The sequence below is a fragment of the Botrimarina hoheduenensis genome (assembly GCF_007859815.1).
Lineage (GTDB): Bacteria > Planctomycetota > Planctomycetia > Pirellulales > Lacipirellulaceae > Botrimarina > Botrimarina hoheduenensis.
Map to the genome: position 1 here is coordinate 115,343 of NZ_SJPH01000003.1, position 56,911 is coordinate 172,253.

A 56,911-nucleotide genomic window follows, 5' to 3' on the forward strand; every position below is an offset into this window, starting at 1 on the left:
GTCAGCGATGGCTCAGCGACACGGCGATGCTCCCCTGATTGTAGCAACCGATCGGGCAACAACCGATCGAGGCCGGCTCCCCTGCAAAGCGGAACCCCGGGGGCGGGGGGAGAGTCCCCTCGCCGGAATTAGGCCCGGCAGGTAGTCTCGATAGGACCCCATTTCACACCTTTTCGACCCGACGGAAACCCTACCGCGATGGACCGCCAGTTCTCCAAAAACGTGCAGCGGAAGATCCGCGACTTTTACGACAACCGCGAGGCGGTGGGCCTGCAACGGCTGCAAGAGCTTGTCACCGAGCTGTATCTGGCCGAAGGCAAGAAACGCGAGAAGACCTGGGGCATGATCGAGGCGGCTCTCAAGAAAACCGGCATGAAAGAAGACCGGATCGCGCACCTGCGCCAGCAGGACGATCCGCAGCTGCTGGCCAAGGTCGTTGCCGAACTCATGGCCCAGTAGCCGTTGCGGACCCCCGCGCGATTCGCGCACTTCTCTCCAAGCGGCGACAACCCGAGGTGCCCGATGGAACCTGCCGGCCCCACATCGACTCGCGAGTTCCGCGCGCTTGTTGCTGACCATCATCCCGACGCGGTGCGCGAACGGCTCGACCTGGGCGCGCAGCATAGCTACCTGAAAGACTTCATCTACGGCGCGATTGATGGTGCCGTAACGACATTCGCGGTGGTTTCGGGCGTGGCGGGAGCCGGCCTCTCACCGGGAATCGTCATTGTGCTGGGCACCGCGAACCTTGTGGGCGACGGCTTCAGCATGGCCGCGGGCAACTTCCTGGGCACGCGCGCCGAGGAACAGCTGCGTGCCAAAGCACGCCGCACCGAAGAGGCGCACATCGCCCATCACCCAGAAGGCGAGCGCGAAGAGATCCGCCAGATTTTTTCCGCCAAAGGTTTTACCGGCGACGATCTCGAAAGAATCGTCGAGGTCATCACCAGCGATGAGCAGCAGTGGGTCGATACCATGATCCGCGAAGAGCACGGGCTGCCCTTGAGCGGGCCGTCGCCCTGGCGGGCAGCGGTAACCACCTTTGTGGCTTTTTTCCTGGTCGGCTTGCTGCCCTTGCTGCCGTTTATTGTCGACTTTTTGGCGCCGGCGGCGATCGAATCGCCTTTCGGCCTCAGCACGCTTTTGACGGCGATCGCCTTCTTTGGGATCGGTGCCGCCAAGGGCCGGCTGGTCTCAGAGCACTGGGCCCTGGCGGGGGGGGAAACGCTCGCGGTTGGCGGCGCAGCGGCGGGACTGGCTTACGGCGTAGGCGTGCTGCTCAAGAACGTGGTTGGCTAGACCCACTCTCCCCCGCGCCCCAAAAAACTCGGCGCTTGGCGGCAGCACCACAGGCGTTAGGATGGATGCCATGCACCAGTACCTGGATCTCCTCCGCTTTGTCCACGAACACGGCGTCGCCAAGCACGACCGCACCGGCACCGGCACACGCAGCGTGTTCGGCTACCAGATGCGGTTTGACCTGCGCAAAGGCTTCCCGCTCGTCACGACCAAGAAACTGCACCTCAAGTCGATCCTGCACGAGCTGCTCTGGTTCATCGCGGGCGGAACCAACACGGCCTATCTGAACGAGCACGGCGTCACCATCTGGGACGAGTGGGCCGACGAAGACGGCGATCTCGGGCCGATCTACGGCAAGCAGTGGCGGTCGTGGCGCGTCGCGGGAGAAGATGGCCACGGCGAGCGCACAATCGACCAGCTCGCCGAGGTGATCGATGAGATCCGCGGTGAGCCCGACAGCCGGCGGCTGATCGTTAGCGCGTGGAACGTTGCCGACCTACCCGATATGGCGCTCCCGCCGTGCCACCTACTGTTCCAGTTTTACGTAGCCGATGGCCGCTTGAGCTGCCAGCTCTACCAGCGCTCGGCCGATGTGTTTCTCGGCGTGCCGTTCAACATCGCCAGCTACGCCCTGCTGACGATGATGATGGCTCAGGTCACCGGGCTCCAACCGGGTGAGTTCATCCACACCCTGGGCGACGCCCACCTGTACGAGAACCATCTGGAGCAGGCACAGATCCAGCTCGCTCGCGAGCCGCGACCGCTTCCCAAGATCCTCATCGATCCGTCGATCACCGCGATCGACGATTTCCGCTACGAGCACTTCACGCTCGAGGGATACGACCCCCACCCGCACATCAAGGCACCGGTGGCGGTGTGAGCGGCCCAACGACACCTCCCGGTAACGTCCGCCCGCACGATGCCAACCTCGCGAGAGATGGCAAACCCCGGCCGCGGTTGGAGATTGTCGTCGCGGCAAGCGTCAACGGCGTGATCGGCCGCGAGGGTGACCTGCCCTGGCGACTGCCCGCCGATCTGGCACAGTTCAAGCGGCTGACGATGGGCCACGCGCTCATCATGGGCCGCAAAACCTACGCCTCGATCGGCCGGCCACTCCCCGGTCGGACATCGATCGTTCTGAGCCGTTCGCAGGATTACAATCCGGGACACGCCGGCGTCTTTGTCACGCAAGAGCTTCACGACGCGGTGAGGATCGCTTCGGCAATCGAGGACGTCAGCCACGAACGCGTCTTCGTCATCGGCGGCGGCCAGATCTATCGGCTTGCCCTTCCGCTGGTCGATCGCGTGCATCTCACACGGGTCGAGACCACCGTCGCCGGCGATGCGACCTTCCCGACGCTCGACCCCGCCGCTTGGCAACTCACCGCTGCCCAGCGACACGAAGCCGACGAGAAGAACGAGTGCGCGTTCACCTTCGAAACCTGGGAGCGGGTCGCTCAGCCAGACGGGTCGGCCGAATAGCCGCCTGAGGATCATCGGATCGCCACCGCGGCCGCGGCACGCTTATGAATCGGCGAACGCCACCACTTCGGTGATCTCACGCGCTTCCACGGCCACCATGGCGAGCCGGTCGAACCCGAGAGCCACCCCTGTACACGCCGGCAGCCGGCCCTTCGCCATCGCGCTCAACAATCGCTCCGGCAGGGGGAGCGATGACGATCCCTGTAAGACGCGGCGACGGTTCACTTCTTCAAGCCGCGTGCGGAGCACGACTTCGTCCGTCAGCTCGTCGTAACCGTTCGCCAGCTCGATGCCCCGCAGGTAAAGCTCAAAACGCTCGGCGACCTCAACACCGTGCCCGTCGAGGGCGGTGCGCGCCAACGCTGCCTGGGTCGCCGGATAGTGGTACAGCAGCTCGGGGCCTGACGCTCCCAAACCCGCCTCGATCGCCAGCGATAGCAGCGCGTTCAGCACGTCATCCCGATCCCAGCTGGCGAGTTCCGCTTCGTCCGGATGGCCGAGCAGCGGTGCCGCCAGCGTGCAGAGCTGTTCGATCGGAACAGTGTGCGGATCGATCGCGAGCGTCCGCTGGAACGCCTCGCGATAGCTCGTGCGTTTTGCCGCCGGCAAGCCCAGCAGCGATTGTAAAAGCTCGTCCAGCAGCGCCATGCCGGCCGCCAGATCGTCTCCCGGGCGATACCACTCCACAATCGTGAACTCAGGGCGATGCAGCGGACCGCGTTCAAACCCGCGGAAGGAGCGAGTGATCTCGAATAAGGCACCAGCCCCCGCACAGAGCAGACGCTTGTGATGCAGTTCGGGCGAGGCTTGCAGGAAGTGCAAACCATCAGCCAGAGCGATCGGCTCGATATGCTGCTCGGGAATCACTTCGCTTGAAGCGAGGGGCGTTTCGACTTCGAGAAAGCCGCGCTCAACGAAAAATCGGCGTAACTCCGCCAGCAGCCGCGCCCGGCGGCGGAGATTCTCCAAGGGGATCACGCGCGCACCACGGTTTCGGCGGGCAGCGGCTGTCCGGCCAGCAGGGGAGGCATCGGACAATCGAGCAAGTCCGACACGCCGCGTAGCAACTCGGCCTCAGCGACCGACACTTCTTGATCGGCACAGATCACTGCCGCCGCGGCATCGATCAGCCTGCCGCGCTCATTCTCGGGCGTTTGCGCGATCTGTTCGAGTGCCTCGCGAAACCGGTCCAGCGAAACTTCCGTCCGGGGGGGCAGCCGCAAGGGCACTCCGCCGAGTTTGGCCCCTCCCGCGGCGAAGGCGTCCTCGGCGCGACTCGCGTGGGCGAGTGTCGCAAGCACCATCGAAACGGCCGGTCCCAGCTCTGCCAAAGAGTTCCAACGCAGCCGCGGCGAGCGCACCCGTTCAAACTTAGGGCGTAAGTGCCGCAGCAAGATCTGAGAGAGGGTCCACTCGAACAAACCGATCCGATTGTCCGCGGCTACCAGCGCCCGCACGACGCGGGTGAAGCGTTGGTACTGCGGGGGCGACAGCGCAGCCAACGCCGGCAACAACAGATCAATCAGCGGCAACCGGAGCCGGGCGTCGAGTTCCGCACACTCGGGGGCCAGCCGACGCACGACACCAACAACTCGCGGATCGGCCATCTCGGCGAGCAGGCCACTCTGATCCTTACGGACCACCGGATCGCGATCCAGCAACAAGGCATACACTACCGCCCGAGCGGCAAAGGGTTCGCGCGTTGCCGCGAGGACCGACGCCGGGATCGCGGCCAGCAGCTGCTCCGCATACCGGCGATGCGACTCCTCGGGATCACCAACCTGATTGGCGGCGTTGGCAACCACCCCCACCGGAACCGCCGCCGTCGTACCGGCGAGACCGACGGTACCGGCAGCCTCGAACGGGATCGAAGCGGGGAGTTTCGACGCCACGAACACACCGTCCCAGGCCGGATCGAGAGCGCGGATCCGTTTGTCCAGCGGCGGGTGCGTCGCCATGAGCGACGAGAAGCCTTCCCAGACGCCTTGCGTGAAGTACATGTGGCTCAGTTCCGCGGCTCGAGGGTGCTTGATCCGACCCCCTCCGATCGCCGCTCCAATCCGCTTCAGTGCTCCGGCAATACCGCCGGGGTTACGCGTAAACTGCACGGCCGAGGCATCGGCCAGGTACTCACGCTGCCGCGAGACAGCCGCCTTGATCAGTCCGCCGACAAAGCTGCCGATTGATCCGATCACGATCAGCGCGACGCCGATCGCCAACACAACGATCACCGCAGCGCCACCCCGCCCCGAGTTGTCATCTCCCGAACGGCGTGAGTCATAAGTCGCGCCCGAATTGAAGATGATCCGCACGACAATCTGCCCGATCAGCCCCAGCAACAGCACGCCGTGCAGGATACCAATCATGCGGATGCTCATCCGCATATCGCCATTGAGAATATGGCTGAACTCGTGAGCGATCACGCCCTGCAACTCGTCGCGCGTGAGGCCTTCGGCACAGCCGCGTGTAACGCCGATCACCGCGTCGCTGGGCGAGTAACCCGCGGCGAAGGCGTTGATACCCCGTTCTTCGATAAGAAACACGGGGGGCGAGGGGGTCCCCGAGGCGATCGCCATCTCGTCGGTCACATTCAGCAACCGGCGTTCAAGCGGATCGCGTGTGTCGGGCGAGAGGCGTTTGCCTCCTAGGCTCTCGGCAACGCCCGTGCCGCCAGTCGCGCGCAGCGCGACGACTTTATAGAGCGATCCCAGGCCGATGAGGCCCGCGGCCCCGGTCGCCGCGCCGATCGGGGCCTGCCAGGGGAAGGGCTCGCCCGCGAGCTTCATGGCCCCGTCGTAGTGCAAACTCGTCAGCAGCGTCGTCACACCGAAGACGGCCGCTGCGATTCCCACCAGGGCAATCAAGAAACCACCGATCAACCACGCCGTGGTCCGGCGTGCGTCTGCCTGCCGTTGAAAAAAGTCGGTGGCCATTTGCGATGCCGAGCGTCGGATAGCGGGCTCCCTTCGCCCCGGTCATTTAGCCGCGCGCCAACCTCTAAGCCTTGCGCGCGGCACCCCTTGCCGCCGGCGTGTGCCGAAACCTCACCACGATGGCTAGAAGCTTACTTTGGGGGCTTCGTTGATCACGGCGTCGTCAAAATCTAGCAACTCGGCATCGGCACCGTGACCAAGCAGGCCGGCGAAAAAGATCGGCGGGAAAGTCTGCTTGTACGTGTTGTACTCGGTCACGTGATCGTTGTACGCCTGCCGAGCGAACGCCACCTTGTTCTCGGTCGAGGTCAGTTCTTCGGTCAGCTGGGCCATGTTCTCGTTGGCCTTCAGGTCGGGATAGGCTTCCGACACTGCGAACAGACGCCCCAAGACCCCGCCCAGCCCCTGCTCGGCCTGCGCGAGATTGGCCATCGCGGTGGCATCACCCGGTGCTGCCGATGCCGCTTTCAACGCGCCTACCGCTTGGTTGCGGGCGGAGATGACCGCTTCGAGCGTTTCGCGCTCGTGGCCCATGTAACCCTTAGCCACTTCAACCAGATTGGGAATCAGGTCGTAGCGCCGCTGGAGCTGGACCTCGATCTGCGAAAAAGCGTTCTGGAAGCGATTCTTAAGGGTCACAAGGCGGTTGTAGACGCCTACCCCATAGAAGAAGAGCAGCAGCGCCACGCCACCGAGGGCTAGCACCGCGATCAGCACAGGACCGAGAACCATGGCATTATCTCCGATCGGGAAAAGTTGAGGGGGATTGGCCTCAGCGGCCATCCCGTGGCTTAGACCTCGCCCTCGGGCGCGTTCGTCCGCTCGATGTACTCACCGGTGCGCGTATCAACGCGCAGCCAATCTCCCTCATTGATAAAGGCCGGGGCGAGAATGTCGGAGCCCGTTTCGAGGGTCACAGGCTTCTGCACTCCGGTGGCGGTGTTGCCCTTCGGAGCCGGCTCCGCTTGCACGACCTTGAGCACAACGTGATTCGGTGCCGAGACCGCAATCGGCAGGTCGTTGAAAGTCATCACCTGGCAGTCCATGTTCTCCTTCAGGAACCGGGCGACGTCTCCCACCTGCTCGGCGTTGAGTTCGTACTGTTCGTAGTCTTGGTTGTTCATGAATACGAAGCCTTCGCCCTGCCTGTAAAGATATTGGGCGGTGAACTCCATAATGTCTGCTTCTTCCAGTGTCTGGCCCGCCCGATAGGTACGGTCAACCACTGTGTTGCGTATCAGATTCTTGAGCTTGCACTCGTAAAGAGCGGTGCCCTTTCCGGGTTTGCGAAAGTTCATTTCCGTACACAGGAACGGGATCCCGTCGATCTGGACCTTCATTCCTTTGCGGAAATCGCTCGTGCTAATAGTACCCACGGGCGGTTCTCTTCTTGTAGTAGTAGTCGTGTAGGAAAGGGGACAGGCGGTTAAGCTAAGCGGGATCAGCATCCGGTCGTTCGGCAGGTTCCCGAACTGGAGATGCTGTTTCACTGCAAGCCCACCGCCCGCGATCGATGACGAGTTTATCCCAGCGGCGCGAGGCTGTCCGCCCCCAATCGGCCCAGCTCGCGGATCTCGATCGGTCCTCGCCGACTCCCGAAGCCGCTTGGCAAACGGATCTCCGCCACGCAATCCGCGATCCGGCCGAGTTATACCGGCATCTGGAGCTACCGGCACCCTTGCCCCGGGCGGCCAATCTCAGCCACTTTCCGCTAATCGCCCCCCTCCCCTTTGTGGGGCGGATCAGGCCGGGTGACCCCCACGATCCGCTCCTAAAGCAAATCTGGCCCGACGAGGCAGAAGCCGCCTGGGTCCCCGGGTTCGGTACCGACCCGGTGGGAGATAGCGCCGCAACCCGCGTCCCTGGTCTCCTCCAAAAATACCATGGTCGGGCGCTGCTGATCGCCGCACGGGCCTGTGCCATCCACTGCCGTTACTGTTTCCGCCGTGAATTCCCCTACCAAGACCAGCCCGCCGGACGCCTCGGTTGGGAAGAGCCGCTGGAACAACTCCGCAACGACCCAAGCCTCTCCGAGGTGATTCTCAGCGGCGGTGACCCCCTGATGTTGGTTGATCCGCTGCTAGGTGCCCTGCTGGACCAGCTTGAGGCGATCCCCCACCTCCGCCGGCTCCGGATCCACACCCGGCTACCGATCGTGATCCCCAATCGGGTCACAAAGGCCCTGCAACAGCGGCTCGCCGCATCGCGATTTACCAAGGTAATCGTCGTCCATATCAATCACGCCCATGAGATCGACGACGCGGTCGGGCACGCCTTATCCGGTCTAATCGCCGCCGGCGCGTTACTGTTAAATCAGTCGGTATTGCTCAAGGGCGTTAATGACTCGGTTGCGGCCCTCGCGGCCCTGAGCGATCGGCTGATCGAGAACCGCGTCGCGCCGTACTATCTTCATGAGCTTGACCGCGTCACCGGGGCAGCTCACTTTGAAGCCTCGGCCGGTCGGGGCGTTCAGCTCATCCGCGAACTCCGCCAGCAACTTCCCGGCTACGCAATCCCCCGACTCGTCCGCGAAGAGGCGGGCCAACCTCACAAGACACCGCTCGCTTAAGCCGTCCCCGCATGCCCTCTCTACCCCTGAGCATTGTCCGCCCGACAGCCAGCACGCCTTCGATCTACGAAGATAAAGCGGTCGAGCAGGCGCGCCGCGTCCTCCGGTTTGATCCGGGACTCGTCCGCCGGCTGCGGACCGCGCTGTTTAAGCACAACCGCTCACCGAGCGACGCGCTGCTCACGCTGCCGGTTCAGCTTCGACGCCAGTTCAGCAGCCAGATCGCGTTGACGGCGTTGACACTTTGCGAACGCTTCGATTCGGGCATCGACGGTGCCTCGAAACTAATCTTCAAGACCGCTGAGGGCTACGCGATCGAATCCGTGCTGCTCCGTGCGGCCACCGGTCGCGTTGCGCTGTGCGTATCAAGCCAGATCGGCTGTGCCGCCAAGTGCGACTTCTGCGCCACGGGACGCATGGGAATGGCGCACGACCTGAGCGCCGCGGAGATCCTCGATCAGGTGGCCCAAGCAAATCGGCAGCTCTCGGCCGAGGGGCGACGGGTTCGCAATCTCGTCTTCATGGGAATGGGCGAACCTCTACACAATGAGCAGTCGGTTTCAGAGGCCCTCGATTTTTTGACTTCCGCACAGGGATTTCATCACCCGCACTCCCGCATACTCCTCAGCACCGTTGGCGTAGCCGACGCTCTGGAGCGAATGGCCGAACGATTTCCTCGGGTCAACTACGCCATTAGTCTGCATGCCGCTGACCAAGCGGTGCGCGAACGAATCATCCCCCTCGCTAAGCGATATCCCCTGCACGATCTTCGCGGAACCGTCTCAAGGCTCAATGCCTTGCAATCCGACCGAACGACCGTGATGCTCGAGTACCTGATGCTGGCGGGCATTAATGATGCCCCCGAAGATGCTGACCGCCTGATCGAGTGGTCACGAACGCTCCGGGTGCATCTGAACCTAATCCCCTACAATCCTGTTGATGACGCGCCGCATCTGGTTGGCTCCGATCGGGCAACGATCGAGCGCTTTGGCGAGCGGCTCAAGGCGGCCGGATTGCCCACCACGATCCGCTACTCGATGGGCCGCGACGTTGACGCCGCTTGCGGCCAACTCGTCCGCCGCGAGAACCGCGCCCTCGCCCGATCAACTGCCATGGCGTCGGCGCTCGCCTGACCAGTTAAATAACCTGACGAGTCAACTAAACCGTCACCACGCTTAAGGCCGTCACACTGGGCAGCGTACCCGGAGCCGGATCCGATACCGCGTCAATGAGTTGGTAGACCTCCCCACGCGGTGTGACCACCCGCTGTTGTGGACCCGCTGTGATCCGCTCCGCGAAGGTGATCCGCACCCGCTCTCTCGCGGCAGAAGGGTCCTCTGCGGGGATGTCCGCGGCAAGCACCTCGATGACCGCCGAAACCGCAAGTCGATCAGGCTGCCAATCGACGATTTCTGGTCCTTCTACCCCGGTCTGCCAAACCGGACCATCAAGCCGCACCCAACAGGCTTGAGCGCTGCAAAGGCGAGTGCTCCGCGCTTCGCAGACAAACCGTGTCGCCGCCCGCAACCGCTTGACTCGCCGCAGTGTCCAGCACGCCCCCGCGCCATCGATCAACCGATCGCCGACCATTGGTTCGCGTTCTCCGGCAATCGCCGGAAGATGCCAGATCGCATCGCTGCGGAGCACCGCGTCAGCTCGCTCGCCGATCGGAGCCTCACTCTCGACGAATCGCCAAGCACGGGGATAGTCGATCACCTGATCGCAGCCTTCGCGCACAACACGGACCGGTTCCAGCGCGTCGAGCACCCTGGTGAAGTCTTCTTCGGCATTCCAATCGGCGACATTCATCTGGTGTTCCCCCCGCTGGTAACCAATTCATAGGGATCGTCATCGTTGAGCTTCTGGTCGCACCAATCGACCGTCCGCTGGAGCGACTCGACGTACTGCTCCCAGTGAACCCGCTGACCATCGATCCAGTAAGTCGGTTTCGTATTGGCGCGCACTTCTTGAATCTGGCCCAACGTGAGCTGCTTGATCGCTTCAATCTGTTCTCGGTCGGTCATCACAGGGCCCTCACTAGGAAACGCATCACCACTGGCTGACCAACGTAGGGGGTCAGCACGTATCGCACCTCATAGCCTCGTCCGGCCACCGGAAACGCGAGGTTCGTTAGCACATCGATCTCGTGACGGAAGTTGAATCCGATTGCATCGACCGACCACTCGCCGGATGTTTGTAGCGTTGACAGCAGCACGTCTGCGGGGGTTAAGCTGACCGACATATGGCCGGTCACTCCCTGCGTCTGTCCATCACAACCCGAGCGCTCTCGAACGGTATAGACAACCGTACTGATCTCGCCCGGAACAATCGGTGAACCGTCGGTGTGCGTCACGCGGGCCAACAGCACAGCGCTCGCACCTTCAAACACAACTCCCTCGATCTCTTTAACTCCCGTCATGCTTCTCCCCCTGCTGCAAGAGTACCGATCAGTCCGGCTGCTGATCCCGCCACCGTCGCCTCGCCCGTCGCGACTCCCCCGCGCGTCACTGTTCCGGCGTCGGTCCATGCCGGACGAAGCGGCCGCCGTCGACACCGTGCCAGCGCAAGTTCTTCTTGGCCCAAGCTTGGTGAATGCCGTGTAACCGTCGGCACTCCCACTTCGGTCAGCGGTGGACCGCGATCATCTGCTGCCACACCCCGCACCTCCGCGCGGTAGAGAACCAAACTTTCGCGTCGGCTCCACAATCGATCGGGCCGCAACCCCTTGGCCAACAGACCCAACTCCCAGGGCTCGAGTGCCGCGGACCAGATCGCCACCTCGGCAAGGTCGCCCTGAAAGTTCGGGATCGGAGTCGGCCGTACTAGTGCGCCAAGGCTCACCGTATCGATCGCAACCGGTACCGTTTCCGATTTCACCAGCACGGAACCCAGCGCACCGTCCTGTGCCGCGACCGACTCGGTCGTTGAGTAATAAACCCCCGCTGCGTGACACCATTCACCCAGCGAAAAGCTGCCTGGTGCGTAGGCCAGTAAGAACGCCGAGTCGCGGACCACCGCCGCCACCCGATTCTCCGCGCGGATCCCCAGCTGAAAATAATCGTCGTTCAAGCTCGAATTGCTCAGCGAGATCAGGGTCGTCGAGAGGCTCGCCTGTGCGCGAAACCAGCAGGCCATCGTCAGCGGCGGGCTGGTTGGAAGCGCGGCAATCGGCCCTGTCCGATAGCTCGCTCCATTCAGGCCGATCGCCATTACGCTTCCTCCCGCAGCTCGAGCGCCACGAATTCGGCGTCGCCGTTCATCGTGTCCTCCACCGCCGAACCGAGGCGCCGTACTCGCAGGCGGATCCCTTCACCGCCAACTAAGCCGGTCGTAGCCACTCCCGGCAACGTCAGTTCGATAAGCTGAAGCTGCCCCGATACCGCTGGAGCGGTTGAGGTCATGAGCACCTCGGTGCCAAAAGCGTCGCTATCGAGATCATGCGGAGAGCCACTACCAACAAAGGCTCGTCGCTCGAGGGCGATCCCCCAGCGGACTTGGCCGGCAGTCGCAACGGTTGCCGACCATGCCATCCGCAGCAACAACGATCCGCCCGCGTAATGCGCTGGCATCACGCCTTGGAAATCGACGGCTTCCTCCGCCGCATCGGTAAAGTCTAGAACCGGTTGACCGTTTCTCAGATCAAGTCGAGCGCCACTAGCGAGCGGAAACCCCGCCATCGCGCCCCCGGTCAGCAGCGTGTCGCCCGCCGCCATCGGATCCTCCTCTCGGATAAGTAGTGCGCCGCACTCGCAATGGCGGTGCTTAAAAATGTTGGGGCCGCGGGAACCGCGCACTGGCAGCGGTATTTCCCACAGGCCTTGCCGACGTCTTCCCGCGGCCCCAATCATGCCTCGGACTCGGTAAGCATCAGCCAAAGCACTTAACAACGAAACGCGGGTTGAGCACCGCCGCCGCCCCACGCTCACTCGCCTTGAAACGCAGCACGATGTCGTTGGTGAAGTCCGCTTCGCTACCCAAGGGGGCCTGCGTCACGGTGATCGGCCAGTTCTCCATGTACGCGAACGCGCGCTTGAAGTCGCCGAGGAACCACAGTTTCTTCGCATCCGCCGCGCCGAGGCCCGAGGCAATCGCCCGGCGATAAGCCAACCGACTCTCTTCCACCCGGTAGTTGCCAAGCGGGTTCGCAGCGATCGTCGTTGTCGAACCGCTTGCGGGCGTGTAGTTGATCTCTGCCGCGTTAAACGTACGATGCGCTGCGTGCCGATACGCCGGCATCACAAGCGCCGTCGTACTCTTAACCAGCACCGGCTCACCGGTAGCAGGATCAAGGATCTCGGCGAGAACCTGCTCAGCCCGGTCGACGCTCGTCCAGTCGACAAGCTCGTTGCCCGTCAGCACATTCACCCACGGACCGGCTGCCTGATACGTGTCGTACGAAACCCCCGCCTGCTTGTAGGGATTGGTCACGCCAAGGATCACGTCGAGCAAGCGCTTCTCCTTGTTGAGGCCCAGCACCTCACCAACCTCTGCCGCACGCGAAAGGATCAGATTCGTGCGGTCAAAGAAAATCGCTTCGCGCGTTACCGGCACGATAAAGCCGTGCTTCATCGTCGAAGGGGTTTCGATGTACTCTTCATCGAAACCGAGGCTGGGGAAAGGCATCCCGGGAGCCACTTCGTCAAGCTGATCCGCGATCCGCGTTACGCCCGGAATCTTCTCGCCATCCAGCCGTGTCGGGATCGTCTCCACCAACCGCGAGGCGACAAAGACCTCCGATTCGTAAGACGCAAGAATGCGATTGTGGATGATTTGGCCGGCGATCTGCTGGAAGGCCGACGCATCGACCCCCTCGGACGACTCACTCAAGCTTGTCGATCCGCTCCGCGGATCCAGAGACCGTACCCACGCCTGGCCGTCGGGGATCAGTGCCTCGGCCAGATCGCGGATGCTGAAGTCTTCGGGGCGCAGATCCCCGCCGCTGAGGGCCTCGCTTAAATGCTGTGTCGTCTTCTCACGACCGTCAAGGTCGTAACGCCGCTTCAATTCTCGATAGTTCACCAGGGGCACGATAACCTTCTCCGTTTTATGGCTGGAGGAATGAGGCCGCATCGGTCGACGCGGCCCGAGACACTTCGTCGCGTCAGGCAACTTCCTGCGGACCACCGCGCGTCGTTGTGCCGACAACGTCGACCAAAACGCGGGACGAGGCCGGATCGACGCGCTGCGCACACCGTCCGATCGCTTCTTGAACGCTGGCAACCGTGCCAACTTTCTGATCCTCAAGGGCGTCGCCACCCGCGTTCTCCGCAACGCCTACCAGTTGGCCCAGCGGACGCACCGCCGCGTCACCAGAAAACTCGAAGACACCCGTCGTCGCGATCCGGATCGAACCGGCGCGCCCCGCTGGCGAGGCCTGCATCGCAACCCCCACAAACGCATCGTGGAACACCGCCTGATTCGCGGTTGCTGTACCCGCGTCGGCTGCCGCCGAGGCCGGCTTGACCGTCGATCCCTCGAGGTACAGCAGGTCTCCAATCTCGATCACCACGTCGCTCTGGACGGGATGCGTCACGGGGTTCGTATCCCCGTATCGCCATCGCATATGATTCGCCATGTCGCTCTTCACTCCGCATTAAAAGGAAACTCACAAACCGCCCTACACGGACCGCGTCAGCCTTCGTCTAACGACCCGTCACCGCCGCCACGAATCCGGCGACCCCCTCAACCCTTTGCTTGCCTGGGCCCCCTAGCGGCTCGGCCTCGCGGCTCTCGCACGTCGGCCGCACGACCAAGCGTTCTTGCAATGCCCGCATAAGCTCGGCCCGATCCGCGATCAAAGCCCGCACCGTGTCCTCGTCGGTCGCCGCTTCGAGGGACGCCAGCAACCGATCGTCCACTCCCAATTCGGTAGCACCGCCGAGCCCGTTCTCCTCAAGCACTCGGCGCACCAGTTCCGCTCTTCGCAACGCAGCCACCTCCTCGCGCAGAGCGTCTAGCTCTTCATGGGGGCTGCTCGTGGGCGTCGGCGTTGCCGAGTTGGCTAGCGATTCTGTCTGTTCAAACAGGCCCGACGTTGTTGCCGGATCAGCGACAAGATCCACGCTATGAACCCGTGCGATCGCCTCGACAACCAATTGCTCTCCCTCGCGTCGGGTCCGGGCCGCAACGTTGTGCGAAAGACCAACGTTCTCGGGTGCGTGTTCCGCATCCCATGCCAACTGCTCGGCGAGGGCGTGGCGGGGGTTGTAGTGGAGGTCGCCAAACAGCCCCTCTCCCGTCCTTAACGAAACATTGCGAATCATGCCCAAGCGGTCCCGATAATCCCGCGCTGCGAGCGGGTTGCCGCTGGGGTGGTTCACATTGACCTTCGCCCCGTCGTACAAGTGCATCGCCGATCGCAGCGCTTCCTCGCGATAGACACGCCCGTTGCGCGATTGCAGACCGAGCAGCTTCACTCCCCGCAACACCCCCCGCCGCGGATCAGCCGCCAAACGCTGCCCTGCTGAATCCACGTACTCTTGAACCATCTGGGATAGCGCTGGCTCAGCGGCTATCGGAGCGGCCGAGGCCGCGTTCTTCGCTTGCTGCATGGATCGTGACTCCAGAAACGAAAAGAGCCCTTCTCTCCCGGCTAGCGGGCAAAGAAGGGCTCGAGGAAGGACGCCCACCGGTCGCGGTGACCAGAGGCTCGGCTCGATGCCGATCAGGTAATTTCAGTGGCGAAACGCATCGCGCTCCGCCCGTCCGCTCACTTCAGCAGACGATCGGTTGTCATCCGCACCTGCTGCACGTGGCCACTCTGCACGCTCAGAGTAAGCGTCATCGTGCCGTAAAAATCTTCACGCGAAGACTCTTGCATGAGCCGCCAAAAAGCGGCCTCGGCTTGCTGGGCTTTGCCCCTCCGCCTGGCATTTAGGGGGGCGTTAGCAGCGACGGTACCGGCGTTCTGTGTCATAGGCGTATTATAAACAGATGTACTTGTGTACCCTAATTCAATTCTTGGCCAGCGCGCGGATTTGTCGTTACGCTCCCGGTAGGGCAGCGTTCGCCGACTTTTCGTGCATCCGACGATTGAGCTGCTCTTGCTCGTAGTCAAAGCCCAACCGCTGGCTCCACGTTTGCGGCGAGAGAACTCCCTTCTCGTAAGCGATCCGATCGATCTGTGTCTCTTGCAAGCGATCACGCACCCGCAGGGTCGGCGGCTCGACCTGCAGCTGCACATGGGTCAAGCAAAGCTCGGACAGCCGCCCCGCTCGCACCGCGTTCCGCAGCACCACCCGTAGCAGCTTGCGATCGTCGGCAATCATCGACGCTTGCAATCGGGAGAACATCTTCACCGCCGGTCCCTCCGCGACCATCGTCGAGGCGTAGCTGGCATTCGACGCGTCGGAAGTGAACATGAACTCGGGCATCACCAGTCGCGCCGCGATCGCGCGCAGCTCAGCTTGCAGGATGGTCACATACGACCCCGCATCAATGCCGGTTGTCGGGAACTGGTAATCAAGCCCCGCCGGGGCGTCGAGGATCGTTCCCGGTCCGTACTGGGTGACACGCTTCACACGGTTGTAGCGATCCGTACTCTCCGCGGTGGAGGCATCTGCCACAAAGCGTTCCACTCCGCTCCGCGTTGCGTTGCGATGTTTTCGGATGAGCGCGATTGCCGTCTGGATCTCGGCCAGCACACTCATGTTCCGCAGTAATCGATCCGCTCGGCGCAGATTGCCGCGCACGGCTGTGTAGAGCGGTAAGCCCCGCTTAACATTGCGGTCCACATTGGATTTACGATGCTGAACCTGATCCGCCTCTAACAGGGTGCCATCGACAAAGTAGCCACGCACGGTCTCGACATCGCGTGGGTCGGTCAGCACTCCATGGCTGGCTGCCGGATCGAGTGCCCGATCGTTCGGTGTGGCCACCTGCTCGGGGTCAATAAACCGAACGGCTGTCCTCCCGTCTGCGCTCGCGAACCAGCGCAAGAAAACTTCGCCATCGCGGTCCATTCGCCGAACGATTTCCTGCTGTCGCGCGTGCCAATCGTTCTCTTCCATGAACTCATCGATCACCTCCTGCACGTGCTGCGCATGCTCTTCAGGACCAGCCGATCCTTTGCGTACGCTGGCCTGATAGAGGTGACCTGTCCCCACAAGGTAGCTGATGCGGTTCTCGTGTCCGTTGATAGCGAATTCGTTTTCGATCGCCAGCCGACGGCACTCTGTACGCAGCTGTTCAAGTTGCGGCGGTGTGAACGCGGCCGACGACCCCGCACCTCGACCATTCAATGTGCTCCAAAGCTCTTCGCCATCGCCCGCAAACGCCTCGTGAGGATCAACAAACGTGCCCCACAGCTCCTCGAACGCTTCCATCACGCGCGACTCATATCGCTCGGGTGCCGATGCCTGCGCGTTCTTCTCGGTTGAATCTTTCATCGATCGCTTTAGGTTTAGGGTTTTGATCAGTTAGCTGAGGTTTCTCGGCGCCAGAGGTCTTCCGCTAAACGCAAAGCCATCTCGAGCGCGTCGGGGCCGTCGTCGTGGTCCCCGAGGGGAAAGTCACGCAGCTGGTCAAGCAGCAGCTCGGCTCCCGGAGAGCCCCTGCGAAACCGTATCCGCCGCTGCGACAGATACGGCCCCAAACGGCGGATCCGCATCGGCTTGGAGGTGTAGTTGTGCATCTCGCTTGGCACGACGCCCAGCAAGCCCTGGCGATGAAACTCTGCGATAAACTCGCCGGCCAGCAGCTGTTGCCACTGGTTCGATTCGACCCCAAACGCATCCGGTCGGAACCGCTGGCAGTGCGCCACCGCGTCCGCAACCATTTGCGGCGTCGGGCGTCGTGCCAGGTCGGCATCGACCAACAACCGACCCTGAGAGTCCACTCCTAGCATCACGATTGCCGAATAATCTCCCTGTCGGGCGTCGCGACCTTTGCTCGGATCCAGCGCGATAGTCCGTAACCGCAGGTCCGTGGGCCAATCGTCGAACCAGACCTCTTCGCCGAAGTACGCCTCCGGCCATTCGCACCGCTCAGGGTCTACAGGCGAGTTCTGCTTTTCCCGCTCGAACGCCGGTCGACCGCTCTCCACACGCATCCGCATCAGTGTGTAAAGGTCTTCCTCTTCCGGCCAAAGGACCTCCGCACCGGCGTGCATCGCCAAACGGTTTGCGTCGTAAAACCGTTTCGCCTCGGTGCCCGCATGGGGTCGATCGAGGTCACAGTACAAGGCTTCCCAACGGTCCCACAGCGCAACATTGGTTGGCCAGCTAACCACGCTGCGGAACAGCCGCGATCGCCAGCCCGCGGTGCGATGCAGCCGCATCGCTAGCGCATCGCGGTGCAGCGCGGTGGCTAGATTTACAATACTTGTACGCCGCGTGCCGGCCTTTAGCAGCGTCCCGTGAAACCAGGCGTACGACGACGATCGCTGATGCGGCGAAGCCGCCTGCACCTCATTCTCAAGGTCGTCGCAGATGATCAAGGTCGGGCGATGCGCACGGCGGCGGCGTCCGCGGATGCGTTGCCCCGTGCCATAGGCCTCGATCACGGTCCCGCCCCGCAGCTCGATGCCGCCCACCGTCCAACGCGACCCCCGCCCCACCCGCCGTGGATAGGCAGCCGCCAGTTGCTCATTTTCCAAGAGTTCGGTCTTAACGTTCTCTAGATGCGACTGTGCTTGATCCTTCGTATCGGAGACAATCCAGATATAGGGCTCGGCCCCCTCTAAGGCGGCACGCAGCACATGCGCGAGCGTGCCGATCGTGGACTTGGCACCGCCACGTGGCCCGAGCAAGTTGATCTTTGCCCCGCCGCTGGCAGGTATCTCGTCAAGCCGGTTCGCGAGCCACCGATGCATTGCCGAGGGGGGCTTCGCAAAGTGCCGGGGCAGCATCCGACGGCTCCACGAGAGCAGCCCCTCGGCCTCTTCCGCTCTTTGATTCGATACGGGTTCGCCCACAAAAGCAGATTCCACCGCACGCCGCAGTCGTCGTGTAAAACGCACGAGCGGGTCGCCATACGTTTCATTCATGGCGATCCTCCTGGTCATCCGATTCTTGATCCGCGTGATCGTCGTCGGGGCACCCCTCTTCGCCCGCGTCATCGTCAGCCGAACTCATCGGCCCCAACAACGGGTCCCGCAGCGTTTGCACAAGTTCCTCCAGCTTGTCGAGCACGCGCTGGCGATCCCCTTCGTGGCGAACTTCGGCGGCGATACCCGTGGCGATTGCGCTGAGCAGCCCCGCTAATTCACGCCGCGTGATTGCCCCGGCATCGCGACGACCAAAGCGCTCGGGAGCCAAGCGCTCCAGCCACCACACACTGGCGCGCCAGTGGCGTTCGTCCCTGGCCGCCTGCTGAATGTTCCTCATGTGCGCCAGCTCAACGCCCGCTTCGCTCCGCCGCAGGGTGGCCGCAAACCGCTCATCCTGACGAGCCAAGTCGAGCAGATCTTCGATCGTGCAGCCAACGTACTTTGCCGCGGTCTCGCGGTCGCAACCAACCGACAAAACCAGACTCGCCTCGCGTTTCTGTTGATCCGTCAGCACGCCGAGTCCCCTTGTTCAAATGAATGCGCTCTTCAACGCTCTGCACATATCGATCCACGCCGCGGGTTAGTCGCACGATGGTCGTCAGCGATAAGCCATCGGCAACAGGCTCTCAGCCTTTATCGCGTATCTCACAGATACTCGAACGAGACCACCGCCCGTCCCGCCGAGCTGCGGTACTGTCGAAACGCCGAGCGGTGCCGTCGGCTTCCCTGACCGGTCTTGTTCACCTTCACAGCACGCCACAACGGGGAGTCACGGCAGTGGTTAATCAATGCCGGATGGCTGCTTGTCACGTTGATTCTCAAGCCCTCGGCGCGGTGCATTTCTGCAACCGCTGAAACGGTCCGCATCCCGATCCCGATCCCTTGATAGTCCGGCAGCGTCACGATCCGCGTGAAGCGGCGATGCCGCGGCTTAGCGATCACGGGCAATGTCGCCGCAAAGCTGACCGGCTCCCCGTTCCAGGTGGCCAGATAGGAGCGCGCCTGCGGCGCAATCGTTCCGGTCAGATAGTGATGACGTGCAAACAGTTGCCACGCTTCCACGCTGCAGCGATGGATTTCCAGTCGCACATCGGGGCGCCGAAGACGCCTCCGGGTTAGCGTGCCGGTGGACATATCGAGCACCCAATCGGGCTCGAGCCAGTCTGCCACATCGTAGTGGCAGGTGACCCCAACAAAGCGGCATCCGATCCGCTCTTTGCGAATCCCCTTCGCGATCGCCGCCGAGCAGACCCGCGCAACGTTGCGGTCCACAACGCTCGTGAATTCGTCGAATACCACAATCGGTTTGGCGGCGTTAGGACTGCGCGGCACCGATCCGATCGCCAGAGCCCGCGCTAGATCGCAACGGAATTGTTCTCCATTGGAGAGCACTCGATACGGCTTGACCCACGACGGCGGCGAGCCAAAACCGACCGCAGTGAACAGCTCGACGATCGTCCGCACTCCTCCCGTTTCTCCCAACGTCTCTTCAAAGCAATCCAACACCGCTCTGTCGGCGGGCCAAGCGCCCGCCCCGTAGAGCGCTGCCGCGTAGCGCTCACGCGCGACGGTGCTCTTTCCACTTCCCGAGGGCCCGACAATCAGCCCAATAGACCAATCCTCGTCGTCGTCAGGCAGCTCGACCGAGAAACGCTCACTCGCACGTTCCGTGAGCGGCACATCGAACATGCCGGCTACCTGTTGCACACGAAACGAGTCGTGTACCGGGCACTGAACTTCCACTTCGACCGTAGACATCGGTGCTCCTCTGTAAGCGATTCAAGAAACAACGCGGGGCGGCCGTCACAGCGTCAGCACCCGACAGCGCAACCCCTCGCCGCGAAAGCGCTCATACATCTGCTCCTGCTGTTGCTCATCACTCACCTCGATAACGATCTGGTAGCTCACAGGGATCTCAACCTCGGGCGGCGGAGCCAGCTTTTGATTTTCAGCGTCGAGCTCGCGCCGCAGCTTGGCAAACAGTTCTCCGATCGGCTCGCTGGCTGGCTGTGTGGTGTTGAGCAAATCGGCGAGCATCGCCTCGTCGATCCCCGCCAGCGATGCCAACGGATCGTGGGTCAACAAGACCTTCTCCGCTTCCTCATCGTTGAGATCGAGCACCAGCACCGGTACCTCGTCGCTGGGGGTGGTCGAGGCCCGCAGGTGTCCATCGACAATCTGCAACGTGCCATCTGCCAACTCACGCACCAACAGAGCGTCCGCAATTCCAACGTCGGCCAGCACCCCTTTCAGCACGTCACGCTGAAAGCGGCTGTGCGTACGCCAGTTCTTGGGATGCGGCTTCAGATCGCCCGCACGCACGCGCCGCAACTCTTTAACCCGATCGCGATACTTCATGGTCGCCCCCTTCCTGTCAGAACACGAACATCCGATTTCAAGAGCGAAACATCGGCTTGCAGATGCGCCAGCTCCGCCTCAACCCTTGCAAGACGCTCACGACTCGTAGTCGAGAGGTCCCAAACATTCCACAGCGTGGCTCCTACCAGTGTCAGGATCGCCAACGCCAGTGAACAAAGCCCTCCCCAGTCGGCCGGAGCCAGCCTCACTCGATCACTCGAATACCGCACCATGCTCACTCCCGCTACTTACGAACGCCCCGCTAACGATCCTCACAACTAGCACGTCAATCGCTGCCGTCCCTGCCACAATCCTGTGTCCCGCTGCTCCCGATCGACACGCCGCGCGCTTACGGTCCGGGCGCGGGAGGGATGATCGGGGCTCCGCTGCTACGCACCCCTGTGGTTGAGCCACCATGAACGCCCGACGCGTTCGCATCGGTCCGCGTTGCTCCGTAGTAGCTGTTCAGATTGGTCGGCCAAGGGCCGATATCCGCGGGCAACTCGGTGACAGGGATCCCCTCGGCAAGGATCTCTAATCGATCCTCCGTAAAAACCCGGTCCAAACGGGGAACCGTGTCGACCATCTCCGTCGAAGTGAAGAAGGCCGCGGGGTTGTACGCCGCGAGATCGGCGTCCGAGAGCGCGAATCCCTCGCTCCACGCCTCTTCGCGTGCTTTGCCGAACAGCTCGATCGCCATATTCGCGTAGACCCGCCGCAAATACTGTCCGACCTGCCCCGCGAAAGCTGTCGAGATCTCCATCTCCTTACGATTCTCGGTGTGCTGCATGGCCTCGGACATCGAAACCAGCACCATCCCAGCCCACCGCCGCAAGAAGGGATTCCGCACTTTGAAGAACGGGATCGGATACACCCGAAACACTTCACCCGCGGGACGCGAATGGTGCGCCTCCATGTTGTCGATGCCCGGCGGCACGGCACGCCCCGCCAGAATGCTCGCGGCTCTCAGATAAAGCTTGTGAACCCGTTTGCACGTATTGATCGAGGGTGGGATCCGCAGATCAACGTCCTCATGGTGCATCACGTGGAACAGGTTACGCCCCACGAGGTCTACCCAGTCCAGGATCTGGGGGTTCAAGCTCCCCACATCGTTCGACCAGTTCGGTACGGCGTACCCGGCGTCTCCGAAAACGCCGACTCGATACCACAGCACGGCGTCGGTATTGGTTAGCGGCATCACAGCTCCTTTGAATCGATCAAAAAAAGGGGAAGGTACGAACTGCTACTGGCACTCAGCGCACCGAGGGAACTCACTCTTTGCGACCGGCAAGCTGCTGGCGGATGAGCGAATCGAGGCTCGTCAGCCACTCAACCGAACCGGGAAACTTCCGGGCTAATTGTTCGCCGGCCCACTGATGTGCCTTAGCGAATTCATCGGTTGCGTAGGGCACGTAGTGCGTCTCACGGATCGACTGCTGGGGTGGCGGTGCCGTATCGATCGCGATCGGACGGCTCGTAGCACCGGCAACGTTTCCGGCTGTAGCAGCCGTGCTCCTTCGTTTGCGCCACCATAGCGCTGCTGCCATGAGCCCTACAGCCGGCGTGCCGACACCGAGCAAGGCAGCCAACCATTCGACGCGCCCCGCCGATCGCGCCGCGTTTCCAATCGTTGTTGCTCCCTCCGCCAAACGCTCGAGCCGTTCCCGCAGAAACTCGTCGCGCTGCTCGGCTCGGTCATTCTCGGCATGCCTGTCACCGCGAGGTGTTAGCTCGGCCAATCGGGTGTCGATCCGCGTGAAGCCTTCTGATACACGTTGGTCGAGATCAACAAGCCGACGATCGCTCGCGGCAAGTCGCTCCTCGATACCTGATGACCAAGCAGCGGAGAGTGGCAACTGACGCGGCTGCGTCTCTTCTTGTGGAGCCGATGCTGGAACCTCAACAGGAAGTGCCGCGTCAGACTCCGGCAATCGCCCCAGCAGTCGCTGCAAGGGGCGACCGAAAGTCGCATAGGTTTCCCCCTGCCGAGCGCCCCACACCACACCAACCAACCTGCCGGCGGCGTTGAGCACCGGTCCGCCGCTGTCACCCGGTCGAACCTGCCCACGCAGCCTGAGGCTAGGAAAGACGGCCCCCTCGGGCCGTGCGAGCCCCAGCACGGGGCCACGCACACATCGGGCCATGCCCGTTGGTCCATAGCCGCAGGCCGTCAACAATCCGGCCGAGGGCGTGTCTTCGTGGATCGCTTCGATCGGTGCCGGGCTAGCTGCGACCCGCCGGGTCGCTACGAGCGCCAGATCGTGCTGACGGTCGATCGATAGCAGCTTACCTGGCAGCGCTGGCTGACCTTGCAGACCAATCTCAATCGGGCCGTTCCCTTCGAACACGTGCGCACAGGTCAGAAAGTAGCTGAGATCGCCGCGATGGGCGATCAGCGTGCACGTTCCCAACGAACTGCCTGTTGCCGTCTTCTGACCGATCCTCGCCATCGGAGTCGACGGCAACGACGCAGCGGGTGAGTCTAGGCCGACTGGCGCACAACCCTCGGGACCGCACACGCTGGCCGCTGCGCTGTCGAGACCGGTACCGAGCAGCGCTATTAACAACCTTGCCGCAATTGCGACCCTGACTAGATCCTGTCTTAGGGGCTTCGCTCCGCTCATCTTCGCTGCTCCCCTAAGGCCCAGAAAATCATCCGACGGCTTGATTCAAGTTGCCCGCGCTGCCGACTACGCACTTTGGGCATCACTAGTTGCACCGCGACGCCGTCTCGCTAACCATCAACCAGGGTGAACGCGTAGCGATAGAACGGGCTCCGCGCGAGATCGGCTGGCTCGGTCAGTCGATCCGCCAGATGGGGCGTCGGGTCGACTCCGCCGGCGATGCGATCGGCCATGGCACACGCTTGACTGCAGAAAGGAGGTCGATGCTCGATCGCGCTGTCTTCTACTTCTGCGGTCACAAACGTCCGCACGATTGGCAAATGGAGCAACGCGGCCGCAGCGACTCCGGCGTAACCGTAGTCACACCCCGCAAGCCGACGCATGTAACGTGTCGAGGCGAAGCGGTCGTATTCGGGCCAACGGTTGCTCGGATTTACACGAAAGACATCGATCTTTCCGGGATAACGAAGCACCTGGCTTGCGAGGGTCACGGCACGTCCGCCGTACCATTCGCGAACCTCAAGGCAGAACGGAACCTCTCCCCACCAAGCCACCTTCGCCGCGTGCGAGTGCAATCCGCGTCCCGCGATCGAGATCAATCCGCGACGGCGGAAGAGCAGCAGATCGCCGTCGTAAAGCTCGATCTTTGCCACCGAGAGCGGACGATACGTGCGGTACGCAAGTGTCATTGAGATCAGACTCCTGCCTGACAGTAGGTGCGCAAAAAAAGGGCCCGACTCAGGCAAATCGCCTGTGTCGGGCCCTTGGTAAGACGCTATCGAACTTGCTTAACGCAAGCCGCAGCTCTTCAAGACGCCATCGATTGTTTCAACGGGGCCATTATACCGCGCTGGGTGGCCAATCTCTTGCACAAACTGTGGGAAATCGCGTGCGCTCTACTTCTCGTGCGGTACCCGCCAGGGCTCGCTGCCAACGCGTGACTCCGCGGCTTAGCGCCGCGCCGCGACTGTGCCGATCGTGTGGCTCTCATACGCGGAAAATTCGCCCCACACCGGCAGATGATCGGAGACTTCAAGCGCCTGCTCTTCCGTCAAGCCGATCGCCCGTCGGTAGTCGTAAACGCCGGCGGTGCCCGTGAACTCGGTCGTCGCGACACGTGAGATCAACAGATTGTCGTGCAACCTTGAGCCGCGTGTATTCGTCGGCCCGCTACGCACAAGCGGATAGATGCCCGGCACGTTTGCCAAGAGATGCAAGTCGCTCGGAATCAGATCACGTCCGGCCGGGTCCTGTCGATAAGCACTCGAGACGGGCACGTTCGTGTTCAGATCACCCAACAGAATGACGTCGTCTTCCGTGGCACCACCGATGTCCATCCGCTGCACCGCCTGAAAGGCGCCGTACAATGCGTCGAGCTCTTGCGGGGCCTCGTCCGGATCCGTGTGAATGTTCATCAGCACAAAAGTGAAGGCCTGGTCGGGCGGTGCCAGCCGCGTGCGAAACATCATCACATGCGGCGGACGATGCAGCCGATCTTCCGGATCGTTCATCACAAAGTCGATCTGCGGATTCGCCTCGATCGTTTGCGTGTTGTACAAGAACGCGTAGCGCTCCGTGCTGGTGGTTCGACCAAGCCGGCGGCTCACACTAGCGGCGTAGCGTGATCGCCCGTCGGCATTGACATAGTAGCGCAAGAAATTGTCGATAAAGTAATCATCTTGGGTGCGGATCTCTTGGATCGCGATCACATCGAACATCCGCACCATCGAAGCAATCGCGTTCATCACATATTGCTTCTGCGCCTTTGCGTCACCGAACGTCTGGATATTGAACGAGGCGATCCGTACCGTAGGTGTCGGCGTCTGAAAGTTCGGCACGGGGCCCTGTAACGCAACCTGTTGAGGGGCCGGTTGCGCGTAGTAGGCCGGCTGCGATTGCTGCTGTACGGCACCGCTAAATCCACCCCGCACGCTAGCGCCCAACGTGTTCGCCACACGGCGCACCTCGGGAGGCAACAGACCCGAGATCATCGACCAACCGCCGCCCAACAGCACTGCGAGCAAGGCCAAGGGCGCTAAGCGTTGCAGCACGACGCCCCTCCTTGGGCCTCAACCAGTTCCTTGAACACATCGCGTTACGAAACGCTCCGTCCGCGCAGCAGACAGCCTCCAGACCGTCAGCCGCTGCCGAACCTATCAGCCCGGCCCCCTGCGGCACTAGAGGAATCCGCAGGAGAACTCCTCCGACACACCCCCCGACCTTGCCGGATCGTTACCGCCGATTGCGGGCTGTGGCGTATACTTAACCGAGCAGCGCCCAGCGTTACGCCTGCTAATCCCTATTATCGGTGCTCAACCGCCCGTCGATGCGTGACCGCCGTCACATCCCGATCACAGCCCCGCAGCTAGCGATGCTAGCGGTGGGGTTGTGCATGACCGGCTCGCTCGGCGCCGACGTAGTCGAGTTGAAAGAGGGCGGCCAAATTCGCGGCGAGATCGTTCGCGACGATTCTGCTTCGCGTACCGAGCTAACCGTGCTCTCACCGCTCGGACGGGTTGTGATCGATCGCGCGCGGGTCGAACGCATGTCGGTCGAGTCGCCGGCCGAAGTCGAGTATCGGCGTCGCGCCCCGGCGGTATCGGACACGGTCGAAGGACAATACGCCTTCGCACTCTGGTGCCGTGACAACGGGTTGGGCGACGCGATGCGACGCCACCTGGAGCGCGTCTTAGCGCTCGATCACGATCACGAAGCTAGCCGTCGCCTGCTCGGCTACCAGCGCATCGCAGGCCAATGGCTGGACCGCGACCAACGCCTCGCAGCGCGGGGGCTGGTTCGCTACCAAGGCGACTACCGTACGCAGCAAGAAATCGAACTGCTCAAGCGCCAGGTGGCAATCGAGGACGGAGTGCGCGAATGGTCTGGCAAGATGGACGGCCTTCGCAAAGCACTCCTCAGCAACGATCCCGATCTTGCTCGCCAAGCGACCGACACGTTGCATTCGCTCGACGACCCTCTGGCAGCAGGTCCGCTTTCGGAGTGGCTCGACACGGAACGCGATCCGGCCATCAAGCGGCTCTTGCTACAATCCGCCGGCACGATGGATCACCCGGCGACGCTCGGCGTGCTCGCTCGCATCGCGCTCGATGACCCCGACGCGGAGTCTCGCGTCACAGCGATCGAACAACTGGCTGCCTCGCGCGCTCAGGGATTGTCAGCGCCGTTTGTTGCGGCCCTCACCGCGAAGAGCAACGCCAAGATCAACCGAGCGGGCGATGCGCTCGCGGTTCTCGGCGGCTCTGGCGAGCTTGCCCCGTTGATCGAGGCACTTGTCACGACCCATAAGTTTCGGACGGGCAACGACTCCGGTGGCGACTCCTATGCCTTCAACCCGGGGTCGGGACAGTTCTCGTTCGGCGGTAATGCCCCGAAGGTGGTCACGCAACGGGTGAATAACCCCCGCGTGCTCGCCGCGCTCGTTGAGCTGACCGGTGTCAACTATTCGTTCGATCAGCAGCGATGGCGCGCATGGCTCGCCTCGCAGCAAGTCGCCGCACAAGTCGACCTTCGGCGCGATCCTTAACGCTGAGCCGATCTTCCGCCCTTCACAACGCAGGACGCAACTCGTGAACGAACCTCGCCCAACCGTTGCGATCATCGGTGCCAGCGGTAAACCAAACCGCTATAGCTACAAGAGCTACAAGGCGCATGCCGCGTGCGGCTATGAGGTCTACCTGGTCAATCCACGTGGTGGCGAGATCGAAGATCGCCGTGTCTATGCAACGATCGACGAGATACCCCCAACGAATCTGAACCGCGTAACGATGTACGTTTCGCCTGCAATCGGCGGAACACTTCTGGAAGCCATCGCCCGGAAGGGGTGCGAGGAGTTGTGGTTCAACCCGGGCAGCGAGTCCGACGAATTGGTTGAGCGAGCCCGTGCACTGGGGCTCAATCCCGTTGTGGCTTGCAGCCTGGTTGACTGCCAAAGCCGCCCCCAGCGCGATTGATGAAATTAACCCCCGTGCACAGGCTGAAGTGAGTGGTGCAGTTTCGAGGGTGCGAGGCATCAGCACACTACGCTGGCGGAGTGTCCCAGCGGCTCGAAGCGACGACCGCCGTTGCCACCCGATCCTCGAGGTTGGGGCGGAACACCATTAGCAGCAACAGCGGCAGATACCATGCCAATGCAAGCCCGCCGCTGTGCGCGTGCCAGAACTGCACACCCAGCATTAGCGCGGCGGACCCGCTGATGAGCGTCCCCAGATTCTTCTGAGCGGGCCAAAACGCAAAGCCAAAGCTCAGGCCAAAGAACGCCACAAGAATCGGCACCCGGTACCAACCGTTCCAGAACGCCCACACGCCGCTCAGCCGCTCCATCGTCGGCAAACGGAGCCCAAGCATCTGCTGCAAGTGCGCGACGAACATCGAGGCGTCGGACGAGGTGAACACCAACGATGCAACCACCAACGACAAGGTCAAGGCAACGCCCACGCTGAACCGCATCAGCCCCCGCCGCCAATAAAAAGCGACCCACAACGGCAGCAGTGCGAACGGGTAGTAGATCGCGCCGCACCCCAGTCCGATGAGGGCTCCTGAAAGCATGGGCCGGCGATAGGCCAATACCGCGCCCACCAGCAGCGCGGCGGGCAGTGTATGGGTCACATTGCCGCTCCACAACGCCGTATAAGGCAGCAGCAGATAGAGCGTCGCGGCCGCAAGACCGAGTGTCGACTGATCGAAGTGCCGCCGCGCGATGAGCAAGATGCCCGCCACGATCAGGCCCTGGCACAAGACCGCCACCGTACGGGCGGTGAGCACATTCGCCGGGTTGTCGGCCTGGACGATCGGTGCCGGTCCCTCACCAGCCGCCGCGACCGGTACCTCTGCCGTCAAGGCTCTTGTCGAGATATGCGGCAACAAGAAGAGAAAGGTGAAGCCCGGGCCGTGAGTCGCGAGCGTGTTCCCTTCGAGCTCCGAAGCCTCGCGGTGCGACAGGTGCTCAGCCCGCTGGACCGCGTACAGATCGGTCTGCCCCGGACGCCCGGTCACAATATTCGCGGTTAAGAAGGCCAGCAGCGAAACCGCCAGAAAGGTTAATCCGCCGGGAGTTAGATTCGGCTCTAAGAGCGGCCGCCGCACCATGGAGGAATCCAGCAGCGTGCGCACCAGCAGCAGCGCGTTCACCGACAGCAACCAAACGTAGCCCACCCGCGCCACAAGGTCCGAAGCCTGCCCGCGCAGCCCTTGCTCGATGCAGAGTAGCCCCGGTGCCAACAACACGATCAGCAGCAGGTCGAGGTTGCGCAGACAGAGCGGCCTGCCAAACTTAAAAAACAGCGCGAGCGTCAGCAGTGAAGACAGGTACGCCCACGAGGTAGGGTTCACGCGTTCATACTGAAAGAGGATTTCGCTCATCCACCGCCTCAACCAAGAAACTAATCGCTGAATAGACCCTCGTTCGGTCTTCGGCCGTGCGCGACGGTCGCTAGACGCCGCTCCTCTGCCTTCTCAAAGACTAACTATCAGACCTCGAGCTGTCGTCGCGCCTCGTCAGCCCATGGGCTCTCGGGGGCAATTTCGAGGAACCGCATCCAGTGCTTTTGCGCGGGCAGAGATTGGCCGGCTCGTTCGAAGGTTGCCGCAAGATGATAGTGAGCGTCCGCATAAGGTTCGTAACAGTCGAGAGCCCCCTCAAACGCCGCGATCGCCAGCTCCAGGTCGCCCTCCGCGGCGAGCAGCAAACCGAGATTCAACCGGGCTTCCAGGTAATCGGGATCGAGTTCCAACGCCGCGTAGTAGCGTTCGCGTGCCGCCATCGCTTCGCCGGTCTCGTAGAGCAATTCGGCGAGCGTAAAGTGATCTTCGGCAGACGGGGGGACGGCCCCCATCACTAGCCGGAAACGCTCCAGCGCAGCGCGCGAATCGCCCATCTCACGCAGCTCTAGCGCGGCCTGACGATGGGCCTCGATTGTGCCGGCGGCGGGAGCGGGCGCTGCCGGTTCCTCGATCGACAGCACCGCCGCGATCATCGGCCGGCTCGGCTCGGTTGGATCTTCCTCGGTTGGGGTAAAATCCAGGCGTCGCTGCCCATCGGGCTCGCACAGCACGTCGCCGCTGCGGAGCAGCAGCCCCCCCTCTGCTGCCACCAGCGGCAGCGACACCAACGGACGCTCGAGCTTCGGGTGCGCACGTTCGATCGTTTCGACCATGCGATCGATCGCCGCCAGCGAGCGGCCAAACCGCAGGAGCGATGCGAGCATCTGCGCGAGGTTAGCTTCGCTGAAGTCGTAGCGGATCAAGCGACCCAAACGCTCTGAGGGCTCAAGGTAGCCCCGGCGCTCCCACCGACGGATCGCCGTGATCGGGGCTCCCGACAACTCGGCAAGCATCGCCGGCGTGTACAGACGCTTCACAACGTCGCCCGACTCGATCACGCCTAGCCGCTCCAAGAGCTCGGTCTCTGTGATCGTGAGGTCCACCAGCAGATTGCTCGCCTGGCCAACATCGCGCCCCTCTCCACAGACGACGAGCGTCGCGTCGGCCGGTTGCGGAACGACTACGCCGCCAAGCTCTGCCACGAGGGTCGCCAAGCGCTTGCGCGGAGCGCTAACAAACCGCCCCATCAAGCAAACCCGCTCGCCCTCGAGCTGCTGGGTCCACTGCGACGCAGGGAGGTCGGTCGGAGGAAGCAGTTCGGTGCTCAAAGGGGAGATCGCCCGGCGTTCTCGCGAGACAGGGCGCCCACGTAGCGCCACCGCGATACGCAATTCTCCGCACCGGGCTCCGGGCGTCAACGCGTCGGCCGCAACGAACGTCAAATCTCCGGGGGAATCAAAGCCCCCAACCGGCCCCTTCAAAGGCCGTTCCGCCCCGGCTTATCGCAAGATTTGCCCGTATCGGCCCTTCTCCGGCCGTCGCGGCGATCAACCGCAAACGTCGCACGCCGGCTCAATCGGTCGGCGAACCATCACCGTACGCGGCACCCGCTGGGTGACCGTGTACTCTTCGAGTCGGGTCGTGGTGGTCGGCACACTCACCTTTTCGACCTTCTCGACCATTCGGCAAACCTGCACATCGTACGGCTCGACACGTTCTTCACGCACCATGCGGCACGTGGTCACCGGCACCTTGCGAACTCGCTCTTCCGAGACCATCCGGCAGACCTGCTCGGGGATGCGACGCTCGACCCGCTCGACCACTTGTCGGCAAACCTGCACCGGCACCTGACGCACTCGCTCTTCGTTCACCATCCGTACCACCTGCACCGGCACCCGGCGCACTTGCTGCTCGGTCACCATGCGGGTGACGTTCACCGGCACACACTCGGTCACCTGCTGCGGTACATAGCCCGTCACGGGCGTCTGTACCGAGACCGGATTCGGTCGGTACACACGCTGCACTTGCTGCTGCGGCGGGGTCTCGGTCGTCACCCACGAGAGGCCCGGGCGAACTGTTTGCACCTGGCCCGTCAGGGGATCGATGGTCTGCTGACCGGGTAGCCACCGCAGGCTCGGCCATGACTTGCTGCCGGGCGTCACCGAAACCTGATCGACGTAGCCCCCCTGATCGACCACCTGTGTTTGGTAGGTCGTTACCGGACGCATGACGGTCCGTACCTGTTGCTGCTGAACCGTCTCGGTGACGGGGCGCTGTACGAGATAGGTTTCTTGGCGCTCGCTGGTCTCACACACCGGACGCTGCACGGTATAGCGCTCTTCACGCATCTGCGTTTCGGTAACGTTGCGGACCACGTCATAGCTGGCGTCGCGATAGCGGGTTTCATAAACCGGGCGCTGCACGGTATAGCGTTCTTCTCGCACCGAGGTCTCGCGCACAGGGCGAAGCACCGAATAGCGTCGCTCCATGCGTTTGGTCTCGAAGACGGGAACGCTCCGCGTCACTTCGCGCTCTTCGTAATTGGTCTCGGTGACCGGTCGGTAGCACTTGATCTCACGCTCTTCATAGACCGTCTGGCACTCAACCCGATAAGCGGGAGCGCAGCCACAGCTATCAATTGACAGTTCCTGGGCACGGACCGAGGTGGGTGACAACCCAACGGCCACGGCAAGCATCGACCGGACAATAGCCGGCGTTAGGCGAGCGTAAAAAGCTTTCATCTGCTTGGTCAACCAACACGGAAAAAAGAGGGGCCGAGCACACCGGGGGCGCTGGCAGCAACCCAAGTGTGCGGCGCACACGGAACTTAGGCAAATCAATTTGCCCCCTCACAACCCAACCTTGTCCCGTTTTTTTCAAGTCACTCGTGGTCTGCGCCACTCAGGCAAAATACGCCGACCTGTGACAGCACCGGACAGAACGGCCCGTCGCCCCTACACTCGTTGCAACCGCTAGCTTCCCCCCGTGCTTTCTATGCTGCTCATCGACCACACTTTTGACGACCCCGCCGCGAACCTCGCCCTGGACGAGGCGTTGCTGCAGGCAACCACACCAATCGAAACCCTCCGGCTGTGGCGACCCGTGCGTCCGGTGGTGGTCGTCGGTCGCTCGTCAAGGATCGCGAGCGAGGTCGATCTGGATGCCTGCCAACGAGCCGACGTGCCCGTGCTGCGGCGTGTTAGCGGCGGGGCAACCATCGTCACCGGGCCCGGGTGTCTGATGTACGCCGTCGTTCTCGACAGCCAGCGCACCCCGTCCGCTGCCGATGTCTCGGCGGCGCACCGCTACGTGCTGGGTCGCATGCTTCGCGCGCTCGGTCCGCTGCGGCCGAGCCTCGTGATCGCCGGCACAAGCGACCTGGCGCTTCAGCCCGCAGGGGCTCCTGCCGAGGCGTTCCGCAAGGTCTCGGGGAACGCGGTCCGGCGGGTGCGTTCGCGTTTGCTTTATCATGGCACGCTGCTCAACCATTTCGATCTCGAACTCGTGACACGACTGTTGCGAACCCCACCGCGTCAGCCCGACTACCGAGCCGCGCGTCGCCATGCAGATTTTCTCGCGAATCTCGAACTTGACGAAGCGCAACTCGCCACGGCAATCATCGCCGAGTGGCAGGCCACGCCGGCATCGGACACCGCTTACCCCGCGTCGCTAGAGGACGCGCTACACGTGGCCCAAAAGAAACATCAAGATCGCACCTGGACCTTCTCTCGATGACGTCGATCGCTCCCACCGCCGAAGCACGCCGCTCGCCCGTCCTCACGCTGCTCGACAAGTATGAAGCCGCGTGGCCTGCCGAGGCCGCCGTCGTTCAACAGATCCGGACGCTCGTCCTCGATCACGCAGACTGCTTTGATCGCACCTGCCGGCCGGGGCACCTTACCGGCTCGGCCTGGGTCGTCTCGGCGGACGCTGCCCGCCACCTGCTGCTGCACCACCGTAAGCTCGACAAGTGGTTGCAACCGGGCGGCCATGCCGACGGCGACCCCGACCTCGCAGCCGTTGCGCTGCGTGAGGCGGCCGAGGAAACGAACCTCGCTGGACTCGAGGTCTTGCGAGGTAAACCCACGCTGCTGGATGTCGATGTCCACCTGATCCCGGCCCGCTACGACGCGGCAGGCGAACTCCTCGAAGACGCCCACGAGCATCACGACCTCCGCTTTCTCATTCGGGCGGGGGGCAATGAAACGCTTGTCGGAAACGAAGAATCGAACGCCTTGCGCTGGTGTACCCCCACTGAGGTGCGGGCGCTGACCAACGAGCCGAGTGTGCTGCGACTGCTCGACAAGTCCGCCGACCGGCTCGCTGTAAAATAACCTGCGGGACCCCCCCCTCAGCAACGACCTCACTTGCCACCTAAGGCAGCCCGCCACACCGCGAGCTTCTCATCGTAAGAAAGCGACGCATGAGCGGGGCTGGTCGAGGGGAGCCGCACGAGCGTCAAGCGCTCGACGGTCTCCACCGGCAGGGTCGATAGCACGGTGCGGTGAAAGGCCTCTTCCGCCTTCCCGCCGTTGAAGCCAACGGTCGTGAGGGTCGGCTGCCGATCGAACAAGGCCGCCAAATTGTTCGCCTGTTCGGAGCCGCGTGTGATCGCCGCGTCGAGACTGCCGTCCCGCTGGCATTCTTGCAGCACATCCCAGACTGCCACGCCCGCTCGCCGCAAGACGGCGCACCGCTGCGCGTACGACCGTTTGGGATCGGCACCGAAGAGCGCCCCCATGATCGGCCAAAAAGCGTTACGCGGGTGGGCATAATACTCGCCTGCCGCGAGCGACCTAACGCCCGGCATCGAACCCAACAGCAGCACCCGCGCTCGGGGGCCTTCGATCGGTGGAAAACTGCGGACAACGGGCATTCGGGCTTGGGCCGGGCGAATGGAGCGTACGAAGGCAGCGAGGATCTCTTCCGATTCTAAAAGCGCTGGTGGCTTGGCGACGCGCTGGCCCCTGTTAGATTAAGCCGTATTCCCTGCCTGGAGAATCATCCGATGACCGCCCTGCCCGCCTTCGGGACCAACAAGATCCGCCGCGAGAACCTCCCCAAGGGGGGCAATCTGTGCGAGCACTGCACCGCCAAGTGCTGCCACTACATCGCCGTGCCCTACGAAACGCCCACCGAGTTTGAAGACATGGAGTACATCCGCTGGATCGTGCTCCACCAAAACGCCACGTTCTTCAAAGAAGACGAAGACTGGTTTCTGCTGGTGCACACCGTTTGCGAGAAGCTCCAAGACGACTACCGCTGCGGTGTCTACGACACCCGCCCGCAGATCTGCCGCGACTACACCACCAAGAACTGCGAGTACGACGACGACTGGACGTACGACTTCTATCTGGAAACGCACGAACAGGTGTGGGAGTACACCGAGGCGGTCTACCAGAAGAAGGGCCAAAGCATCCGCAGCCGCAAGCCCAACCCGCTGGCGGTGCTTGCCTAGTCGCAAGACGCTTGTCCGCTCTCGGGGGCGTTCTTTCCGCCCGCTTGCGACCTCCCGTGCTCAAACGCCCGCTCTCTCTTTTCAGCGAGCTCCGTCTTTCTTCCTAACCCCCTCCGGAAACCGTTGAGCAAACAAGACCGCATCACGCCGCGCACGCTCAAGGGCTTCCGCGATTACCCGCCCGAGCTCGCGCTGCCACGCGAGCGGATCATCGAAACGGCGCGGCACGTCTATCGCTCGTTCGGCTACGCGCCGATCGATACGCCCGCACTGGAGTACTTGGAGATCCTCACCGGCAAGGGCTCCGAAGAGACCGACAAGCAGCTCTATCGCTTCACCGACCACGGCAGTCGTGAAGTCGGCATGCGGTTTGACCTCACCGTGCCGCTGGCGCGATTCGCCGCGCAGTACGCTCAGCAGCTTGGTCTGCCGTTCAAGCGCTACCACATCGCCAGCGTGTGGCGGGGCGAGAACCCCCAAAAAGGGCGCTACCGCGAGTTCATGCAGGCCGACTTTGATACGGTCGGTTCGACCGGCGTCGCGTCCGACATCGAGACCGTCGTCGTGCTGCACACGCTGCTGCGCGCTTGCGGGTTCGAGCGGTTTGCGATTCGCATCAACCATCGGGGCGTGCTCGATGGCGTGCTGGATAAGGCGGGCCTCGCTGGCCGCTCGGCACCCGTGCTTCGCGCGCTGGATAAGCTCGCCAAGATCGGCCCCGAGAAGGTCGCCGAAGATCTCAAGCAAACTGCCGAGGCGTCGGCCACACAGATCGACGCCGTGCTTCAGTTCGCTTCACTCACGGGAGAGAATGCCACGCTGCTCGCCGAGATCCAGCGGCTGGTCGCTGGCAACGCGACGGGAGAAGCCGGTCTGGAGCGGCTACGGGAGACACTCACCGGGGTGGCTGCCAGTCAAATCGATCCGGGCGGCGAGGCGGCGGTGCGGATCGATCCTGCTATCGCCCGTGGGCTCGATTACTACACCGGCTTGGTACTCGAAACACTGCTGACCGACCTGCCGGGCATCGGCAGCGTCGCCAGCGGCGGACGCTACGACAATCTCGCCGGTCTCTACACGAGCCAATCACTGCCCGGCATCGGCGCATCGCTCGGCGTGGATCGCTTGCTGGCCGCGATGGAAGAACTCGGCCAGACCGGCGCGGCACGAACTCCGGCCGACGTGCTGATCGTGTACTTTGCCGAAGATCGCCTCGCCGACTATCTCCGCTTATCGGCGACGCTCCGCGCCCAGGGAATCGCGACCGAGCTCTATCCCGAGCCCAAAAAGCTCGCCAAGCAGCTCCAGTACGCCGACAAACGCGGCTTCCGGGTCGCGCTAATCGCGGGACCAGATGAGCTCGCGCGGGACGAATGTCAATTAAAACACCTCGCGACCAGTGAAGCGATCAGCACCCCGTTGGCCGACGTGGTGACAACCGTGCGTCGCTTGCTCGACAGCATCTAATTGCCCATCGCGGGGTTGGTCAGAGTCCAATCGAGGTAAAACCAAGCCCTGACGACCGCATACGACAGCCCCTGCCGCGCGATGGCCAAGCGACACAACCACTACGAGGCCGCGTTCGAGGCCTATCTGCGCGCCGAGCGGATCGCCTACGTCGCCGTCAACGAGCAGCGCCGCGCGCTCGCCCCCCACGGGTCGCTCAAGAGCGTTGATTTTCTCATCTCAACCGATCAACCAGCCGGTTCGGGATGGCTCGTGGACGTCAAAGGTCGGCAGTTCCCGTCCGGACACCGCTCGCCCCAGTACTGGCGCAACTGGACCACGCGCGACGAACTGGATTCGCTCCGCCAATGGTCCGACCGCTTCGGGGATCGCTTCGAGGGCGTGCTGCTGTTCGCGTATGAGCTGGTGGCCGATCGCGCGCCGGTTTCGCCCGAGCGCGTGTTCTATCACGCGGACCGCCCCTACGCCTTTGTGGGCGTGCGGGCCGCCGACTACGCCGCCGCCGCGCGACCGCTCTCGGCCAAGTGGGACACGGTCTCGGTCCCCGTCGCCCGTTTCCGCCAGCTCGCGGCACCGGCCGACGAGCTCCTCGCCGACTCGCTGCTGATCTAACTAGCGCTGCCGTTCGGCCCCAGTTTTTCCCGGAGGGGGGTGGCTTAGCCGGTTGCGGCCCGAATTAGCTCCGTACGGAACTAGGACCGTACGGGGGACCTCGGGATCACCTGTCCGGCGAGTTGGCGTACGCCCGAGTGGTGGCTACTCTAAAGGGATCGCTTCGAGTCAATCACCGAGACCCGCTCTCGTTCACTCCGCCTCTTCCCGTCACACGCCTTCGCGGCGATTCGGCATGCTGACTATCGCCACGAGCTTGTTCGCCCACGCCCTGCCCCTCGCGCAAGCCGCTACGGGACCGCGCGGCTACACCTGGTCCTGGGCAATCATCCTGCCGTGCGTCTTGCTGGGCCTGATGGTCGCGCTGCGGCCCGCCAAGCGAACCTACGACGTCAAGAAGCCGAAAGTGGACTAGTCCGCTCAGGTTGTGTCGGCCCGACTTTACGCGGCCAAGCGGCGCGGCAACGACTGGGCAGCGGCGAAGCCATGCAGCGCCTCGATCACGCGCGACTGCTCGTCGTACGCCAGCTCGGGGAACACCGGCAGCGAGAGCACCTCTTCGGCGGCTCGCTCCGTGTGGGGCAGATCCCCCGGCCGGTAACCCAACTCGGCAAAGCAAGCCTGCTGGTGCAACGGGATCGGGTAGTAGATGGCCGAGCCAATCTTCCGCTCGGCGAGCCACTCCTGGAGCGCGCCGCGACGGCCCTCTTGCACACGTACGGTGTACTGATTCCAAACGCTTGGGCAGCCGGCCGCCTCGACCGGCGTAACGAGCGCCTCCGCGGCCGGACCGGCGGCAAGTTCGTGCTGGTAGCGTTGCGCGTGGCGAGTGCGCGCGGCGGCGTAATCCGCCAAGTGACGGAGCTTCACCACCAACGCCGCCGCCTGCACGGTGTCGAGCCGGCTGTTCAGACCCACAAAGTGGTGATGGTAGCGCGGACGTTGTCCGTGGTCGCAAAGCACCCGCACCCGATCGGCGAGTTCGCCGTCGTTGGTGGTCACCAATCCGCCATCGCCCAGCCCGCCCAGGTTCTTGGTCGGATAGAAGCTGAAGCAGCCGAACCGCCCCATCGAGCCCACCGGCTTGCCAGCGTAACTGGCACCAATCGCTTGGGCCGCGTCCTCGATGATCGGCAGTCCGTGCGCCGCGGCGATCCCCTCCAGCGACGCCATATCAGCCGCCTGGCCGAACAGGTGGACGGGCATGATCGCTTTGGTGGCCGGCGTGATGCGTCGCGCGACGTCGGCCGGATCGATATTGAACGTGTCGGGCAGGATATCGGCGAAGACGGGCGTCGCCCCCAATCGCGACACGCAGCCGGCCGTCGCAAAGAACGTGAAGCTCGGCAGGATCACCTCGTCGCCCGGTCCAATGCCCAGCGCCATCAGCGCCACCAGGATGGCGTCGGTGCCCGACGCACAGCCAATGGCGTGGTCGGCTTGGCAGAGCTCAGCGATCTGCGTTTCAAGTTCCTGCACGGCGGGGCCTTTCAGGAAGGCTCCCGAATCAACCACCGCGGCGATCGCGGCGACGATTTCGTCGCGGATCGGGTGATTCTGACGGTTCACATCCAGCAGCGGCACAGGGGCTGCGGCGGCGGTGAACGAAACGGCTTCGGGGCTGGTCGACGTGGCGCGCAGGACTTCCTTGCCAGGCGTATTCATCGGGAATTCTCCCTGTTCTGGAACGTAACGTTCACTGCGGAGGGGGCCCGGTAGACGTCCTTGTCGCCGGGCGAGCGGGCGGAGATTAGGCGTCCTCCCGCAAAGGGTCAACGCCACGCCTCGGCCGTTTAACTCACGATCGGCCCGAAACCGGGCTCGACGTGAGCCCGACGCCGACGACGTGACCGTTTGCCACGCCCGCAAAGTGCTAGCAGTCGCTGTGTCATGGCAAGGGGCTTCACGCTGCCGCGCTGCCAGCGGCAGCTCGGTCCTGAACCCCGCTCGGCCTGATCGCGTAGGCTGGTGGAAGACCCGACCCCGCTCCGCGACAAACGTCCTTCCTCAGCCCCGGTCCTCCCCGCCATGATCCGCTCGTTTCTCGCTCTGGTGCCGCTCTTTGCCACCTGCTGTGCTTCATCGCTAGCAGCCGAGCCGGCCGCACCGCCGTCGCTCCGCACCCAACTCGAGGAGCTGTCCGCCGGCTTCGCCGATAAAGCGCCGCCGGCGATGCGTGAAGCCTTCGCACAGGGGATCGCCGACGTGCGTGCCCTGGGCCTCGAGGCATCGGCCAAGCAAGTCGGCGACCGCGCTCCGGACGGCGTCTTGTTGAACGCCGTTGAAGTTCCGGTGGAGTTCTCATCGCTCTGGGCTGACGGCCCCGTGGTGGTCTCGTTCTACCGGGGCGGCTGGTGCCCCTACTGCAATCTGCAGCTCAGAGCCCTCCAGGCGTCGCTGGAGAGCATCGAGGGCGCAGGTGCCAAGCTGGTCGCCATCACGCCCGAACAGCCGCAGAAGGCGCAAGAGACCGCCAGCAAGAACTCGCTGGCCTTCCAGGTGCTTTCCGACAAAGACAATCAGCTCGCCAAGGCGTTGGGCATCGCCTTCACCCTGCCGGAAGCCATTCGGCCGATCTATCGCGAGCGCATCGGACTGGCCGCCTATAACGGCAACGACGACGACGAACTTCCTCTGGCCGCGACCTTCATCATTGATCGTACGGGCGAGATCCGCTGGGTCTACCTTGAGTCCGACTACAAGCAGCGCGCCGAGCCCGCCGACATCGTCGCCGCGGTCGAAGCCCTCTAGCGAGCCTGTCGTGCTCTTGAAGTGTTGTCGCCCTGTCGCCCGGATCGCTACCTTGGTAAGCGATGTGCCAGCCGTTCACTTTTTTCCGTAGGACTCCACGATGGTTAGCCGCTTGTTCTGTCCACTGCGTTCTCCCTGCCCTCGCTCCTCCGCAATCGGCTTGATCGCGATGGCGACAGCCTTCAGCGCAGCCCCGGCAACGCTCGCCCAGTCGCCGCCGCAACCAACGCAAGAGCACCGCGAACTCGCCAAGGAAGCCGGCGTGTGGGACGCCCGCATGAAGATCTATGTGGCTCCCGAGGTCCCTCCCTTGGAAAGCGAGGCCACCGAAACCTGCACCATGCTGGGGCCGTTCTGGCTGGTCAGCGTTTTCGAGGGCAGCATGGCGGGCACCCCCTTCACGGGCCACGGTCAGACAACTTTCGACCCGCGTGCGGGCGAGTGGGTCTCGACCTGGATCGATTCACTCGCGCCGACCCTGATGACCAGCCGCGGCACTTACGACCCCGCCACGCGCACCGCGACCTATCAGGGCGACACGGTCGATTGGATGACCGGCCAACCGAAGCAAGTGAAAATGACGCTCACCTACACAGATGACGACCACAAAGAATTCCGCATGCACGAACGTCCCGCCGCCGGTGCCGCGGACTGGGCCAAGATGCTGGAGATCAGCTACACGCGGCGCTAACCGCCGAGGACATTCGTCACGCAAACATCCCCTAAAAATAGCGAAGCCGCCGTGGAGACAAGCTCCACGGCGGCTTCCGTTTTTTTCAGCTAACGCCGATCAGCTCAGCCAAGGCGGCTGCGGAGCGCAACCGTCGAAGCGAACGTCGTGCCGAGCAGAACCAACAAGGCCGAACCCGGCTCGGGGATCACGGTGCCTTCGACCGTGATGTTGTCGAAGCGGTTGTTGCCGGTCGCGCTGGTGGCACCGTCCAGGGTGATCTTGAAGAACACCGACGAGGCACCCTCTACGGCGGCGATCGCCGAAAGGTCGTACGACTCGGTGACAAAGCTGCTGCCCAGCGTACCCAGATCCGTATCGAACAGCGAGTAAGTCACGCCGTCGGTCGAGTACGAGAAGGCACGGCTGGCAAAGCCGGTCGAGGTGCCACGCTGAGCCCACGAGACGAGGATGTCCTCGTAACCAACGGTGCTGACCTCGAGCACAATGCTCATGCCGTTGTTCGAGTACACGCCGCCACCCAGGTCGTTACCCCCCTGGGGCGAGAGCGAGCCGCCCGAAGCGATCGTCGGTTGAGCGTTGACGGTCGAACCGGAAAAGCTCTGAATGGTCGTGTAGGCACCACTCGCAGCGGTGGTGTCAAAATCGATCAGGGTCAGCGCGCCGGCACCCTGGTCGGCGGCCTGCGGGAAGTCGGTCGTTTCGAAACCGAAACCGCCAGCGGGCAAGCTGTTCGAGTTCTGATCCCAGTAGGCGATCAGAGCGGCATTGGCCGACGAGGCGGCCACGAGCACCATAGCGGCGCTCAGAAGGTTGAGGATACGCATCTTCATTAGCTCTCAAAACAAAGGTGGGGCAACGACGCTCACGCCGTCGCGGGGATCAAGGGAGAACGTTCTCTGTTGCAGGGAGACCAACGCGAGGAAGATTGCGTCGGTCCGGAGGGGAAACAGGCTTCGCACGAGTCAGAAGGGCCTTCGCGGGCGGGTCCAGAACCCGGTCGGCACCAACTGGTCGGCACCCTCAAAGCCTATTCAAAATCCCCCTTTCCGCAAGGATTACCAGCGATTTTAACCCATTCTAAACGGGTTTCTCACAAAACGGACCCCGCTCGGGCCTGTTTCTGCCGCTCAACAAGGCACCGGCTGCGCAAGACAACGGCACCGCCCCCCGACATGGGGGGGAGCGGTGCCGTGCGAAAGTAAAACGCTGCCGGCGGGCTTCGATGCCCTAAGCGTCCTGCGACCGGCAGCATGATTGAGATTTCAAGTCGGCGACGATCCTATCAGAAACTCGTCTGGTGTGATCGCCCCCCTGTTGATGTCGAACAACGTTCGCTCAGCTGCAGCCCATGCTCTGGCCGCAGTTGTGGCACAGGTAGCAGTTGCCGTTGCGGACCGTGATCGCGCCGCAGCCGTCACACGCCGGTGCGTCGGCCTGGAAGCCGGCGAACTGACTGTTGCGATTGCCTTCGCCCAACACGGCACCCGCCCGCTCGAGCAGGTTATCGGTTGCCGCCGCTGCGGCGTGGCTACCGGCTGAACCGTTCAGCCGAGCCGTGCCGTTGGCGTGCGCCGTGCCATTGGACGACACGGTGGGGGGCAGCGTTGCGGAGCCGTTGGCGTCATGCCCCGCGACCGCGTGCCCGCCGGCCATCGTGGCGGCGGGCTTGGTCATGCCGGGTTCATCGGCCGGTGGTGCGGCAGACCCCGTCGGTGCCGACGCTCCCGCGTCGAGCGACCGCCCTTGCGACGCCTCCTTGTAGCCCGGCAGGAACGTGATCCCCAGCCAGCGGAAGATGTAGTCGATCAGGCTCTTGGCGATCCGGATGTCCGGGTTCTTGGTGTGCCCCTGCGGCTCGAACCGCATGTGGCTGAACTTGCGGACATAGTCCTCCAGCGGCACGCCGTACTGGAGGCTCATCGAGACGCTCGTGCCGAAGGCGTCCATCAGGCCGCCGATGGTGCTCCCCTCTTTGGCCATGGTGATGAACAGCTCGCCCGGGCGGCCGTCGGGGTACAGGCCCACGGTGATGTAGCCCTCGTGCCCGGCGACGCTGAACTTGTGCGTCTTCGAGTCGCGGGTGTCGGGCAGTCGTTCGCGGCGGGGTTTGGCGGCAACCGCCTCGGCCTCGCCCTTCTTGCTGTCCAGCTTGGTGTTGAGCGGCTGGCTGTCCTTCGAGCCGTCGCGATAGATGGCCAACGCCTTCAGACCGAGCTTCCAGCCGTCGTAGTACGCCTGCGCGATCTCGGCGGGAGTGGTATCGCGCGGCATGTTGACCGTCTTGCTGATCGCTCCGGAAAGGAACGGCTGCGCCGCGGCCATCATCGTCACATGGGCACGCCAGGGGATGCTGCGCGTGCCGCCGGCCGGCGTGAACGCACAGTCAAACACGCCCAGGTGCTCGGGCCGCAGATCGGCGGCACCTTCGATCGTGTCCTCGCGATCGATGTGCGCGAGGATCGATTCGATCTCGCTCGCGTTGTAACCGAGCTTCACCAGCGCCTGCGTCACCGATTGGTTGACGATCTTCAGCATGCCGCCGCCGGCGAGCTGCTTGTACTTCACGAGCGCGATGTCCGGCTCGATGCCGGTCGTGTCGCAGTCCATCATGAAGCTGATCGTGCCGGTCGGTGCCAGGACGGTCGCCTGGGCGTTGCGGAAGCCGTGCGCCTGGCCGGCCACGACAACACGGTCCCACACCTGCTGGGCCGCACGGCTCAGGTCGGCCGGGCAACGCTCGTCGATCGCCGCGACGGCATCGCGGTGCATCTGCATCACGCGGTTCATCGGCTCGGCGTTCTCGGCGTAACCGTCAAAGGGACCCACCGCCTCGGCCAGCTCGGCACTGGTGAGGTTCGCCACGCCGTGCATGACCGCCGTGATGGCCCCGCACACACCGCGGCCTTCCTCCGAATCGTAGGGCAGACCGCTGGTCATCAGCACGCTGCCCAGGTTCGAGTAGCCCAGACCCAGCGGGCGGAAGCGGTGGCTGTTGGCCGCGATGTCCGCCGTGGGGTAGCTGGCGTGATCGACGAGGATCTCTTGCGCGATGAAGTACAGCCGGCAAGCCGCGCTGTAACGCTCATGATCGAACGTGCCCGCGACACCCGCCGCGTCGTCCTGTTTGCGGACGAACTTCATCAGGTTGATGCTCGCCAGGTTGCACGCCGTGTTGTCGAGGAACATGTACTCGCTGCACGGGTTCGACGCGTTGATCCGGCCGCTATTGGGGCACGTGTGCCAGCGGTTGATCGTGGTGTCGTACTGCACGCCCGGATCGCCACAGTGCCACGCACAGTCGGCCATCCGGCTCATCACCTCGCGCGCCTTGTAGGTCGGCCCGGGGATGGTGTTGTCGGTCACCCAGCGGGTCGTCCAGTCCTGATCCTTCTCATAGGCCGCCATGAAGTCGTCCGTCAAACGGACCGACAGGTTGGCGTTCTGGAACATGACCGAGCTGTACGCTTCGCCGTTGAAGTTCGACTCGTACTTGCCGCTGGCGATCAGCGTCTGGGCCTTCTGCTCTTCGCGCCACTTGCACTCGATGAACTCCATTACGTCCGGGTGCCAGACCTTGATCGACTGCATCTTGGCAGCCCGGCGTGTCTTGCCGCCTGACTTCACTACCGCCGCGATCTGATCGTAGACCCGCATGAACGACAGCGGGCCGCTCGGTACGCCGCCGCCCGAGAGCTTCTCGCGCTTGCTGCGGAGCGTTGAGAGGTCGGTCCCCGTTCCCGAACCAAACTTGAAGAGCATCGCTTCGCTGGTCGCGAGGCGCATGATCTCTTCCATGTTGTCACCCACGCTCTGGATGAAGCACGCCGAGCCTTGGGGATACTCGTACGGGTTCTCAGGCTGGTTCACCTGCTGCGACATCGGGTCCCAGCGCCAGTTGCACTTGGTGCCGGTCACGCCGTACTGGTTGAACAGGCCGACGTTGAACCACACGGGCGAGTTGAACGCGCCGTGCTGATGCAGGCACAGCCACGACAGGTCGCGGTAGAAACGCTCGCCGTCTTCAACCGAGGCGAAGTACCCGTCTTGCAAGCCCCAGTCGGCAATGGTGCGCGTGACCCGATGCACCAGTTGGCGCACGCTGTACTCACGCTCGGGCGTGCCGACTTCGCCGTAGAAGTACTTGCTGCAAATGACATTGGTCGCGAGCTGCGTCCAGAACGTCGGCACCTCGCAGTTGGTCTGCTCGAAGAGCACCCCGCCGTTCTCGTCCTTGATCTGCGAGGTCCGGACCTCCCAATCGACCGTATCGAACGGGTCCGCGACGTGCTCCGGGCAGAAGGTGGCGTCCACCTTCAGGCGACCATGAAAAAGCTTCTCCGCGCCGGGGGCGGCAGCGGAACCAGGGGTCTGAGACATCGCATAGCCAGCGTCAACGGTCGCCATAGCTACCTCCTGTAGGGGGCTTAAAAGATCGGGCATCCTTGTCCAGTATGCCTAATGTACATAAGTACATCAAGCCAGCAGCGTCTCCATCGGCACGCCGTGCCGGTTGGCTGCACTCGCTCTCTTCGTCTCGTCTCACTCATTGGGGCGGAGCGGCCGCAGCCGCGAGTTACCACCATATGTTGGCCCTATCGGGCCACTCTCCCGCAAAACGGGAGCGAAACGTCGCGCTAGGCCCAATATATTGTGGTCGATGCCCACCGAACCACAACACTTGGGCTGTCCGAGCGGCAAATCATACGCGCCCACAGTCCCGCGTCAACGCGATTCGTGGTAGGACCTAACTTGCTAGCACACAATAGGTTGTGGCATTTGCCGCCAAGCCATCAGCGCTACGATGAAGGATCCGTTAAGGTCGCAAGGTATTACACACGAACACTTTACGGAAATCCGACCCGTTCCTACCACCACCGATCGCCCCGAGCGCTTTTTTGAAGACTCTGCCTCGCTCCACGGCAGTTCGGGTAAGCCACGCAAACGGCGCAGCGCAGACACCCCGATACCCAGGGTTCCCGAGCTCCGTTTTGCCGGAGCCCTCGCCCGGATTCGCTACCGAACCTCGCTGTACCGGGAGTGGTCCGTTGGGTATGACCGCAATCGCTTATCGCTGGAATCGGACCGACGCGGCGACGGCCTACGACGCCGCCGCCCCGCACATCCATCCGCATTATCACGTGGTTCAAGCCGCGGTGCTGTCGGCTCTGCCGCGCACCGTGCGTGAGGTCGTTGATCTGGGCGGGGGCTCGGGCCGACTGGCCGAACAGATCCTGGAGGAGTTTCCCGCCGCGCGCGTGACGATCGTCGATCCGTCCGAGCCATTCTTGGCCCTGGCCGAAGAGCGGCTCGAGCGGTTCGCTGGGCGCTTCCAAACGGTTCCGCAGTCAGCGCAGGGCGAATGGCGCTCGGACACACCGACCCCCGACGCGATTGTCAGCACCTCGGCCTTACACCACCTGGACAGCAGCGAGAAGAACGCCGTCTTCGCTGCCTGCCGGGCAGCGCTCGAACCAGGCGGCGTGTTCATCAACGGCGATGAGTATCGCCCTCCCTCCGACGCGGCCTATCGGGCCGATCTCGAGGCCTGGGGCGCGCACATGAACGCGGCTCTGGCGCTGGGAGCGATCCCCCCTTCGTTCGGGGCGACCATCAAGAGCTGGCACGAACGCAACCTGGAAGACTTCGGCGGCCCCCGCACAAGCGGTGACGACTGCCACGAGACGATCGAAGAACAGATCGCTCGGCTCTACGGAGCGGGCTTCCACTCGGCCGAAGCCATTTGGAAGGAGTCGCTGTGGGGCGTAGTGATGGCCCAGCGGTAAACGAGTGGCCCAGAAACCAGCCGCACTAACGGCTCGGGGAGATAACGAGCACGGGGCAGCGGGCCACTGCATAACGCAGTCGCAGTCGCACACCGCTCGAAAAGTGGTGGCTCGAATCGCCAAGCTGGCAGCAACAAGGCGAGCCTCGCCCCCCCTCGCTGAGGTGGGCTAATCAGCCCGCCCTGAGCTAGCCGCCGATCTTGCCGATCTTCACGCGGGTGAACTTCTTGCGGTGGCCTGTGTGGCGACGGCTGTTCTTCCGGCGACGCAGCTTGACGACCTCGATCTTGGGCCCTTGGGCCAGACCAAGCACCTCGGCCGAAACGCTCGCGCCCGCGACTGTCGGGGCCCCAAACTTCAGATCGGCACCCGACCCGATGGCCAGCACCTGGTCGAATTTGAGCGTGTCGCCGGGGTTGGCTTCACGGTAATCGAGGGCCAGTTCTTGGCCTTCGACGACTTTATACTGACGGCCGCCGTCAACGATGATTGCGTACATGTCGCAGAAACCTTAATCGAATCGAATTTCGCTCGGGGAGCCCCGTATCGTAGCGTCCGCGGGGCGGGTCGTCGAGGCCCTGCTTTTGCAGATTAACCCCCCGCCGGCGGGGGGTGCTCTGGAGCCGGGGCTCGGCCTTCAGTCGCTGTTCTAAGCACCCAGCCGCAGCTCGTTTCCGGCCGCGTCGGCGTACGAAATCCGCAGCAATTCGGGCGTGGCCGACTCGCTGCCGATCACGATCACCTCCACACCGGCCTCTTCTTCAAGCTTGGCAATCTCGCGCCGCTTGCGGTTGTTCAGGTAGATCGCCACCTGCTCTTCCACCGTCACCGTGATCGTCGCGACACGCTCGTGGTAAGCCGCCTCGGGCAGCTTGCGGAGTGCCTCGATGGCCATGCTCTCAGCGGACTTCACCAAGCCCGCCCCCTGGCACGAGGGACACTCACGGTACACGCTCCGCTTGAGGCTCGGACGGATCCGCTGCCGAGTCATCTCGATCAAGCCAAAGGGACTGGTGCGCAAGATCTTGGTACGGGCGCGATCGCGACGCACAGCGTCCTTGAGCGTCTTCTCCAGGTTGCGCCGATGCTTCTCCTTGCGCATGTCGATGAAGTCATTAACGATCACACCGCCCAGGTCGCGGAGACGCAACTGACGCGCAATCTCTTTGGCGGCGATCAAATTGAGCTGATACGCCGACTCCTCCGCACCGCCGCTCGTGCGGAAGCTGCCGCTGTTGACGTCGATCGCCACCAGGGCCTCGGTCTGATCGATCACCAGCGACCCGCCCCGCTTGAGCGGCACCTTGCGTTCGTTGATTCGCTGAATCTCTTCATCGAGCCGGTGCTTATTAAACAGCGGCTCTTTTCCCTCGTACAGATGTAGCCGATTGACGTAGCGCGGCATGACCACCTGCAGAAACTCGCGGGCTCGTTCGTAAGCCTTGGGCTCATCGATGTGGATCGTATCGATCTCGCTCGAAAAGATGTCGCGGATCGTCCGGATGACGATATCGCTTTCTTCGTACAGGTCGCCCGGGCCTTCCTGCTTCTTCATCCTGCGGACGATCATCTTCCATAGCCGCAGCAGATACGCCAGGTCGCGTGACAGGTCGCGCTTCGTGCGATCGGTGCCGGCGGTGCGGACAATAAATCCCAAGCCCTTCGGCGGGTCGAGTTCGCGGAGGATGCCTCGCAACCGCTTGCGCGCGTCGTCGTCTTCGATCTTCCGCGATACGCCAATCCGTCCGAGCGCCGGCATGAGCACCAGGTAACGGCCTGGAATGCTGATGTAGGTCGAGAGCGTCGGACCCTTTGTGCCGATGCCCTCTTTGATGACCTGCACCACGACCTCGTCTCCCTTGCGAAAGATCTCTTCGATCGGAGGCTTCACACGCGGACGAACGCCCGGGCGCATCTTGCGTTGTTTACGCCGCTTGGTCGCGACGGCGTTAATCGCGTCGTCATCGTCAGAGGAATCGTCCGCTTCGGCGTCGTCCTCTCCGTCGAAATCTTCGTCGTCTTCATCCTCGTCATCGAAGTCGCATGCCTCGGACATCCCCGGCGGCGAGCCGGCGCTCCAGTTGCTCGCACCAGAGGCTTCTTCGGAAGCGCCGGAGGGGTTGTCGTCATCGAGCGGTGTCTGCGTGCCATCCGACTCAATCGGCCGCGCGGGATCGAAACCCGCTTGGCGAAAGTACTGCGCTTCGACATCGCTGATATGCAAGAAGCCGTTGCGACCCACGCCGAAATCCACGAAAGCGGCCTGGATGCTCGGCTCGATGTTGACGATCCGGCCTTTGTAAATGTTGCCGACGTAGTTGTCTTGACTGGAACGCTCGATGTAGAGCTCCTCTAGCACACCGTCTTCAACGATCGCGATGCGGCACTCTTCGGCCTGCGACACGTTGATCAGCATCTCGGTTTTCATAAAGTTGTCTCGCGTTATGAGAGGTAAAACCCCGGCTCGGAAACGAGCGAACGGTCAGCGACGCAGGACGGTGCGGGCGGGCGTCTTTCCGAAGAAAGAGGCCCGCGCTAGGTTCGCGCGTCGGATGCGTGGTCGATCGGGGCTTGTGGTGATTCTTGTCGCGGCTTGGTTCTTGTGTTGACTTGGTTCTTGTGTTGACTTGGTTCTTGTGTTGGCTTGGAGAGGAGGTCCGTAAATTGGTGTTAGCCGCGCGCTGGGGGCGGCTTGGGGAGTCATATCGGTTGGTCGGGCAAGAGCCGCTGCAGCTCTTCCCGCAGGTAGGTCTTCACGTCGCGTGCGCTCTCGAGTTCGAGGGCACGCTGCGCAACGGACTGACAGTGTTCAAATGTTGTCGAGCGGCACACGCGCTTTACTTCCAGCGCCGCTGCGGGGGTAACGGACAGCGTCCGCAGACCAAGGCCAATCAGCAACATCGTATAGAGCGGCGCACCGCTCATCTGGCCACACATGCTGATCGGTTTGTCCGCGGCGTCGGCGGCATCGATTGCCATCTTTACCAGCCGCAGCACCGACGGGTCGGCGCTGGTGTAGAGCGCTGCGACGTCCTTGTTGCTGCGATCAACCGCCAACGCATACTGAACGAGGTCGTTCGTACCGATGCTGAAGAAGTCGACCTCCTCAACAAACCGATCCATCATCACAACGGCCGAAGGAACCTCGACCATCATGCCGACCTTGATCTCACGATCGAAGGCGATGCCGCGTTCTTCGAGATCTTCCATCGCGTCGGCCAAAACCATCCGTGCCCGCCGAAGTTCGAGCACATTGCTGATCAGCGGGAACATGATCCGCACGTCGCCGTGTACGCTCGCGCGCAAGATGGCCCGCAGCTGCGTGCGGAACAGATCCACGTGCTTCAGCGCTAGGCGGATACTCCGCAAGCCGAGGAACGGATTGTTCTCATCCTCTGGCTGAGGGATCATGGAGAGCTTGTCGGCCCCCAGGTCCAGCGTCCGCATCACCACCGGCCGACCGCCCATCGCGATGGTCACTTCGCGGTAAGCCTCGTAGTGCTCTTCTTCGGTGGGTATATCGGTCCGTGTCAGGTACAGGAACTCGGTCCGGTACAGTCCGACCCCTTCCAGACCGCGATCGAGACACAAAGCCGCTTCGCTCGGAAACTCGATGTTACCTAGCAACGAAATGCGGTAGCCTTCGCGCGTCTCGCACGGCAGATCTTTCAGTGTCGAGAGCCTTGCCATGAGGCTCAGCTGCTCGTCGACCTCGTGCCGATAACGGGCCAGGGTCTCTTCGTTGGGGCGTAGGATCACTACGCCTTCGTCGCCATCGATGATGACGGTTTCTCCACCGGACACGTCCGACAGGAACGAGCCGGCACCCACCACCGCCGGAATCCCCAGCCCCTCGGCAACGATTGCCGTGTGGCTGCCGGGACCACCGATCTCGGTCACAAAGCCACGCACAAACTCGGGCTTCATGCTCGCGGTCTCACTCGGCGTGAGCGAGCGGGCCAACACAAGCACCGGACTTGTCACGTGGGCCAGTTCCTCGCGGCGTTCGCCGAGCAGACGCTTCAGCAGACGCTTCTCGATATCAAAAATATCGCTGGCCCGCTCGGCCAGGTGCGGCCCTTCGAGCGACTGAAACACCTTGGCGTAACGCCGCAGCACGCGACTGACCGCGTACTCGGCTGAATAGTGCCGCTCGCGGATGGAGGCCTCGAGCTCCTCGCGGAGCCGCGGGTCATTCACCATCTGGATATGTGCGGAAAAGATCGCTCCGTAGTCGTCGCCCAGCCGCTCAGCAATCCGCTGGCGATTGACCTCGATCTCATCGACCGTGTCCTGGATGGCCTGAGCCAACCGCTCCAGCTCAACCTCAACCCCATCGCGCGAAACAAAGCGACGGGGGATGCGGAATCCCTCGTTGTCGAGAACGAGCGCTTCGCCGATCGCCACACCGGGCGAGACAGCGATACCTTGGAGGCGGAGCATCTGGCCCTTTCGGGCACCGGCATGGTGTCGTTCCGCTTCAGCAATCGAAAAGTAAGAGAAGGCCGTCAAACGGGCCAAGCATCGCATGGAGTTTTTTAACCCCGAACGCTTAGCCAATTCACAAGCAGCTCGGAGGCGAAGTCGGGCCCGTCGAGTTGCTGACCCGTCACTGGGACGGCCTAGGGACTCTCCTATCGAAATGCTGAGGGGCGGATTTCGGCAGCACAGGGCGCTCTAGGCGGCGGCTCGGTTCCTGGCTTTGCCAGCTGGCGTCCTGTCGACACCAAGCAAAAAAAGGAAGGGAAAGCATCGGCCGCTTCGGCGCTCAACCGGCGCTACTCTTGGGGTGAATGTCTTGTCGGTTTCATCGGCGTCAACGCGTCGCTTGGGGCGTCGAGTCTGCCCGGTGGCTAGGCTCGACGTGTGCCAGTCGGCGCATTGACATTTGCTTGCTAGGGGTCGGTCGATGTGGCCCATGACGCACGCGCGCGCTGGCCCCATCGCCCTGCCCTCAACGGTCTGCGCTCAACGCTCTGCTGTTGATCGCGTCAGAAGAAGGCACGCAGACCCTGTTGGCCTAGCCCTTCTCCGACGGATCGCTCGACGGAGCGCTGGTCGTTTGGTTGCTCGAAGCGTTACCGACCGCTACGCGCCCGGCTTCCGCATCGAAATCGCTCTGGATCAACTCGGCGAGTGTCGCGACCGCTTGGTCTGCGTCTTCGCCAACCGCTTCTATCTTGATCTCGACCCCCTGTTGAGCGCCCAGCGTGAGCACATTCAAGATGCTCTTGGCGTCAACGCACAGTGTCCCATTGGCAAGGGTTACCTCGCTGCTGAAGCGCATCGCCGTCCGGGCTACTAGCTCCGCGGGGCGGGCGTGTAGGCCTTCGGCATGACGCACTTCCACGCAACGCGTCGCCACGCTGGGGGGTCTCCTTCTAACGCTGGGGTCGATCGGTGTTTGTGGGTTCGGATTTAGGACGTGTACTGGTTGCGGTCCGACTCTTCGAGCAATTCCCAGATGTCCTCGGACGCGTAGCTCTGCTTCAGGAACCGACAGAACTGGTCGTCGCGGAGCTGGCGCGAAACGTTCTCGAGTGCCCGCAGGTGGTCGCCGGGGCGATCGGGAGGGGAAACCAGCAAGAACAACAGGTGCACCGGATCGCCATCAAGGCTGGCAAAGTCGACGCCGCCTTGGCTGACGCCGACGGCACCACACAACTTCTCTACCGAAGCGTGCTTGGTGTGCGGAACGGCCACACCGCGGCCGATGCCGGTACTGCCCAGCTCCTCGCGCTGCAGGACCGCGGCTACCACGTCGTTGAACGTCTCCGCTTTGATCTCACCGGCATCGACGAGCGACTGAACGAGCTCACGGACCACCGCGGGCTTATCGGTCGCCGCGAGCTTGGGGCAGATCGCTTTTTTACAAACGAAATCGGCAAACTTCATCGCGACTTGCTTAGGGGAAAGGAATGGCTGCGTGGATGGGAAAGATTGGCAACCTCGCCAACAGCGAGGATCACTCGTCGGGCTGCTCGGTTGGCAGCCGCTTGACCTCGGGGTCGCGGTGCTTCTCGATAGTCCGCTCTTTGTACTTGCGGAGCTGCTGCTCCATCTTGTGAACCACCTGCTCGACCGCCGTCAGCAGATTGTCAGATTGAACGTGAGAAACAAAATCGTGCTTGTGCTCGGACGATACCAAAAGCTCGACCTGCGGCTTACTGGCGTCCTGCAAATCAACGATCAACTCAATCGAGCTGAGCCGCTCGAAGTGGCGGGGAAGCTTCTCGGTCTTTGCGAGAATCCGCTCTTGCGTCTCCTCAGACAAGTGGCCGTGCCGCATCGTCAGGTTGGTCTGCACCGTCGAGTTGCTTTCCGAGCTAGGGTTTTTCGGAGCCGACGGGGATCTGATCGGGGAAAGTCACTGACGACTCACTCCCTCCGCCCGCCTGCTGGGTAAGCCGGTCAAGATAACGCGGTTGCGGCAAGAACGGAACACGCCTCGTCGTGGCCCGCCCCAAGGAAGGACGCGGGCTAAGGGGCATCGGGGTCATCTCCCACGAAGTTCAGACGCCCTTTACCGAGTCGGTTTTTCAGGTTTTTAGCGCGGGTTCGGAGCTTCTTGGACGTCTCTCGATACGGATCCAGCCGATCGCTCTGATCGATCTCAATCAGCTCGTGCAGGTTGAGTGCGGCTAGCCGCAGAACCGCGGCCGGGGCCGTGCTGGTGTCGTCTTCGAGCCAGGTGAGGAGCTGATCAACGGCCCCCACCTCGCGCTCGTCCTGCGTCAATCCGACCTGCTGCGGGCTGTAGCCACGCAACAAGGACACCACATCGTCGGCCCGCCGCTCGCCGTGTTTGTCCACCAGCGCGCGACGAATGGCGCTAGCCAGTTCAGGGCTACGGCTCGCGGCGTCACGCAGATGGGTAACTATCTCGCCGATGACGACCTCGTTTGAGTTGTCTTCGTCGAGCATCGCTACGATCTCATCGACTTGGCCAAGGCTCAGAGCCGCGACCGCTCCGAGCCGACGCACCTCTGGCAAGTAGTCTTCGTTGATCGCGATCCGCGCCAGTTCAACGCGCAGGGGCCGTTGCTGCGGCATCAGTGACTCCAGGTCACGCGAAGCGCGTTCCACCGAGATCGATTGCCCGACCGGCTCGATCCAGCCCGGATCGGTGCTCGCGTCAGTCAGCTGATCCAAGTCACCCGAAGCGGTGAATTTCCACGATCGGGGACGATCGGCCCGCACGGTGGTCAGCGGGGTCGTCCAAACCACGCCGCTCTGTGGAGCCCACGCGCTGATGCTCGCCGTCGGAGAAGCCGCCAGCACATCGAAGCCCGGTGTGTAAGGTCGTAACACTTCCACAGCAAGCCGCGCGTTCGGCGCAAGCTCGACCCGACCGATAATCCCCGCCACGTCTAATTCGACGACGGCGGACTTCTCGCCGTTGCCGTCAAAAACCAGTCGGCCGTACTCGACGCCTACGCGTGGGAGTCTCGCGTCCTCGCGGCCCTGATCAAAAGCGACACGCGTGTCATCGATAAGCTTCAGCATCACCCCGTTGGCAAGCTTGAAACGCGCTCGATACGAAGGCAAGCACTCCACCACCGAGCCGGGCACCAGCGCGGCATCAGCCGTCAATCGTAGCCAGCTGCCATTTTTGTCCCGCACAACCGCAACACTCGTCTCGGGGCCCAGAAAGTCGCCAATTTTCTTGAGCGGTTCGGGCTTGTTGCTGCTTTCGGCACGAGCGACGGGGTCGCGTTCCACGGGGTCGCGTTCTACGGGAGCGATGTCCGTCACGGGCTTGGGTTGGCCCAGCTCGACGGGTGGCACGATCGGGCCCGGTGTAGGCTCCGACTGCGGAGGGTTCTCCGGTTGCGGGTTGGTCTCGGGCTGCGAGATCGGGTCGGGCACGTCGGAGGCCGACGGCGTGTCTTCCGCTTCGTCGACCTGCGGTGGTTGTTCTTTCGGGGCCGGCTCGGGAGCCGTTATCGCCGTCGCATTGTCGATGTCGGTCTGTTCTTGTGTGCCGGAGAGATTGGCTTCTCCCTCGCCGGGGTCCGATGAATCGTCGTTGCCAGCAGGCTGAGGGGGCGTCGGCACATCAACGATGCCCGGCTGCGAGAGGCCTTCTTGCTTGGCGATCTCCGGCGCTGGCGTGAGAAACACGACCGCCAGTCCGCCGAGAACCGTTGCCGCCACCGCGCCGACGATCAATGGCAAGCGATCTCCCCAACTCGGTCGCAGATAATCGGGCACCTCAGCGGGAGGCTGCTCTCGAACCACGCCGGCCGGCGCAAGCGTGCCGTTGGCAACCGCGGTCGCTGTCTCGGGGTGCGCCGGCTCGATGCGGAGTCGGCCGTCACCGGCTGCGGTGGCGGGACCCGCAGCGATTGCCCGCCGGACCCGATCCTCGATCCGCTCACGGTCCGCAGGGCTCACCTTGGCAGGATCGTCCAGCATCTGCTTGAGCACGTGATGGCACGCAGAAACCTCAGCCAACATGGTGTCGGATTCCAAGCAGATCCGCTCGAATTCTGCCACGCTTTCGGGCGGTAAAGCATTTTCGAGATACTCGGCTACCGTGTTGGGATCGTCTGCCGCGCCGGTTCCCAGAACACTCGGCGCGGGCAAACGCACTCGGTGCGAAGCATCCCGCAAACGCTGCACCAGCTCGCGGGCAAAATCACTCGCCTCGATCTGTTGCCGAAGCTCTTCGCGCTGCGTGACGGTCAGGTCCGAGACCTCGTCCAGGTAGGCGAGCAGCGTACGGAGCGTTAAGCGAATCATGGTTTAACCGTGAAAAGGCGGGAGCAGCCGAGCAACCACAGGGATGAGGTGAGACGCGGATTCGATCCGTGTTGTTTTTCGAGGCGGGGCGTAAGGACACTGAATTCCGTATTCTCCCGCTACTTCTATTAGTGGCACTCGAGCCGCGAATCCGTGCAGGGGAATCGCAAGAAGGGGCAAAAAAGCCCGCGGCAAATTTTGCCCCGCTGTTGCGAGCGGAACGGCACGTGAGCGACCCCGGCGTCGGTTAGTCCTCAATCCGTAACGACTTGCGTCGATCCGTGCGCCAAAGTGTTTGGCCTCTTGCAGGGTTGCGATAAAATCGGCGCAGCGGAAGAACCTGCGGGCTCATACCGCTAAACCGCTCGCCCGACGGATCCATCGGGCGTGACCCCCCCACTTACCCCTTGGCGTCCCTGGCTGTGATCCCGCCGACACTCGCCCAACGCTGCCGAACCCTGCTCCGCTGTGCCTCGCGTGAAGCGGAGGGCTATCTCGAATTGGGCATGCACGCGCAAGCCCTGCACACGCTGCAACGTCGGGGCCAGTTGGTCCACGGCGACGCCCGCGCCTGCTTCCTGCTGGGCGAAAGCCTCCGCGAGCTGCACCGCTACAGCGAAGCACTTTACCCGCTCCGCCGCAGCGCCGAACTGCGTCCGGCGGACTCCGATACGTGGCTCGCCCTGGGCTGGTGCTACAAGCGGAGCGGACACGTCGATCAAGCGGCCCAGGCGCTCGAGCAAGCCCTCGTTGTCACGCCGGACGAAGCGATTCTGCACTTCAACCTCGCGTGCTATTACAGCCTGCTCCGCCGACCGCTGGCGGCGCTGCGGAGTCTCAAACGCGCGATCGCTCTGGACCCGGTGATGAAGTCGCTCGTTGAAGACGAGAGCGACTTCGAGCCGCTCCGCCGCGATCCGGCTTTCGAGCTTCTGCTCCGCTCGATTCTTTAGCCGCCCGGCACACAAAAGCCGAACGCCGCTCACCGGCCAAGGGCCAGCGAGCGACGTTCGCACATCGGGGGGGGTCGTTATCGCCGCCGGCGGAACACCGTCCGCGAGCCGGGTCACACCGGCGGGCGAGTCGTTAGCTCAGTACTTCCACTCGACACCGGTCTGCAGACCGTGCAGCACGAGCGAGTCGTTCGAGTCGATGTGCGTCAGCAGCTCGGAGTTGGCGAAGCTCGCGGGGATCTGCTCCACCGCCAACGCCACGCCCGAGATGCCAATCAGTCGATAGGCCGCAGTCAGGCGGCAATTGCAGCTCACCTGGTAACCGACACCGGCGCGGAGCTCGCCGAGGAAGGAAACGTCTTGCCGGCTCGCCCGTATGGCGGCGTTGGTCGCGTCGCCGACAAAGCGGACCGTGCCGCCGCCACCGCTGTAGACCCGCTGATAGACGTCGATGTCGTTGCCGTACACGCCGAAGTTGGAGTCGGCGAACAGGTTCCACTTGCAACCCACCAACCAATTCATGCTGCAACCGAGCTGGAAACCAACCAGTTGGTTCTGGGTCTCGATGTCGTGGAACAGCACGTTATCGTCATCGATCGGGAAGCCCGTGTAAGCGGTCGGTTCTCCGGCGATGGGCGTCCCCGTGCCGTCGACGGTCGAGAACTGCACCGCGTTCTGCCAGTCTTCGTCGATGCGCAGGTAGCGCACGCCGGCGACGCCGTTGATGAAGAACCGACGGGGCGGGCGACCGCACGGGGCGCAGCCACTGCCGCCACCACAGGCATCGGGGCCACAACCACTTACGCCACAGGCGTTCGCTGCGCCCCCCATCAAGCGGCCGCCACCAACTCCCAGCCCGCCAACTTCCACCGGGCAGCCGAACCGCCAGAAGTTGAGCTCCAGGTTCTGAACCTGAAAGTTCTGCCGCACGCGGACACCCACCACGCGGATATCGTTCGGTGCCGCGTTCTCGACGGGCATCTGATGATCAACGTAATCGTTCATCGGACGGTACGACCACGCACCACCGGCGCTGTCGCGGTCGTACTCCAATCCGGAGTAGTCGATCATGCCGTAGATCCGCGGATCGGCAGCGGGGCTGAGCGGAGAGGTGATGAGCGTGGTGGCCTGGCTCTCATCATCGTTGAGCGCCCAGTAGCCGATCTCCCACGCGAAGGGCTGGCAGCCACCGCACGGATCGTTGCCAAACGTGCTACCAAAGCGAATCTCGCCGCCCCACTGCGGATCAATATCGGCGGCCGTGGTGAACAGGAAGTTCTCGGTCGTTGGCGGGTAGTAGGGCGTGGTGATCGACGACTCGTCCTGAATCGTGACGGCCGTGGCAGCCTTGCCCGGATTGTCGCGCTCCATGTACAGGCCATAGACCCCCGCGAACCACTGCCGCCTCGGACGCGCCGGTGCCAGGTTACAGGCCGGCGCACACGGCGCGGCACCGTAAGCGGCCCCGCCATCGCAACCCGGGCCCGCTTGTGTGTAGGTGTCCCAAGAGACCCCTTGGTTGCAATCGCCCGTCGCGCAGCCCTGCTGTCCGTAGGCACTGGCGTGCATCGGCTGCCCCTCATGACCGTAAGTCATCTGCGGAGCTTGCTCGTAATGCTGAACGGGGCCGGACAGCGGAACCGGGGCGTACAGCGTCGGCTGCGGGCTCGGGTTCGATTCAGGGGCCGCAATCGGCTCGACCGGTTCGGGCAGCGTCTGAGCAACCCGATACTGCGGCGCGCCGTAGCCGGGCTGCGAGTATCCAGGCTGGCCAGAGGCGGGCTGGCCGTAGCTCTGCTGGCCGTAGCTCTGCTGGGCGTAGGCCGGCGGAGCCGCGTAGCTTGGCTGGGCCCCG

General features: G+C 63.1%; 55 protein-coding genes (1 of these 55 only partly in view). 18 read left to right on the forward strand and 37 right to left on the reverse strand.

The genetic code is table 11. From position 1 onward, the window contains the following. The first annotated feature begins 198 nt into the window (after positions 1-198). From Pla111_RS07690 to Pla111_RS07705, 4 genes are all read left to right on the forward strand, one after another. The gene (locus Pla111_RS07690; RefSeq protein ID WP_146573027.1) at positions 199-459 is read left to right on the forward strand and encodes a hypothetical protein; all 261 of its coding nucleotides are present in this window, start codon (positions 199-201) and stop codon (positions 457-459) included. 63 nt (positions 460-522) lie between these two features. Beyond that, positions 523-1,299, forward strand: a complete 777-nt coding sequence (locus Pla111_RS07695) for a VIT1/CCC1 transporter family protein (RefSeq protein WP_146573029.1) — start codon at positions 523-525, stop codon at positions 1,297-1,299. A 70-nt stretch (positions 1,300-1,369) separates the two neighbouring features. After that, on the forward strand, positions 1,370-2,179 hold the full coding sequence (locus Pla111_RS07700) for a thymidylate synthase (RefSeq protein WP_146573031.1): 810 nt from the start codon (positions 1,370-1,372) through the stop codon (positions 2,177-2,179). Between the two features lie 77 nt (positions 2,180-2,256). Then, positions 2,257-2,781 carry a dihydrofolate reductase gene (locus tag Pla111_RS07705; RefSeq protein ID WP_146573033.1) on the forward strand — a complete coding sequence of 175 codons (525 nt, stop codon included), beginning with the start codon at positions 2,257-2,259 and terminating at the stop codon, positions 2,779-2,781. Positions 2,782-2,823: 42 nt separating this feature from the next. Here the strand turns inward: Pla111_RS07705 and epmA are convergent, their stop codons facing one another. From epmA to efp, 4 genes are all read right to left on the reverse strand, one after another. Next, entirely contained in the window at positions 2,824-3,750 is a 927-nt protein-coding gene (gene epmA / locus Pla111_RS07710) for an EF-P lysine aminoacylase EpmA (protein WP_197524856.1), read from the reverse strand. Positions 3,751-3,755: 5 nt separating this feature from the next. Beyond that, positions 3,756-5,714, reverse strand: a complete 1,959-nt coding sequence (locus Pla111_RS07715; protein ID WP_146573037.1) for a M48 family metallopeptidase — start codon at positions 5,712-5,714, stop codon at positions 3,756-3,758. A gap of 123 nt (positions 5,715-5,837) precedes the next feature. Further along, the gene (locus Pla111_RS07720; RefSeq protein ID WP_146573039.1) at positions 5,838-6,446 is read right to left on the reverse strand and encodes a LemA family protein; all 609 of its coding nucleotides are present in this window, start codon (positions 6,444-6,446) and stop codon (positions 5,838-5,840) included. A gap of 59 nt (positions 6,447-6,505) precedes the next feature. Beyond that, positions 6,506-7,090: an elongation factor P gene (gene efp / locus Pla111_RS07725; RefSeq protein ID WP_231930820.1), complete on the reverse strand. Its 585-nt coding sequence runs from the start codon at positions 7,088-7,090 to the stop codon at positions 6,506-6,508. Between the two features lie 137 nt (positions 7,091-7,227). On the opposite strand from efp, the gene epmB reads away from it, so the two are divergent. Then, entirely contained in the window at positions 7,228-8,283 is a 1,056-nt protein-coding gene (epmB, locus tag Pla111_RS07730) for an EF-P beta-lysylation protein EpmB (protein WP_146573043.1), read from the forward strand. An 11-nt stretch (positions 8,284-8,294) separates the two neighbouring features. Beyond that, on the forward strand, positions 8,295-9,416 hold the full coding sequence (rlmN, locus tag Pla111_RS07735; RefSeq protein WP_146573046.1) for a 23S rRNA (adenine(2503)-C(2))-methyltransferase RlmN: 1,122 nt from the start codon (positions 8,295-8,297) through the stop codon (positions 9,414-9,416). A gap of 25 nt (positions 9,417-9,441) precedes the next feature. Here rlmN and Pla111_RS07740 read toward each other — a convergent pair whose 3' ends face one another. The 18 genes from Pla111_RS07740 to Pla111_RS07825 all read right to left on the reverse strand — a co-directional run bounded on the left by Pla111_RS07740 (position 9,442) and on the right by Pla111_RS07825 (position 25,283). Then, complete coding sequence (locus tag Pla111_RS07740; RefSeq protein WP_146573047.1) at positions 9,442-10,092, reverse strand: hypothetical protein; 651 nt, start codon at positions 10,090-10,092, stop codon at positions 9,442-9,444. After that, positions 10,089-10,307 carry a hypothetical protein gene (locus Pla111_RS07745; RefSeq protein ID WP_146573049.1) on the reverse strand — a complete coding sequence of 73 codons (219 nt, stop codon included), beginning with the start codon at positions 10,305-10,307 and terminating at the stop codon, positions 10,089-10,091. Before Pla111_RS07745 ends, Pla111_RS07740 begins: the two co-directional genes overlap by 4 nt. Then, complete coding sequence (locus Pla111_RS07750; protein ID WP_146573051.1) at positions 10,307-10,702, reverse strand: hypothetical protein; 396 nt, start codon at positions 10,700-10,702, stop codon at positions 10,307-10,309. The genes Pla111_RS07745 and Pla111_RS07750 overlap by 1 nt, the downstream gene beginning before the upstream one ends. Beyond that, positions 10,699-11,493, reverse strand: a complete 795-nt coding sequence (locus tag Pla111_RS07755; protein WP_146573053.1) for a LamG-like jellyroll fold domain-containing protein — start codon at positions 11,491-11,493, stop codon at positions 10,699-10,701. The genes Pla111_RS07750 and Pla111_RS07755 overlap by 4 nt, the downstream gene beginning before the upstream one ends. Next, positions 11,493-11,996 (reverse strand): hypothetical protein, encoded by a 504-nt coding sequence (locus Pla111_RS07760; protein ID WP_146573055.1) that lies wholly within the window; start codon positions 11,994-11,996, stop codon positions 11,493-11,495. Before Pla111_RS07760 ends, Pla111_RS07755 begins: the two co-directional genes overlap by 1 nt. A gap of 154 nt (positions 11,997-12,150) precedes the next feature. Continuing rightward, a complete protein-coding gene (locus tag Pla111_RS07765; RefSeq protein ID WP_146573057.1) occupies positions 12,151-13,353 on the reverse strand; it encodes a phage major capsid protein in 1,203 nt (400 codons plus the stop codon). Between the two features lie 31 nt (positions 13,354-13,384). Next, entirely contained in the window at positions 13,385-13,816 is a 432-nt protein-coding gene (locus tag Pla111_RS07770; RefSeq protein WP_146573059.1) for a hypothetical protein, read from the reverse strand. Positions 13,817-13,925: 109 nt separating this feature from the next. After that, positions 13,926-14,834 carry a hypothetical protein gene (locus Pla111_RS07775; RefSeq protein ID WP_146573061.1) on the reverse strand — a complete coding sequence of 303 codons (909 nt, stop codon included), beginning with the start codon at positions 14,832-14,834 and terminating at the stop codon, positions 13,926-13,928. A 158-nt stretch (positions 14,835-14,992) separates the two neighbouring features. Further along, on the reverse strand, positions 14,993-15,199 hold the full coding sequence (locus tag Pla111_RS07780; protein ID WP_146573063.1) for a hypothetical protein: 207 nt from the start codon (positions 15,197-15,199) through the stop codon (positions 14,993-14,995). Positions 15,200-15,266: 67 nt separating this feature from the next. Next, a complete protein-coding gene (locus Pla111_RS07785; RefSeq protein ID WP_146573065.1) occupies positions 15,267-16,670 on the reverse strand; it encodes a phage portal protein in 1,404 nt (467 codons plus the stop codon). A gap of 26 nt (positions 16,671-16,696) precedes the next feature. After that, positions 16,697-18,268: a phage terminase large subunit family protein gene (locus Pla111_RS07790; RefSeq protein ID WP_197524857.1), complete on the reverse strand. Its 1,572-nt coding sequence runs from the start codon at positions 18,266-18,268 to the stop codon at positions 16,697-16,699. Next, the gene (locus Pla111_RS07795; protein WP_146573069.1) at positions 18,261-18,785 is read right to left on the reverse strand and encodes a hypothetical protein; all 525 of its coding nucleotides are present in this window, start codon (positions 18,783-18,785) and stop codon (positions 18,261-18,263) included. The genes Pla111_RS07790 and Pla111_RS07795 overlap by 8 nt, the downstream gene beginning before the upstream one ends. Positions 18,786-18,916: 131 nt before the next feature. After that, the gene (locus Pla111_RS07800) at positions 18,917-20,029 is read right to left on the reverse strand and encodes a GNAT family N-acetyltransferase (RefSeq protein WP_146573071.1); all 1,113 of its coding nucleotides are present in this window, start codon (positions 20,027-20,029) and stop codon (positions 18,917-18,919) included. A gap of 45 nt (positions 20,030-20,074) precedes the next feature. Continuing rightward, positions 20,075-20,629, reverse strand: coding sequence for a ParB N-terminal domain-containing protein (locus Pla111_RS07805; protein WP_146573073.1), 555 nt, complete (start codon positions 20,627-20,629; stop codon positions 20,075-20,077). Positions 20,630-20,978: 349 nt separating this feature from the next. Then, the gene (locus Pla111_RS07810; RefSeq protein WP_146573075.1) at positions 20,979-21,827 is read right to left on the reverse strand and encodes a hypothetical protein; all 849 of its coding nucleotides are present in this window, start codon (positions 21,825-21,827) and stop codon (positions 20,979-20,981) included. Between the two features lie 73 nt (positions 21,828-21,900). Next, on the reverse strand, positions 21,901-23,079 hold the full coding sequence (locus Pla111_RS07815) for a S1 family peptidase (protein WP_197524858.1): 1,179 nt from the start codon (positions 23,077-23,079) through the stop codon (positions 21,901-21,903). Positions 23,080-23,363: 284 nt separating this feature from the next. Beyond that, the gene (locus Pla111_RS07820; RefSeq protein ID WP_146573079.1) at positions 23,364-23,942 is read right to left on the reverse strand and encodes a hypothetical protein; all 579 of its coding nucleotides are present in this window, start codon (positions 23,940-23,942) and stop codon (positions 23,364-23,366) included. A gap of 261 nt (positions 23,943-24,203) precedes the next feature. Further along, positions 24,204-25,283 carry an endonuclease/exonuclease/phosphatase family protein gene (locus Pla111_RS07825; protein ID WP_146573081.1) on the reverse strand — a complete coding sequence of 360 codons (1,080 nt, stop codon included), beginning with the start codon at positions 25,281-25,283 and terminating at the stop codon, positions 24,204-24,206. A 296-nt stretch (positions 25,284-25,579) separates the two neighbouring features. Here Pla111_RS07825 and Pla111_RS07830 point away from each other — a divergent pair, with 296 nt between their 5' ends. Together Pla111_RS07830 and Pla111_RS07835 are read left to right on the forward strand one after the other, a co-directional pair. Continuing rightward, entirely contained in the window at positions 25,580-26,797 is a 1,218-nt protein-coding gene (locus Pla111_RS07830) for a HEAT repeat domain-containing protein (protein WP_146573084.1), read from the forward strand. A gap of 43 nt (positions 26,798-26,840) precedes the next feature. Beyond that, positions 26,841-27,224, forward strand: a complete 384-nt coding sequence (locus Pla111_RS07835; protein ID WP_146573086.1) for a CoA-binding protein — start codon at positions 26,841-26,843, stop codon at positions 27,222-27,224. A 67-nt stretch (positions 27,225-27,291) separates the two neighbouring features. On the opposite strand, the gene Pla111_RS07840 is transcribed toward Pla111_RS07835, so the two are convergent. From Pla111_RS07840 to Pla111_RS07850, 3 genes are all read right to left on the reverse strand, one after another. Continuing rightward, positions 27,292-28,632 carry a hypothetical protein gene (locus tag Pla111_RS07840; protein ID WP_231930822.1) on the reverse strand — a complete coding sequence of 447 codons (1,341 nt, stop codon included), beginning with the start codon at positions 28,630-28,632 and terminating at the stop codon, positions 27,292-27,294. Positions 28,633-28,739: 107 nt separating this feature from the next. Beyond that, complete coding sequence (locus Pla111_RS07845) at positions 28,740-29,921, reverse strand: MerR family transcriptional regulator (RefSeq protein WP_146573088.1); 1,182 nt, start codon at positions 29,919-29,921, stop codon at positions 28,740-28,742. 219 nt (positions 29,922-30,140) lie between these two features. Then, on the reverse strand, positions 30,141-31,334 hold the full coding sequence (locus Pla111_RS07850; protein WP_146573090.1) for a hypothetical protein: 1,194 nt from the start codon (positions 31,332-31,334) through the stop codon (positions 30,141-30,143). A 253-nt stretch (positions 31,335-31,587) separates the two neighbouring features. On the opposite strand from Pla111_RS07850, the gene Pla111_RS07855 reads away from it, so the two are divergent. Together Pla111_RS07855 and Pla111_RS07860 are read left to right on the forward strand one after the other, a co-directional pair. Further along, positions 31,588-32,328: a lipoate--protein ligase family protein gene (locus Pla111_RS07855; protein WP_146573092.1), complete on the forward strand. Its 741-nt coding sequence runs from the start codon at positions 31,588-31,590 to the stop codon at positions 32,326-32,328. After that, complete coding sequence (locus Pla111_RS07860) at positions 32,325-32,927, forward strand: NUDIX hydrolase (protein WP_146573094.1); 603 nt, start codon at positions 32,325-32,327, stop codon at positions 32,925-32,927. Before Pla111_RS07855 ends, Pla111_RS07860 begins: the two co-directional genes overlap by 4 nt. 29 nt (positions 32,928-32,956) lie before the next feature. On the opposite strand, the gene Pla111_RS07865 is transcribed toward Pla111_RS07860, so the two are convergent. Then, the gene (locus Pla111_RS07865) at positions 32,957-33,469 is read right to left on the reverse strand and encodes a DNA-deoxyinosine glycosylase (RefSeq protein WP_146573096.1); all 513 of its coding nucleotides are present in this window, start codon (positions 33,467-33,469) and stop codon (positions 32,957-32,959) included. Between the two features lie 132 nt (positions 33,470-33,601). Here Pla111_RS07865 and Pla111_RS07870 point away from each other — a divergent pair, with 132 nt between their 5' ends. The 4 genes from Pla111_RS07870 to Pla111_RS07885 all read left to right on the forward strand — a co-directional run bounded on the left by Pla111_RS07870 (position 33,602) and on the right by Pla111_RS07885 (position 36,545). After that, entirely contained in the window at positions 33,602-34,051 is a 450-nt protein-coding gene (locus Pla111_RS07870) for a YkgJ family cysteine cluster protein (protein WP_146573098.1), read from the forward strand. 123 nt (positions 34,052-34,174) lie between these two features. Beyond that, positions 34,175-35,518 (forward strand): histidine--tRNA ligase, encoded by a 1,344-nt coding sequence (gene hisS, locus Pla111_RS07875; RefSeq protein ID WP_146573100.1) that lies wholly within the window; start codon positions 34,175-34,177, stop codon positions 35,516-35,518. 81 nt (positions 35,519-35,599) lie between these two features. Continuing rightward, entirely contained in the window at positions 35,600-36,130 is a 531-nt protein-coding gene (locus tag Pla111_RS07880) for an HYExAFE family protein (protein WP_146573102.1), read from the forward strand. Between the two features lie 235 nt (positions 36,131-36,365). Further along, positions 36,366-36,545: a hypothetical protein gene (locus Pla111_RS07885; protein WP_146573103.1), complete on the forward strand. Its 180-nt coding sequence runs from the start codon at positions 36,366-36,368 to the stop codon at positions 36,543-36,545. Between the two features lie 26 nt (positions 36,546-36,571). Here Pla111_RS07885 and Pla111_RS07890 read toward each other — a convergent pair whose 3' ends face one another. Then, the gene (locus tag Pla111_RS07890) at positions 36,572-37,795 is read right to left on the reverse strand and encodes a DegT/DnrJ/EryC1/StrS family aminotransferase (RefSeq protein ID WP_146573105.1); all 1,224 of its coding nucleotides are present in this window, start codon (positions 37,793-37,795) and stop codon (positions 36,572-36,574) included. A 363-nt stretch (positions 37,796-38,158) separates the two neighbouring features. Here Pla111_RS07890 and Pla111_RS07895 point away from each other — a divergent pair, with 363 nt between their 5' ends. Both Pla111_RS07895 and Pla111_RS07900 read left to right on the forward strand, forming a co-directional pair. Then, the gene (locus tag Pla111_RS07895; protein WP_146573107.1) at positions 38,159-38,881 is read left to right on the forward strand and encodes a peroxiredoxin-like family protein; all 723 of its coding nucleotides are present in this window, start codon (positions 38,159-38,161) and stop codon (positions 38,879-38,881) included. 169 nt (positions 38,882-39,050) lie between these two features. Then, entirely contained in the window at positions 39,051-39,572 is a 522-nt protein-coding gene (locus Pla111_RS07900; protein WP_231930824.1) for a DUF1579 domain-containing protein, read from the forward strand. 104 nt (positions 39,573-39,676) lie between these two features. Here the strand turns inward: Pla111_RS07900 and Pla111_RS07905 are convergent, their stop codons facing one another. Further along, positions 39,677-40,399: a hypothetical protein gene (locus tag Pla111_RS07905; RefSeq protein WP_146573111.1), complete on the reverse strand. Its 723-nt coding sequence runs from the start codon at positions 40,397-40,399 to the stop codon at positions 39,677-39,679. A gap of 511 nt (positions 40,400-40,910) precedes the next feature. Further along, complete coding sequence (locus Pla111_RS07910; RefSeq protein WP_231930910.1) at positions 40,911-43,952, reverse strand: vitamin B12-dependent ribonucleotide reductase; 3,042 nt, start codon at positions 43,950-43,952, stop codon at positions 40,911-40,913. Positions 43,953-44,626: 674 nt separating this feature from the next. On the opposite strand from Pla111_RS07910, the gene Pla111_RS07915 reads away from it, so the two are divergent. Next, positions 44,627-45,358: a class I SAM-dependent methyltransferase gene (locus Pla111_RS07915; RefSeq protein WP_146573115.1), complete on the forward strand. Its 732-nt coding sequence runs from the start codon at positions 44,627-44,629 to the stop codon at positions 45,356-45,358. Between the two features lie 187 nt (positions 45,359-45,545). Here Pla111_RS07915 and rplU read toward each other — a convergent pair whose 3' ends face one another. The 7 genes from rplU to Pla111_RS07950 form a co-directional block, all read right to left on the reverse strand. Then, on the reverse strand, positions 45,546-45,857 hold the full coding sequence (gene rplU, locus Pla111_RS07920) for a 50S ribosomal protein L21 (protein WP_146573116.1): 312 nt from the start codon (positions 45,855-45,857) through the stop codon (positions 45,546-45,548). Between the two features lie 150 nt (positions 45,858-46,007). Then, positions 46,008-47,786 carry an Rne/Rng family ribonuclease gene (locus tag Pla111_RS07925; RefSeq protein WP_146573118.1) on the reverse strand — a complete coding sequence of 593 codons (1,779 nt, stop codon included), beginning with the start codon at positions 47,784-47,786 and terminating at the stop codon, positions 46,008-46,010. A gap of 272 nt (positions 47,787-48,058) precedes the next feature. After that, positions 48,059-49,801: a phosphoenolpyruvate--protein phosphotransferase gene (ptsP, locus tag Pla111_RS07930; RefSeq protein ID WP_146573120.1), complete on the reverse strand. Its 1,743-nt coding sequence runs from the start codon at positions 49,799-49,801 to the stop codon at positions 48,059-48,061. Positions 49,802-50,378: 577 nt separating this feature from the next. After that, a complete protein-coding gene (locus tag Pla111_RS07935; protein WP_197524860.1) occupies positions 50,379-50,723 on the reverse strand; it encodes an HPr family phosphocarrier protein in 345 nt (114 codons plus the stop codon). Between the two features lie 53 nt (positions 50,724-50,776). Then, a complete protein-coding gene (locus tag Pla111_RS07940; protein ID WP_146573124.1) occupies positions 50,777-51,253 on the reverse strand; it encodes a PTS sugar transporter subunit IIA in 477 nt (158 codons plus the stop codon). A 70-nt stretch (positions 51,254-51,323) separates the two neighbouring features. After that, positions 51,324-51,665 (reverse strand): ribosome hibernation-promoting factor, HPF/YfiA family, encoded by a 342-nt coding sequence (gene hpf, locus Pla111_RS07945; protein ID WP_146573126.1) that lies wholly within the window; start codon positions 51,663-51,665, stop codon positions 51,324-51,326. Between the two features lie 173 nt (positions 51,666-51,838). Next, the gene (locus tag Pla111_RS07950) at positions 51,839-54,103 is read right to left on the reverse strand and encodes a hypothetical protein (protein WP_146573128.1); all 2,265 of its coding nucleotides are present in this window, start codon (positions 54,101-54,103) and stop codon (positions 51,839-51,841) included. 407 nt (positions 54,104-54,510) lie between these two features. Here Pla111_RS07950 and Pla111_RS07955 point away from each other — a divergent pair, with 407 nt between their 5' ends. Then, entirely contained in the window at positions 54,511-55,056 is a 546-nt protein-coding gene (locus Pla111_RS07955) for a TPR end-of-group domain-containing protein (RefSeq protein ID WP_146573131.1), read from the forward strand. Between the two features lie 138 nt (positions 55,057-55,194). On the opposite strand, the gene Pla111_RS07960 is transcribed toward Pla111_RS07955, so the two are convergent. After that, a protein-coding gene (locus Pla111_RS07960) for a hypothetical protein (protein WP_146573133.1) crosses the window boundary here: on the reverse strand, positions 55,195-56,911 show its 3' portion. The gene runs 170 nt beyond the window's last position; 1,717 of the gene's 1,887 nt are visible here — the last part of the coding sequence; its start codon lies beyond the right edge, outside the window; its stop codon occupies positions 55,195-55,197.

Excerpts from the sequence above, each read along its gene's own strand:
- Pla111_RS07690 (WP_146573027.1), top strand. The coding sequence starts at position 199 with ATGGACCGCCAGTTCTCCAAAAACGTGCAGCGGAAGATCCGCGACTTT.
- Pla111_RS07695 (WP_146573029.1), top strand. The coding sequence starts at position 523 with ATGGAACCTGCCGGCCCCACATCGACTCGCGAGTTCCGCGCGCTTGTT.
- Pla111_RS07700 (WP_146573031.1), top strand. The coding sequence starts at position 1,370 with ATGCACCAGTACCTGGATCTCCTCCGCTTTGTCCACGAACACGGCGTC.
- Pla111_RS07715 (WP_146573037.1), bottom strand. The coding sequence starts at position 5,714 with ATGGCCACCGACTTTTTTCAACGGCAGGCAGACGCACGCCGGACCACG.
- Pla111_RS07720 (WP_146573039.1), bottom strand. The coding sequence starts at position 6,446 with ATGGTTCTCGGTCCTGTGCTGATCGCGGTGCTAGCCCTCGGTGGCGTG.
- epmB (WP_146573043.1), top strand. The coding sequence starts at position 7,228 with ATGACGAGTTTATCCCAGCGGCGCGAGGCTGTCCGCCCCCAATCGGCC.
- rlmN (WP_146573046.1), top strand. The coding sequence starts at position 8,295 with ATGCCCTCTCTACCCCTGAGCATTGTCCGCCCGACAGCCAGCACGCCT.
- Pla111_RS07740 (WP_146573047.1), bottom strand. The coding sequence starts at position 10,092 with ATGAATGTCGCCGATTGGAATGCCGAAGAAGACTTCACCAGGGTGCTC.
- Pla111_RS07745 (WP_146573049.1), bottom strand. The coding sequence starts at position 10,307 with ATGACCGACCGAGAACAGATTGAAGCGATCAAGCAGCTCACGTTGGGC.
- Pla111_RS07750 (WP_146573051.1), bottom strand. The coding sequence starts at position 10,702 with ATGACGGGAGTTAAAGAGATCGAGGGAGTTGTGTTTGAAGGTGCGAGC.
- Pla111_RS07755 (WP_146573053.1), bottom strand. The coding sequence starts at position 11,493 with ATGGCGATCGGCCTGAATGGAGCGAGCTATCGGACAGGGCCGATTGCC.
- Pla111_RS07760 (WP_146573055.1), bottom strand. The coding sequence starts at position 11,996 with ATGGCGGCGGGCGACACGCTGCTGACCGGGGGCGCGATGGCGGGGTTT.
- Pla111_RS07765 (WP_146573057.1), bottom strand. The coding sequence starts at position 13,353 with ATGCGGCCTCATTCCTCCAGCCATAAAACGGAGAAGGTTATCGTGCCC.
- Pla111_RS07775 (WP_146573061.1), bottom strand. The coding sequence starts at position 14,834 with ATGCAGCAAGCGAAGAACGCGGCCTCGGCCGCTCCGATAGCCGCTGAG.
- Pla111_RS07780 (WP_146573063.1), bottom strand. The coding sequence starts at position 15,199 with ATGACACAGAACGCCGGTACCGTCGCTGCTAACGCCCCCCTAAATGCC.
- Pla111_RS07785 (WP_146573065.1), bottom strand. The coding sequence starts at position 16,670 with ATGAAAGATTCAACCGAGAAGAACGCGCAGGCATCGGCACCCGAGCGA.
- Pla111_RS07790 (WP_197524857.1), bottom strand. The coding sequence starts at position 18,268 with ATGAATGAAACGTATGGCGACCCGCTCGTGCGTTTTACACGACGACTG.
- Pla111_RS07800 (WP_146573071.1), bottom strand. The coding sequence starts at position 20,029 with ATGTCTACGGTCGAAGTGGAAGTTCAGTGCCCGGTACACGACTCGTTT.
- Pla111_RS07805 (WP_146573073.1), bottom strand. The coding sequence starts at position 20,629 with ATGAAGTATCGCGATCGGGTTAAAGAGTTGCGGCGCGTGCGTGCGGGC.
- Pla111_RS07810 (WP_146573075.1), bottom strand. The coding sequence starts at position 21,827 with ATGCCGCTAACCAATACCGACGCCGTGCTGTGGTATCGAGTCGGCGTT.
- Pla111_RS07815 (WP_197524858.1), bottom strand. The coding sequence starts at position 23,079 with ATGGCGAGGATCGGTCAGAAGACGGCAACAGGCAGTTCGTTGGGAACG.
- Pla111_RS07820 (WP_146573079.1), bottom strand. The coding sequence starts at position 23,942 with ATGACACTTGCGTACCGCACGTATCGTCCGCTCTCGGTGGCAAAGATC.
- Pla111_RS07830 (WP_146573084.1), top strand. The coding sequence starts at position 25,580 with ATGCGTGACCGCCGTCACATCCCGATCACAGCCCCGCAGCTAGCGATG.
- Pla111_RS07840 (WP_231930822.1), bottom strand. The coding sequence starts at position 28,632 with ATGAGCGAAATCCTCTTTCAGTATGAACGCGTGAACCCTACCTCGTGG.
- Pla111_RS07850 (WP_146573090.1), bottom strand. The coding sequence starts at position 31,334 with ATGAAAGCTTTTTACGCTCGCCTAACGCCGGCTATTGTCCGGTCGATG.
- Pla111_RS07855 (WP_146573092.1), top strand. The coding sequence starts at position 31,588 with ATGCTGCTCATCGACCACACTTTTGACGACCCCGCCGCGAACCTCGCC.
- Pla111_RS07860 (WP_146573094.1), top strand. The coding sequence starts at position 32,325 with ATGACGTCGATCGCTCCCACCGCCGAAGCACGCCGCTCGCCCGTCCTC.
- Pla111_RS07865 (WP_146573096.1), bottom strand. The coding sequence starts at position 33,469 with ATGCCCGTTGTCCGCAGTTTTCCACCGATCGAAGGCCCCCGAGCGCGG.
- Pla111_RS07870 (WP_146573098.1), top strand. The coding sequence starts at position 33,602 with ATGACCGCCCTGCCCGCCTTCGGGACCAACAAGATCCGCCGCGAGAAC.
- Pla111_RS07880 (WP_146573102.1), top strand. The coding sequence starts at position 35,600 with ATGGCCAAGCGACACAACCACTACGAGGCCGCGTTCGAGGCCTATCTG.
- Pla111_RS07885 (WP_146573103.1), top strand. The coding sequence starts at position 36,366 with ATGCTGACTATCGCCACGAGCTTGTTCGCCCACGCCCTGCCCCTCGCG.
- Pla111_RS07890 (WP_146573105.1), bottom strand. The coding sequence starts at position 37,795 with ATGAATACGCCTGGCAAGGAAGTCCTGCGCGCCACGTCGACCAGCCCC.
- Pla111_RS07895 (WP_146573107.1), top strand. The coding sequence starts at position 38,159 with ATGATCCGCTCGTTTCTCGCTCTGGTGCCGCTCTTTGCCACCTGCTGT.
- Pla111_RS07900 (WP_231930824.1), top strand. The coding sequence starts at position 39,051 with ATGGCGACAGCCTTCAGCGCAGCCCCGGCAACGCTCGCCCAGTCGCCG.
- Pla111_RS07905 (WP_146573111.1), bottom strand. The coding sequence starts at position 40,399 with ATGCGTATCCTCAACCTTCTGAGCGCCGCTATGGTGCTCGTGGCCGCC.
- Pla111_RS07910 (WP_231930910.1), bottom strand. The coding sequence starts at position 43,952 with ATGTCTCAGACCCCTGGTTCCGCTGCCGCCCCCGGCGCGGAGAAGCTT.
- Pla111_RS07915 (WP_146573115.1), top strand. The coding sequence starts at position 44,627 with ATGACCGCAATCGCTTATCGCTGGAATCGGACCGACGCGGCGACGGCC.
- rplU (WP_146573116.1), bottom strand. The coding sequence starts at position 45,857 with ATGTACGCAATCATCGTTGACGGCGGCCGTCAGTATAAAGTCGTCGAA.
- Pla111_RS07925 (WP_146573118.1), bottom strand. The coding sequence starts at position 47,786 with ATGAAAACCGAGATGCTGATCAACGTGTCGCAGGCCGAAGAGTGCCGC.
- ptsP (WP_146573120.1), bottom strand. The coding sequence starts at position 49,801 with ATGCTCCGCCTCCAAGGTATCGCTGTCTCGCCCGGTGTGGCGATCGGC.
- Pla111_RS07940 (WP_146573124.1), bottom strand. The coding sequence starts at position 51,253 with ATGAAGTTTGCCGATTTCGTTTGTAAAAAAGCGATCTGCCCCAAGCTC.
- Pla111_RS07950 (WP_146573128.1), bottom strand. The coding sequence starts at position 54,103 with ATGATTCGCTTAACGCTCCGTACGCTGCTCGCCTACCTGGACGAGGTC.